The organism is Magnetococcus sp. PR-3 (assembly GCF_036689865.1).
Classification (GTDB): Bacteria; Pseudomonadota; Magnetococcia; order Magnetococcales; family Magnetococcaceae; genus Magnetococcus.
In genome coordinates, this window is record NZ_JBAHUQ010000009.1 from 115,344 (window position 1) to 164,712 (window position 49,369).

General features: G+C 54.5%; 39 protein-coding genes (1 of these 39 running past the window's edge). 15 read left to right on the plus strand and 24 right to left on the minus strand.

From position 1 onward, the window contains the following. Positions 1-364, plus strand: the 3' portion of a protein-coding gene (locus tag V5T57_RS07620) for a tRNA nucleotidyltransferase/poly(A) polymerase family protein (protein ID WP_332890590.1). 1,052 nt of this gene lie to the left of the window's left edge; 364 of the gene's 1,416 nt are visible here — the last part of the coding sequence; its start codon lies off the left edge, out of view; the stop codon is at positions 362-364. A 1,573-nt stretch (positions 365-1,937) separates the two neighbouring features. Here V5T57_RS07620 and V5T57_RS07625 read toward each other — a convergent pair. The 3 genes from V5T57_RS07625 to V5T57_RS07635 form a co-directional block, all read right to left on the minus strand. Then, on the minus strand, positions 1,938-2,627 hold the full coding sequence (locus V5T57_RS07625; protein ID WP_332890591.1) for an LOG family protein: 690 nt from the start codon (positions 2,625-2,627) through the stop codon (positions 1,938-1,940). Between the two features lie 270 nt (positions 2,628-2,897). Next, entirely contained in the window at positions 2,898-6,362 is a 3,465-nt protein-coding gene (locus V5T57_RS07630) for a UvrD-helicase domain-containing protein (protein WP_332890592.1), read from the minus strand. Further along, positions 6,349-9,099 carry a PD-(D/E)XK nuclease family protein gene (locus tag V5T57_RS07635; RefSeq protein ID WP_332890593.1) on the minus strand — a complete coding sequence of 917 codons (2,751 nt, stop codon included), beginning with the start codon at positions 9,097-9,099 and terminating at the stop codon, positions 6,349-6,351. The genes V5T57_RS07630 and V5T57_RS07635 overlap by 14 nt, the downstream gene beginning before the upstream one ends. Positions 9,100-9,210: 111 nt before the next feature. On the opposite strand from V5T57_RS07635, the gene tolA reads away from it, so the two are divergent. Then, positions 9,211-11,127: a cell envelope integrity protein TolA gene (tolA, locus tag V5T57_RS07640; protein ID WP_332890594.1), complete on the plus strand. Its 1,917-nt coding sequence runs from the start codon at positions 9,211-9,213 to the stop codon at positions 11,125-11,127. A 148-nt stretch (positions 11,128-11,275) separates the two neighbouring features. Beyond that, positions 11,276-11,665 carry a DUF302 domain-containing protein gene (locus V5T57_RS07645; protein ID WP_332890595.1) on the plus strand — a complete coding sequence of 130 codons (390 nt, stop codon included), beginning with the start codon at positions 11,276-11,278 and terminating at the stop codon, positions 11,663-11,665. Positions 11,666-12,007: 342 nt separating this feature from the next. On the opposite strand, the gene V5T57_RS07650 is transcribed toward V5T57_RS07645, so the two are convergent. The 8 genes from V5T57_RS07650 to V5T57_RS07685 all read right to left on the minus strand — a co-directional run bounded on the left by V5T57_RS07650 (position 12,008) and on the right by V5T57_RS07685 (position 19,497). Further along, positions 12,008-12,346, minus strand: a complete 339-nt coding sequence (locus V5T57_RS07650) for a P-II family nitrogen regulator (protein WP_332890596.1) — start codon at positions 12,344-12,346, stop codon at positions 12,008-12,010. 482 nt (positions 12,347-12,828) lie between these two features. Further along, complete coding sequence (gene cimA / locus V5T57_RS07655) at positions 12,829-14,439, minus strand: citramalate synthase (RefSeq protein ID WP_332890597.1); 1,611 nt, start codon at positions 14,437-14,439, stop codon at positions 12,829-12,831. 82 nt (positions 14,440-14,521) lie between these two features. Then, positions 14,522-15,763 (minus strand): aspartate kinase, encoded by a 1,242-nt coding sequence (locus V5T57_RS07660; protein ID WP_332890598.1) that lies wholly within the window; start codon positions 15,761-15,763, stop codon positions 14,522-14,524. Between the two features lie 184 nt (positions 15,764-15,947). Further along, positions 15,948-16,163: a hypothetical protein gene (locus V5T57_RS07665; protein ID WP_332890599.1), complete on the minus strand. Its 216-nt coding sequence runs from the start codon at positions 16,161-16,163 to the stop codon at positions 15,948-15,950. Between the two features lie 151 nt (positions 16,164-16,314). Further along, the gene (locus V5T57_RS07670) at positions 16,315-16,962 is read right to left on the minus strand and encodes a protein-L-isoaspartate O-methyltransferase family protein (RefSeq protein WP_332890600.1); all 648 of its coding nucleotides are present in this window, start codon (positions 16,960-16,962) and stop codon (positions 16,315-16,317) included. Positions 16,963-17,153: 191 nt separating this feature from the next. Then, complete coding sequence (locus V5T57_RS07675) at positions 17,154-17,861, minus strand: nucleotidyltransferase family protein (RefSeq protein WP_332890601.1); 708 nt, start codon at positions 17,859-17,861, stop codon at positions 17,154-17,156. Then, a complete protein-coding gene (locus tag V5T57_RS07680) occupies positions 17,861-18,895 on the minus strand; it encodes an aminoglycoside phosphotransferase family protein (RefSeq protein ID WP_332890602.1) in 1,035 nt (344 codons plus the stop codon). The genes V5T57_RS07675 and V5T57_RS07680 overlap by 1 nt, the downstream gene beginning before the upstream one ends. A gap of 140 nt (positions 18,896-19,035) precedes the next feature. Next, positions 19,036-19,497, minus strand: a complete 462-nt coding sequence (locus tag V5T57_RS07685) for a CBS domain-containing protein (RefSeq protein ID WP_332890603.1) — start codon at positions 19,495-19,497, stop codon at positions 19,036-19,038. Positions 19,498-19,641: 144 nt separating this feature from the next. Here V5T57_RS07685 and V5T57_RS07690 point away from each other — a divergent pair, with 144 nt between their 5' ends. The 3 genes from V5T57_RS07690 to V5T57_RS07700 all read left to right on the plus strand — a co-directional run bounded on the left by V5T57_RS07690 (position 19,642) and on the right by V5T57_RS07700 (position 21,586). Next, positions 19,642-20,043: a hypothetical protein gene (locus V5T57_RS07690; protein ID WP_332890604.1), complete on the plus strand. Its 402-nt coding sequence runs from the start codon at positions 19,642-19,644 to the stop codon at positions 20,041-20,043. 3 nt (positions 20,044-20,046) lie between these two features. After that, positions 20,047-20,865 carry a fused MFS/spermidine synthase gene (locus tag V5T57_RS07695; RefSeq protein ID WP_332890605.1) on the plus strand — a complete coding sequence of 273 codons (819 nt, stop codon included), beginning with the start codon at positions 20,047-20,049 and terminating at the stop codon, positions 20,863-20,865. 88 nt (positions 20,866-20,953) lie between these two features. Next, positions 20,954-21,586 carry an H-type lectin domain-containing protein gene (locus tag V5T57_RS07700; protein ID WP_332890606.1) on the plus strand — a complete coding sequence of 211 codons (633 nt, stop codon included), beginning with the start codon at positions 20,954-20,956 and terminating at the stop codon, positions 21,584-21,586. 17 nt (positions 21,587-21,603) lie between these two features. Here V5T57_RS07700 and V5T57_RS07705 read toward each other — a convergent pair whose 3' ends face one another. From V5T57_RS07705 to V5T57_RS07715, 3 genes are all read right to left on the minus strand, one after another. Continuing rightward, entirely contained in the window at positions 21,604-23,664 is a 2,061-nt protein-coding gene (locus V5T57_RS07705; RefSeq protein ID WP_332890607.1) for an AAA family ATPase, read from the minus strand. Between the two features lie 226 nt (positions 23,665-23,890). Further along, a complete protein-coding gene (locus tag V5T57_RS07710) occupies positions 23,891-24,640 on the minus strand; it encodes a hypothetical protein (RefSeq protein ID WP_332890608.1) in 750 nt (249 codons plus the stop codon). Between the two features lie 166 nt (positions 24,641-24,806). Next, the gene (locus V5T57_RS07715; RefSeq protein WP_332890609.1) at positions 24,807-25,103 is read right to left on the minus strand and encodes a cupin domain-containing protein; all 297 of its coding nucleotides are present in this window, start codon (positions 25,101-25,103) and stop codon (positions 24,807-24,809) included. A 110-nt stretch (positions 25,104-25,213) separates the two neighbouring features. On the opposite strand from V5T57_RS07715, the gene mnmA reads away from it, so the two are divergent. The 4 genes from mnmA to nhaA all read left to right on the plus strand — a co-directional run bounded on the left by mnmA (position 25,214) and on the right by nhaA (position 29,819). After that, the gene (gene mnmA / locus V5T57_RS07720) at positions 25,214-26,290 is read left to right on the plus strand and encodes a tRNA 2-thiouridine(34) synthase MnmA (protein WP_332890610.1); all 1,077 of its coding nucleotides are present in this window, start codon (positions 25,214-25,216) and stop codon (positions 26,288-26,290) included. Positions 26,291-26,387: 97 nt separating this feature from the next. Further along, positions 26,388-26,882: a cyclic nucleotide-binding domain-containing protein gene (locus V5T57_RS07725; protein ID WP_332890611.1), complete on the plus strand. Its 495-nt coding sequence runs from the start codon at positions 26,388-26,390 to the stop codon at positions 26,880-26,882. Between the two features lie 81 nt (positions 26,883-26,963). Then, the gene (locus tag V5T57_RS07730) at positions 26,964-27,836 is read left to right on the plus strand and encodes a hypothetical protein (RefSeq protein WP_332890612.1); all 873 of its coding nucleotides are present in this window, start codon (positions 26,964-26,966) and stop codon (positions 27,834-27,836) included. 783 nt (positions 27,837-28,619) lie between these two features. After that, positions 28,620-29,819 carry a Na+/H+ antiporter NhaA gene (gene nhaA, locus V5T57_RS07735; RefSeq protein WP_332890613.1) on the plus strand — a complete coding sequence of 400 codons (1,200 nt, stop codon included), beginning with the start codon at positions 28,620-28,622 and terminating at the stop codon, positions 29,817-29,819. 224 nt (positions 29,820-30,043) lie between these two features. Here nhaA and V5T57_RS07740 read toward each other — a convergent pair whose 3' ends face one another. The 3 genes from V5T57_RS07740 to efp are packed head-to-tail and all read right to left on the minus strand — an operon-like array spanning position 30,044 to position 32,142. Beyond that, positions 30,044-30,604: a thioredoxin family protein gene (locus V5T57_RS07740; RefSeq protein WP_332890614.1), complete on the minus strand. Its 561-nt coding sequence runs from the start codon at positions 30,602-30,604 to the stop codon at positions 30,044-30,046. 18 nt (positions 30,605-30,622) lie between these two features. Next, positions 30,623-31,573: an EF-P lysine aminoacylase EpmA gene (gene epmA / locus V5T57_RS07745; RefSeq protein ID WP_332890615.1), complete on the minus strand. Its 951-nt coding sequence runs from the start codon at positions 31,571-31,573 to the stop codon at positions 30,623-30,625. A gap of 5 nt (positions 31,574-31,578) precedes the next feature. Then, positions 31,579-32,142 (minus strand): elongation factor P, encoded by a 564-nt coding sequence (gene efp / locus V5T57_RS07750; RefSeq protein ID WP_332890616.1) that lies wholly within the window; start codon positions 32,140-32,142, stop codon positions 31,579-31,581. 209 nt (positions 32,143-32,351) lie between these two features. Here efp and V5T57_RS07755 point away from each other — a divergent pair, with 209 nt between their 5' ends. After that, positions 32,352-33,266, plus strand: coding sequence for a KamA family radical SAM protein (locus V5T57_RS07755; RefSeq protein WP_332890617.1), 915 nt, complete (start codon positions 32,352-32,354; stop codon positions 33,264-33,266). A 10-nt stretch (positions 33,267-33,276) separates the two neighbouring features. Here the strand turns inward: V5T57_RS07755 and V5T57_RS07760 are convergent, their stop codons facing one another. The 4 genes from V5T57_RS07760 to gltX all read right to left on the minus strand — a co-directional run bounded on the left by V5T57_RS07760 (position 33,277) and on the right by gltX (position 36,146). Then, positions 33,277-33,591 carry an STAS domain-containing protein gene (locus tag V5T57_RS07760; protein ID WP_332890618.1) on the minus strand — a complete coding sequence of 105 codons (315 nt, stop codon included), beginning with the start codon at positions 33,589-33,591 and terminating at the stop codon, positions 33,277-33,279. Between the two features lie 140 nt (positions 33,592-33,731). Beyond that, on the minus strand, positions 33,732-34,046 hold the full coding sequence (locus V5T57_RS07765) for an STAS domain-containing protein (RefSeq protein ID WP_332890619.1): 315 nt from the start codon (positions 34,044-34,046) through the stop codon (positions 33,732-33,734). A gap of 154 nt (positions 34,047-34,200) precedes the next feature. Next, positions 34,201-34,515 carry an STAS domain-containing protein gene (locus V5T57_RS07770; RefSeq protein WP_332890620.1) on the minus strand — a complete coding sequence of 105 codons (315 nt, stop codon included), beginning with the start codon at positions 34,513-34,515 and terminating at the stop codon, positions 34,201-34,203. Positions 34,516-34,724: 209 nt separating this feature from the next. Next, a complete protein-coding gene (gene gltX / locus V5T57_RS07775) occupies positions 34,725-36,146 on the minus strand; it encodes a glutamate--tRNA ligase (RefSeq protein WP_332890621.1) in 1,422 nt (473 codons plus the stop codon). Between the two features lie 227 nt (positions 36,147-36,373). Between gltX and V5T57_RS07780 the strand changes: the two genes are divergently transcribed. Continuing rightward, positions 36,374-37,336 (plus strand): SEC-C metal-binding domain-containing protein, encoded by a 963-nt coding sequence (locus V5T57_RS07780; RefSeq protein WP_332890622.1) that lies wholly within the window; start codon positions 36,374-36,376, stop codon positions 37,334-37,336. A 195-nt stretch (positions 37,337-37,531) separates the two neighbouring features. Further along, positions 37,532-39,355: an aspartate--tRNA ligase gene (aspS, locus tag V5T57_RS07785; protein WP_332890623.1), complete on the plus strand. Its 1,824-nt coding sequence runs from the start codon at positions 37,532-37,534 to the stop codon at positions 39,353-39,355. Positions 39,356-39,529: 174 nt separating this feature from the next. Here aspS and V5T57_RS07790 read toward each other — a convergent pair whose 3' ends face one another. From V5T57_RS07790 to V5T57_RS07800, 3 genes are read right to left on the minus strand one after another with little or no spacing between them, the layout of a single operon-like run. Then, entirely contained in the window at positions 39,530-40,291 is a 762-nt protein-coding gene (locus tag V5T57_RS07790) for an MBL fold metallo-hydrolase (protein ID WP_332890624.1), read from the minus strand. Positions 40,292-40,300: 9 nt separating this feature from the next. Further along, on the minus strand, positions 40,301-41,224 hold the full coding sequence (locus tag V5T57_RS07795; RefSeq protein ID WP_332890625.1) for an ROK family protein: 924 nt from the start codon (positions 41,222-41,224) through the stop codon (positions 40,301-40,303). 4 nt (positions 41,225-41,228) lie between these two features. Next, positions 41,229-41,903 (minus strand): TVP38/TMEM64 family protein, encoded by a 675-nt coding sequence (locus V5T57_RS07800; protein ID WP_332890626.1) that lies wholly within the window; start codon positions 41,901-41,903, stop codon positions 41,229-41,231. On the opposite strand from V5T57_RS07800, the gene V5T57_RS07805 reads away from it, so the two are divergent. Then, positions 41,888-44,371, plus strand: a complete 2,484-nt coding sequence (locus V5T57_RS07805; protein ID WP_332890627.1) for a helicase-related protein — start codon at positions 41,888-41,890, stop codon at positions 44,369-44,371. The two genes, V5T57_RS07800 and V5T57_RS07805, sit on opposite strands and share 16 nt — an antisense overlap. Positions 44,372-44,643: 272 nt before the next feature. Continuing rightward, the gene (locus tag V5T57_RS07810; RefSeq protein WP_332890628.1) at positions 44,644-48,951 is read left to right on the plus strand and encodes a protein kinase domain-containing protein; all 4,308 of its coding nucleotides are present in this window, start codon (positions 44,644-44,646) and stop codon (positions 48,949-48,951) included. Positions 48,952-49,369: the final 418 nt, after the last annotated feature.

Sequence of the window (49,369 nt, forward strand, 5' to 3'; positions counted from 1 at the left end):
CCAGAATGTACCGATTGAGGGTGTGTTTCGGTTATTACGTGCTAAAGCGGAGGCGACCCATAGCACGGTTCAGAGCGACACACAGATCCACGATACCTTTCAGCACCTTATGCGTCGCTGCAAGCAATTACGAGAGCGTTTAAACGCCCCTGCACCTGAGGAGTTAAATCTAACGGGGGGGGATTTAATTGATATGGTTCGTGCTGAGCCGGGTCCATGGATTAACCAGCTTCAGAACCATTTGGTTTTGTGGATTCAAAAAGATCCTCGTCGCAATCAGCCTGAGCGTTTGAGTGAGGAGGTTCAAAATTGGGTTGTGAATCATCCAAATTTGGATCAGATTGCGCCGGGCTCGACCTTTTAGTCTCAGGTAAACGGGTGGTCTATATGTGACTTGCGGGTCCAGGGGCCGCGGCCTCTGGTGGGTCCAGGGCGAAGCCTGGCAGGTCCAGGACGGCGTCCTGGTGGGCCACCGGCCCAAGTTCTTTTCCACTAAGCGTAAGCCAAGCGCTCACTTCACCGACTTTTCCAAGCCTCGTATCCGGTACTTGGATCGTACACGACAGCATCCCCACCTACCGCACGTTAAAGCGATGGGATACGAGGCTTTACTAGCGATGTGAGCCCTTTCGGGCGAACGGGCGGTCACCCATGACAGACTTGGAATATCCTCCCATGACCCCGCTTATGCGGTGTCCGACATGCCCCCAGACAGATGATAACTCCCACCACGACCCAAGCAGACATCCCGCACCTGTTGGATCAAGCCTCGTATCCGGTACTTGGGTTGTACACGACAGCATCCCCACCTACCGCACGCTCAAGCGATGGGATACGAGGCTTTACTAGCGATGTGAGCCCTTTCGGGCGAACGGGCGGTCACCCCATGACAGGCTTGGAACAGCCTCCCATTACCCAACCTATTGAGCCCTTTCGGGCGAACGGGCGGTCACCCCATAACAGGCTTGGAACAGCCTCCCATGACCCCGCTTATGCGGTGTCCGACATACCCCCCAGACAGATGATAACCCCCACCACGACCCAAGTAGATATCCCACCCCTGTTTTTTCCAAGCCTAGTATCCGGTACTTGGATCGTACACGACAGCATCCCCACCTACCACACGCTCAAGCGATGGGATACGAGGCTTTACTAGCAATGTGAGCCCTTTCGGGCGAACGGGCGGTCACCCATGACAGACTTGGAACAGCCTCCCATTACCCCGCTTATGCGGTGCCCCGCAGACAGATGACAACCCCCACCACGACCCAAGCAGACATCCCGCAGCTGTTGGATCAAGCCTCGTATCCGGTACTTGTACCATACACAACAGCACCCCCACCTACCGCACGCTCAAGCGATGGGATACGAGGCTTTGCTCGCGATGTGAGCCCTTTCGGGCGAACGGGCGGTCACCCCATGACAGGCTTGGAACAGCCTCCCATTACCCAACGTATGAGCCCCTTTGCACGAATGGGAGGTCAGCCATGACAGGCTTGGAACAGCCTCCCATTACCCAACGTATTGAGCCCTTTGCACGAACGGGCGGTCAGCCATGACAGGCTTAGAGCGCACCGTCCCAAGCCCACAGGGGATGCCCAACCAAGCGCCCTACCCCATACAAACAGGATTACAGGGCATATCCATCGATCAAAACAAGGCACGGTTTTACGGTTACTTCGACACCGCTTAAAGCACATAGACTCAAGGCAAAAAGAGAGGGCAACCGAGAACCGAGCGGCACCTTATGTTGGATGCGTACGGGCCCCATTGATCGTCATGCGCAACCGTAACCAAACGTTGGACATACCGAAGAAGGTGGGATGCATGCATTTTCCCCCCTAAGAGAAAGCGGGGCAGACACAACCATATAGACCCCAGATCGCCCCGCTCTTAATCTTCTTTGATTGAGCGGGGCGATCTAGGCATGCGCCGTTTTACACCGTCATCAAGCTACGTTTGGTTTGGCGCTTTTCCAACGATGAGGAGAGTAAATAGTCGGTCACCACCTGAAGCGCCTCTTCCGGGGTATCGACAATTTTCACCAAGTTCATATCTTCTGGGCTGATGTTGCCCTCCTGCCCCAGCATTTTTTCACGAATCCACTCCAGCAAACCGGACCAGTAGTCAGAACCGTATAGCACAATGGGAAAACGCCCCAGCTTACCGGTTTGCTCCAAGGTTAGGGCCTCAAAGCACTCATCAAGGGTACCAAAGCCACCGGGGAAGATGATGATGGCATCCGCATACTTAGCGAACATGAGCTTGCGCAGAAAAAAGTAACGGAACTCAAGGCTAATATCCTGATGGGTGTTGGGCGATTGCTCAAAAGGTAAGGAGATGTTCAACCCAACCGAGCTTCCGCCACGTCCATAACACCCTTTATTGGCGGCCTCCATAATACCTGGCCCCCCACCGGTAATAATGGAGATCCCTTTGGAAGAGAGTAAGGACGCAACCTTCTCAGCGGCAATGTAATAGGGGCTATCCGACTTGGTCCGGGCACTGCCAAAGATGGTAACGGCCGACTTATTACCCAATTGGCGCAGTGTCTCAATACCTTCAACCAACTCAGCCTGAATACGCAGTACTCGCCACGCTTCTGAAGTGACAAAATCTTCTGCCATGGTGTTTCCTCCCTGAGAATGAAAGCACACCTTTTTTCGCCCGGTGGTGTGCCCACCTGTTTTTTAGTTTTTATCCACTGGGGGTACGCATTACATGATTGTGCCTAGAAAATGCGCCCAAAACCCATATTCCTTTTTTAACCTTACAAGCATCTTACAGACATCAACAAACCAGCACCTAAAGACACCAAACAAACGATGCAAGCCCCCTAAGCACGCTGCCCAATGGTTTTGCGACTGCGGCGTTCATCAAACCAACCGATCACTCGGCTACTCAAATAGCCGCCCCTGTTCACCAGGGCGGGCAGGTAACCGGTTATGCACCTTTTGTTGGCCAGAGTGCCACCAACGCCACCCTTCCAAGAGCGGGAAATAGAGCCCCAGACGGACTGGACGATTTTCCAACGCACCTAAAATGAGGGCATATTTTTCCAACTGCTGCCGATAACGCACCACCTCATTATCCAAAAAACCATCCACATCCCGACCGGCATGGACAGAGGTTTTATAATCAATAATCCAGCGGACGCCCTCTTCATCAACAAAGGTTCGGTCAATAATAATGCGGATTAAGCGCCCCTTAAGCACACCGGTCAGATCTTTTTCACAGGCCGCATCCACATGACGATCACTCAAGATCCAACGGCCCAGATCACTGGCCAATGCCGCTTTTAAGGCTTGCACAACCCGCCTCGCAGTCTCCTCAATACGGTTTTTGGCCAAACCCAACGCAATCAACCGTTTTTCAATGGCGACGTACAGTTTTTCTATCCGTTTAGGGGGCCACTCGGCCAACCCTTGCTGGGCCATAAGCTGTAGCCATTCGTGGGTGACAATACCGGCCATACGGGCAGGTTCCCCGGCCCAATCATAGCGGGGCGGGTCCCCTTCCGGTTCAGCCACCCCCTCTTCCTTAGATACCTCAAAGGGGGGTGGAGGTTCCGGCAGAGCCCAATTATCCGCCAACCGCATAAGGGTTTGTGGCCAGATAGGACGAACCCTCTCTTCTGGTTCTGGCGGCGCCGGCGGGGCTTCTGGCTGGGGGGGGTGCATGGTCTGCAAGGTTGGCCAAAGCATGCCCAAGGGTAGATTAGGCTCAGGATCTTTATCCTTCTCCGGCACACTACCTAAGAGATGCAAGTGACCACGGGCCCGCGTGGCTGCCACATAGAGTAAACGCCGCAACTCATGGCGCTCTTGCTCACGCTGTACCCGACGTAAAAAGGCAAAAAGAGGGGCCTCTTCATCCATGGATGAAGGAATAGGGGCCACCAACAGTTGGCGCTCGCCCCCCCACTCGGTGCGGTGGGTCCGCTCCCACATCTCCAACAAGGGGCGCTCCTGAACCTTACCCCGCCGCCCCAACGCTGGCAGCAAGACGGTATCAAACTCCAACCCTTTGGATTTATGAATGGTCATTAACTGCACCACGCCTGGCCCTGCCTCAGCCCCCGCCGCATACAGACGCTGCAAACGCCCCTCCAAGGCGGGCCAATCGACCGCCTCTCCCGTTGCCTCTAACTGTTCCAACAGCAAAAAATAACGGCTGGCATCGGCCATCGCTTCAGCATGGCCCGCGGTGGCGGGGCCACCGAGGGCATGCCAACACCCTTCAATCCAATCCCGTAACGGCTGGCGACCTTGCTGCGTTAAAGCCGCTTTAAGCACCTGAACCATACGGGTTAAACGGGCCCGACTTGTGGTGGTGAGCTGGGATAAACGGGTTTCGTCACACAGCGCGGACCATAAAGGGGTCTGGCCACCCTGCCCTTGGGCGATCATGGCCATTTCAGCCGGGTTTAAACCACACCAAGGCGCCCGCAATAGCGCCAACCACGCCACCCGATCGGCGGGCTGATGTAGGGCACGGGTCAAACACCACAGATCCTGCACCACCGGGCGCCGCTCCAGCACATCGATCTCAACCGCCTGGAAAGGGATACCTGCGGCACGCATAAGCGGCACCAAAGCTTCCAGGTGGGGTCGGGCTCTCACCAGTACAGCCAAGGAGCCCTCGGGTTTGTCTGCCCGTGCTTGCTGGATCAAACGCACCATCTGCGCGGCCTCCCGCGCCTTCTCCTCCGGGCCTGCCTGAACCGGGTGCCACTGTACCGCTTCACCCGCCTCATGGTCATGAAAAGCCACCGAAGCATGGTAGGTGACCGCACCGAGATCACCATCCTCCTGCTCAGGGAACAGGCGGGTAAAGGCGCTGTTCACCCAATCCACCACCCCCGCCGCCGAGCGAAAGTTCACCTCCAACTGCAAGGGTTGCAAAGGGAGCTGCCCCAACCCCTGCTCACGCACCTGAGCAAACAGCGCGACCTCCGCTTTACGGAAGCGATAGATAGACTGCATGGGGTCGCCCACCAAAAACAGCGATCGGCCATCGTCTGGCTCCCACCCGGCGGTTAACTGCTCGAGCAGCTTGATCTGTAGTTGAGAGGTATCCTGAAACTCATCAACCAGCAGATGTTTGAGCTTGTAGTCCCAGACCAGGGTTAAATCGGTGGGGTTATCCGGCGTGCCCAGCGCACTGACCGCTTGCAAAGAGACCTCCGCAAAATCAACCGCGGTGGCCTGGGTAAAGATCAAACGCAAATGGGCCGCAGCCAGTTGCAGAACAACCCCCAACGCATCCAACACCGCCCACTCGGCCTCACTGTAACCGGGCTCTGGCATACTTTTAACCCCATGCAGCGCCTCATTAAGAGTGGGGTCAAAGCGTTGTAGATTCTCCAGCAGCTCCAACAGGGCCTGTTTCTGTGCCTGTGCGTGCTGTTTTTCCTCTTTATTTTTAAAACCACTGGGGGCGGGTATGCCGATTTTTTTGGTCAGAGATTTCCGCCACCCCCCTTGCTCGGTGATCAGCAGCTCTGCCAAACCGTGCCACAACGGCAGATCATGGGCCTCATGCCCCGGAAAGTCTGTCACATCCTGCCAAGCTAAGAGAGGACTACCGCTCTGTTCCGCCACATGGTCAGCCGCATAACGGGCCAACCCCATGAGCTGGTGTTTTTGCAGGTCATTAAACCGTTGCCCCAACCCCTGAAGCTGCCCCTCTACCAAGTGCCACAAGGCCTCTTCCAACACCTGCCGGTCCAGCCCCCCTTGACCCTCTAGATGGTAGATCCACTGATCCCGCCGGGCCAACATCTCTACAAGCAGTTGTTCAGTACGGGGAAAATCAAAATCCCGATGGCTTAACAGTTGCCATACCGCTTGGTAGCGGGGGGAGTCCTGGGGTTCTTTAAGGTGGGTTTCCAGACAAGTCCGCGCCGCTTGGCGGTAGAGTTTTTCTGGCTCGTCAGAACGTTCAAATCCCCCCCCAAACCCGGATAGTACGGGCATTTGACGGGTTAAACGGCTGGAGAGTGCATCAATGGTCATCACCGCCAAACGCTGAGGGTTGTGGCGTAACTGCCACCCCTGCAAGCGGTCTTGCTGCAAGGCCGCGCAAGCCAGTTCATAGCGCTGCTGCTCAAAACCATGGGCTGGGGCGACCCCCCGATCAGCCTCCGCCAATGCCTCAATAATACGTCCGCGCATCTCTGCTGCGGCTTTTCGGGTAAAGGTAATGGCCAAGATCTGTTCCGGCTTCTCCACCACTGCCAACAGCCGTAAAAAACGCTGGGTTAACAGCCCGGTTTTACCTGAACCTGCGGGCGCTTGAACAATAAATGAGCCTTCAGGATCTAACGCCTGGCTCCGGGCCTGAGCATCAACCAACACCATCTGGCACCTCCCCCTGGCTGAGCTGATCTTTACGGCACAGCGGACTTAAATCACAATAACTACACCCTTTTTCCCCCTCATTGGGGTCTACAGCGACCCGGCCGGCCAAAAAATCTTCGACCAATGTCGTCAGGGTTGTGCGCCACTGAGCCAGCATGTGGGGCCAGCTCTCGACATCCAACTTAGCCCGCCGATCATCCCACCCTTTTAATCCGGGAATAAGGTCTGCCTCTTCGGCAATCCCAATCCAGGGTTGATCACCACTGCTGGATTTTAATGAGGCAAAGGCCAACCCTGCGACATCCGCCACATCCGGGGCCAGCGTATACAGGGGCAACTGCGGATCTTCAGGCCGCGCCCCCTGCCACACCCGACTGTTGGGCTTGCCCGACTTATAATCCACCAACAGATGCCGACCATCCGCCAGCCGATCTAACCGGTCTAACCGCAAGGTTAACAACGCCCCAGCAATGGTTAAATTTTGCTGCTGCTCGGTCGCCTCCACCACAAACCCTGGTGGGCGGGCCAGCTCAACCTCAATCCAACGCCCCATTAAACGCTGTAGACGCTGTTTTTCCAGATCCACAAAACTGGCCGAACTGGACCATTGCGAGAGCGCCTGATCCACCGCTTCATCCACCCAAATCTGCCGCTGAGCCTGCCCAGCGGTGCGAAGATTCTCTTCGGTTTGAACCTGCATCCAAAAAGCCGCCAACATGGCATGGGCCAAGGTACCCCGGCGCATACCATCAGCCCCTGGCGCCGTCACCTCCATCGCCTTGGCCCTAAGGCGATATTTAGCAAAAGCCTGAAACGGACAAGCAGCCTGGGCTTTAGGTAGCGCAGAGCCACCCGGCAACGGCGTGTCAGGTTCTTGGGTTACCTCTGAACCTTGCGCGCCATCATAGGTGTGCCACTGAGCCGACTGGGCAATATGCTGAGCATCCAATAGATAGTCCGGCTCAGTACGGGTATCCAACGGTAGTTCGGCAAACAGCGGTGAGATCTGAAAATCCCGGTCCCCATCACTACGGCACCAGCTTACCACCATCTCCTGTGCTGATTGGTTAAGGCGTTGGGTAATTTGGCGGGCAAAGGCCAGCTCACGTTCTGCCGATGCACGGGGCATCTGCTGGGTACGCTGCAGCGTTAAAGGTAGAAAAGGGTTGGGCATGGGGGCGGGTGGCCACACTTCATCACGCATATCCAGCAACCATAAGGCATCAAAGGACTCCCCAGCTGACTCCAACACCCCCATGACCCGTACCGGTGCTTCCCCCCCATCGGGTTGAAAATCTCGCCGTTGGGCCATACCCTGCAACAGACCCAACGCGGCATCCCAAGAGAGCGCAGGGGCGGTATGTTCCAAGGCGGCCCACTGGGTGAGCAGATCTGCCCAAGCAGTTACCGCCTGATACTCCCGGCTGTTCAACGGCCGCGCCTGGGTCCCCCCCGGCCAGCCGACCTGTTCCAACCACTGGCTAACCCTTGCGGCCCAACGGCCCAACGGCAGGGCCTGCGCCATCGCCCCCTCTGGCTGTTGTAGCTGGCGCAGTTTGCGGTACCAACTGTTCTCCACCATCCCCTGCTGTTCCATGATCTGACACATCTGATCACGATCCAGCTCAAAACAGCCCAGCCCCCGGAGTGTGGCCTCCAACCGTCCCCGCCAGTTGCGCTGTTTCTGTTCATCATGCCCGCCCAAATAGGGGGAGCGTAAGAGGGCCGCCCAAACCGGGGGCTCCACCGGGCGATGCATAAACTGCAACATGAGCAGGGCATCGGCAACCACAGGAGCATGGGAGAGAGAGGTCCCGCTGGAGATGTTAACCGCCAACTCAGCCGCAGGCTTGTCTGGACGTACTGAACCTGGGGTTAAGACCGCCGCCAGCAGACGGGCAATGGCCCCGCGCAACTCAGGCAAGTTGGGCACCACCACCCCAATATTGCGGCTGCCCTGCTCTAACTTATGCCGCACCCAACAGGCCATGGCCAATAGCTCTTGCTGCTGATCGGCATAAATACGCTGGCCACACTGTTGGGGGGGGACCGTCTCGGGTTGCCACTGAGAGACCCGAACCCCCTTATTTTGGAGAAAATCTAAAAATTCATGAATTTGTGGCGATATCTCATCAAACCCGGCCAAGATCAACTGCTCAGGGGCCGACCAGGTTTCACCATCGGCCTGCAACCTCTGTGGTAGCTGCTGTAGATCCAACAGCCCCTCCTCTTGCAAGCGCTGCTGGTAAGCGGTAATCCACTGCAACAACACTTGGCTCTCCGGCTCAGGCTGCTGCCCCAACTGTCTTAAATCCACACACCATTGGGCCATCAAGCCCCAGGCCTGTCTGGCGGCATCCGCCGCCCCCTGGGGGGAGAGCAACCCCTGCCCGACCTCTGACTGCCGCACCACCGCAGACCATAACAGACGCTCCTGCTCGCCATTAATCAAACGTGGCAGGTTCTTTTTTTTGGCCGCCACCACATGGCTGGCCACACTCTCGCGCCAACTACGCTCCAGCCAAGCCCCCCAAGCCAATAGATCGGGGGTGGGCCAAGCGGTTAAGCCTGCGCTCATCTTGGCTTCCCCATGGCGGTGACGCAACCAGCGGGATAAACGGCGGTTAACCGTCACCACCACCGCCCCCTCATCCAGAGCGGTAAACAGTTCGCTCTCTCCCACGATCAAAGACAAACCCCTTTTCTCATGGGTACGATCGGCCAAGCTGGCATTCATGGCCAAATCCCTCTATGCTCTATTTTTGATATATTAACCCACGGCATGCTACTGATCCTTATGTATCACATACAAAAAAAGGCATTATCCTCTTGGCTTTGCAGCCTGTTCATGCTGCTTGCCATCACGCTATGGCCCTTGCAGGGCTTTGCGGAGAAAAACCAGGATGCCCCTTCTGAAGATCAGGAACAATGGCTGACCCGCCTGACCTATCATTATATGGCCACGCACCATGCGGTGCAGCGGTATAGCCATGCGCAAAAGCGTCTGAACCTGCTCAAAAAACAGTTAAATACGCTGTTTAAAAATGCCCCCTATGACCTAATGTTCACCCCTAAGCTGCGCATGGCCCAGCAGACCCTTTATCGTGGGGATCTTGAAGGTACGAAGCACCTGCTTAAGGTGTTGCAAGAGGAGCTGACCCAAACCTATGGCGACAAGCACCCCCTCTACCTACCGCTTTACCGGTTACAGGCTGCCCTGCTTCAGCTCAGAGGTAACCCCAGCGAGGCCTTTGCCATCCTGGAAAAATCCTTGGCGCTTGAAGAACAACTTCTACACCCCAAACACCCTGCCCTTTATGGGTCTTTGTTGGGCTTAGGCGACCTACTTAGCCAGCTTAGCCGAGGGGATGAAGCCAAAGCCCACTACCAGCGGGCTTTAACCATTGTGATGAAAGCATCTGGCCCCTATCAACAAGCACGCATTACCCTGCATAACCGTTTGGGGCAAAATGAACTGGCGGCCCGTCGTCCTCGGCAAGCAGCCCGGCTATTGGGTGCCGCACTCTCTATGGAAGAGGCGCGTCTGGGCCAGGGGCACCCAGCCCTGATTAAACCGTTAGAGCGCCTAGCCGCTGCCCTTACCCAAGGGGGACGCTGGAAAGAGTCGGAAAAGCAGATCCGCCGTGCGCTGGCCATTAGCCGGGAACAGTTTGGCAGCGGCAGCAGACAGGCCACCCGCCAAACCGAACTGCTGGGGGACTTGGCCCGTGAAGGACAAGATCTGGCCAAAGCAGCTCAGTATTATCAAGAGGCGATCCGCCTGCATGAAGCCGCAGAACGTGTAGAGATACGTAACTATGCAGAGCTTAAGCTGAAACGGGCACGTGTACACCAGGTCATGGGGGAGTGGTGGCAAGCGGAACAGACCCAACGCACCGGCTTGGTTGGCCTGCAACCCCACCCCCTGCAACCCGGAGATGGGGTTAACCGCAACCGAGAAGTGACAGCGTACCGGCATATTGTGAAGGTTTTAAACCAACTGACCTGGAACCAGCTGGACCCCATCAGCAACCTGGACGGGGCCATTATTACGCTACAGCAGCGTCTGAAAAGGTTGGGCTTTCACCCGGGTGAGATTGATGGACACCCAGGCCCCAACACACTCTTTGCTCTAACCGGTTGGCGCAACACCATGGGTATGGCCTCCCCCCCCATGCGTTGGCGGCTTAGCGATCTGCAACGGGCCTTACAAGAGGTACCACCAGCACCCCGACCAACCCAGGAAGATATCGCCAAAACGATTCGCCAAGCTTTTCAAACCATGGAATCTGACGGGGAACGACGTGCGTTAGAACTGGCCGAAGAGGAAGCGATCGCACAGGCCAAGGCCAAAGAGGAAGCCAAACGCAAAGCTGCAGCTGAGGCCAAAGCCAAGGCTGAAGAGGAAGCCAAACGTAAAGCCGCAGCTGAGGCCAAAGCCAAGGCTGAAGAGGAAGCCAAACGTAAAGCCGCAGCTGAGGCCAAAGCCAAAGCTGAAGAGGAAGCCCAACGTAAAGCCGCAGCTGAGGCCAAAGCCAAGGCTGAAGAAGAAGCCAAACGTAAAGCCGCAGCTGAGGCCAAAGCCAAGGCTGAAGAGGAAGCCCAGCGCAAAGCTGCAGCTGAGGCCAAGGCCAAAGAGGTGCAGGCTGTCGAACAGCCCAAACCAGAAGCACAGAAGCTGCCTGGGCCCTCTGACAAAAGCGCTTTACCGTCTGCACCTGCCCCCCAGACACAAGATAAAGCGCACCCCCATCTCCTGCGCTGAAGGCACCACCCCCGGCCACCCAACCGTGAGATCACAGAAACAGATCCCCAAACAACCCATGCATCACCGGGAACTTTTTTTGTGAGGGATAGACAAAAGGTGACCGGCCACCCTGTTTAATACAATTCATGGATAAAGGATTCACCCTGTGGAATATGCTCTGGTACAACCTGTAAGCACCGATTTTGAGACCACTGTCGCCAAGCTGCGGGATATTCTTCCTGAAAACGGGTTTGGTATTTTGACCGAGATCGATGTTTCAGCCACGCTAAAAAAGAAGCTGGATGTCACCTACCCCCGCACGCTCATTTTAGGGGCCTGCAACCCCCCAATCGCCCACCAAGCACTGTTGGCAGATGCCAATGTTGCGACACTTATGCCCTGTAATGTGGTGGTACGAGAGGTTGAACAAGGGGGGGTCGAGGTGGCCATTGGCAATTTCTCAGCCCTAGCAAGCCTAATGCCCGGCGAGAAAACAGCCCAGATCATTAATCAAGCCCAGGATCGCATGAACAACGTGCTGAAACAGCTTGCTTAACAGATCCGTTCTAACGCGCTTCTCAACACCGCTTGGAACCGGAACCTAAAAGGGGTTGCCACATCTGATGTGGCAACCCCTTTTTCTATCTTCTACGCACCGCACCATATACCGAACAGACTGACCCCGGCACATCACCCAATGCTGGGCAGCATGTGGTCACCAGCCCGCCTGCCCCACCCAAGCCAACCTATGCCGCTTTACCGTGCTCAACACCAAAAAAATCAACGGCATGCACACACAAAAAAAGGGGCATTCGCAGCGCATGCGAATACCCCTTTTTCTATAACAATCAACACGCGCAGCTTTTTTAACGACAAAAGCGCTTGCTGAAGCTGCAACTTAGACTGCGTCGCTGTCACGCTCACCGGTACGGATACGAATGGCTGTATCTACGGGAGAGACAAAGATCTTACCATCACCAATCCGACCTGTGCGGGCAGCATTTTCAATGGCTTCCACAGCACGCTCAACCTGATCGTCGGTAAGGACAACTTCCACCTTCAACTTAGGCAGGAAGTCCACCACATACTCGGCACCACGGTAGAGCTCTGTGTGACCTTTCTGACGACCAAAACCGCGTACTTCAGAAACGGTAATGCCTTGAATGCCCACTTCAGCCAGCGCCTCTTTGACGTCGTCCAGCTTGAAAGGCTTAATGATCGCTTCCACCTTCTTCATTGACCGCTTCTCCTGTTGTTCCAATCTTTTTGGATACCCGGACTTACGACCGCGCCTCCGAGGTGTTGGACCCTACCCCATGGGGTAGAACCTGGACGGTGTTCGCCTCTGCGCTCCAACCCTTGGCTGGATAACACCTCAGGGCTGCGGTGCATAAAATTTGTGCAACCTCAAACTGCGTCCCCGTTCAGCAGGTGACCATTGTACGCTTTCCTGCACAAAAAGGTCACCCCAAAAAGTGGTGAAAAAGGGATATCCGCCCCCATTTTTCACCAAAATAGCCGTTGCGTTGTGTGATGTTTGGCTTTGATCAAAGATGTAGCAGCCCATGCACGCCATCTGCCTAATAAAGCTCCCCCTTGCTGGAGAGACCGCTCAAACGGGTGAAGTCGGGCAACCGCCCACCCAACGGCCCCGGCATACACCGATCACACCCAGGGCGTTCCCCCCCCGCCATCCGCTCCATTTTACTGGGGCCAAGGTTAGACAGGTTTAACCCGATCTTTAAACAGCTTGTAGCGTACCGCCTCGACCATGGCATCGTAAGAAGCCGCAATAATATGGTCTGAGACCCCCACAGTACCCCAGCGACACTGACCATCGTACCACTCAATCAACACCCGTACGGTAGCATCGGTCCCTTTATTACCACTGAGAATACGCACCTTAAAGTCCTGCAACTTTAAGTCTGTAACCATGGGGTAAGCCCGTCGCAGGGCCTTACTCAACGCTTTATGCAGGGCGTCTACAGGTCCTGCGCCTTCGGCCACCAAGTGTACCGTCTCTTCGGCCAAACGAATTTTGACCGTGGCTTCGGCTCCCACAGGACGGTGCCCATCCTTGCGGACCCGGCGTTCATCAATGACCCGGAAACCTTGCAGCTCAAAATAGTCAGGCAACGCCTCTAAGGCTTTCCATACCCGCAGTTGAAAAGAGGCATCGGCCCCATCAAACTGGTACCCTTGCCGCTCCAGCTCTTTAACATCATTCAACAAACCAACCAGACGGGGATCTTTAGGGTCCACCCCTTCAATACCCAGCTCTTCCAACTTATAGACCAAGTTACTGCGTCCGGCCTGCTCACTGACCAACACCCGCTGACGGTTACCCACCTGACCAGGGCTGATATGCTCGTAGGTGTTGGAGTCCTTTAACACCGCAGAGACATGAATACCCCCTTTATGTGCAAAGGCAGAGAGCCCCACAAACGGCTGGTTCTTCTGGGTTGGGCGGTTGGCCATTTCATTAACAAACCGACTGACGGAGGTCAACTGAGTCAGGTCATCCTCATCCAAGGTAACCGGGCGGTCCAGTTTGATTTTTAAATTTGGAATAATCGAAACCAAGTTGGCGTTACCACACCGCTCACCAATACCATTAATGGTGCCCTGGACATGGGTAACCCCCGCCTCCACCGCCGCCAGGGAGTTGGCCACGGCCAGCTCACAATCGTTGTGACAGTGAATACCCAACTGCGCGCCGATATCCTTAACTTCGGTAACCATGCGGCGCACTTCATCGACCATGGTACCGCCGTTGGTGTCGCACAAAACCAGGGCATCCGCCCCCGCTTCATGGGCGGCTTCTAGGGTTTGACGGGCATATTCAGGGTTATGTTTAAAGCCATCAAAAAAGTGCTCGGCGTCATAGAACACCTCATCCACATGGCGCTTAAGGTAGCGAATGGTATCAAAAATCAGTTCCAAATTTTGGGAGAGGGGAATACCCAAAGCACGGGAGACATGCAGATCCCAGGTTTTACCAAACACGGTAATCACCTGAGCCCCCGACCCCAACAACCCTTTAATGACACTATCCTCTTCAACCGTCGAGCCCGCCCGGCGGGTGGAGCCAAAAGCGGTAATGCGGCTTTTTTGTAATCTTAGATTTTTAACTTCCCTAAAAAAATCATCATCCTTGGGATTGGCCCCAGGCCAGCCCCCTTCAATATAATCCATCCCCAGCTCATCCAAACGCTGGGCAATACGCAGCTTATCTTCTGCGGAGAAGAGCACATCCTCACTCTGGGAACCATCCCGCAGCGTGGTATCGTAAAGCATAACCATGGGATGGGGGGTATTTTGTTCAGACATGAAAACGTGCTCCAAAAACAGCGACGGGGCGGCTTTAGTCTCTAAAGCCGCCCCGAAGATTTACCACAAAAAAAGCAGGAGATCAGGCGCCTACGCGGTCACCTGGATCCTTATCCAGCTCAAACGCATCGTGCAACGCACGAACCGCCAGCTCAGTATACTTCTCCTCAATCACCACAGAGATTTTAATCTCAGAGGTGGAGATCATCAAAATATTGATCCCTTCATCCGCCAACGCCTTAAACATCTTCTGGGCAATACCGGAGTGGCTACGCATACCCACACCAACGGCTGAGATCTTGGAGATCTCATTGTTGCCTTGCAGCTCTCTGGCCTCAACTTCTTTAACCGCGGCTTCCATGACCTTCATCGCTTGGGGATAGTCCCCTTTAGGCACGGTAAAGGTCATGTCTGTTGAGTCACCAGAGGCGGAGACGTTCTGCACGATCATATCAATATTGATATTGGCATCGCCCAGCTTACCCAGCAGGGAGGCTGCTACCCCAGGCTTGTCAGGCACACCCAGAATGGTAATTTTCGCTTCATTCTTGTCATAGGCCAGGCCGGAGACGACAACGCTTTCCATGGTATCCTCTTCTTTCGTCAACATGGTACCGCTTCCAGGCTCCAGGGAGGAGAGCACACGCAGGGGCACACTGTATTTCTTTGCCAGTTCAACAGAGCGGGTTTGCAACACCTTAGCCCCAAGCGAGGCCAGTTCCAGCATTTCGTCGTAAGAGATGTTATCCATCTTACGGGCTTTGCTGACAATGCGGGGGTCGGTGGTATAGACCCCATCCACATCGGTGTAGATATCACAACGGTCCGCCTTCAAAGCCGCAGCCAAAGCCACGGCTGACGTATCGGAGCCACCCCGACCGAGGGTGGTGATGTTGTTGTGCTTATCCACCCCCTGAAAACCTGCAACAACCACAATGTTGCCAGCATCCAGATCGGCTTTAATACGAAACGCCTCTACCTCTTTGATGCGTGCTTTGCTGTGGGAGCCATCGGTAATGAAACGCACCTGCCAACCCAAATAGGATTTAGCTTTGTGTCCCATGGACTCAACAGCCGAGGCCAACAAACCAATAGAGACCTGCTCACCGGCTGAGACCACCACATCATACTCACGCTTGCTGTAGAACTGCGTCAGCTCTTCCACCAACCCGACCAGGCGGTTGGTTTCTCCAGACATCGCCGAAACGGCAACCACCACTTGGTTACCCGCTTGTTGTTCGGCAATGGCCTTTTGCGCCACATTGCGGATCCGCTCAATGGACCCTACGGATGTGCCGCCGAATTTTTGTACGATTAGCGCCACGTCTACCCTCTTCACAGTTTTATTATTATATCCCCAACATCTCTGGCTCATCGACAGGATGCACAGGGGTCACACAACGGCAAAACGCCGTAGACCTTTACCCCCACCTTTTGGGTCGGAGATCTCTACGGCGCTTACCAACTAACCTGACCCGTAAGGGTCTATGATTGGTTCAATTTTTTCATTACTGGGGTGGCGGCCGTCGTTTACGCCGACTATTTTTCGCCATATCCCGTTCTTCCCGCTTCTTTTGGCGCTTTGCACGATCAAGCATACGCATGACCAAGTAGCCACCCATAAAAAAAGCCAGAATAATCAAAAAACCCAAGGCCACCCACATAACCGGGGTATTGGTGACCATGGCGTTATAGCCGTCTGAGGCTCCAGCGATGCGGTTCATAAGGTGACCCTCGTAAGGTGTGATCCTTGGCCCATACAAAGTGCCGTTACCAGCAAACCCTTTGTATTCAGTATATCCGTTTACTGTAACTTCGGCAATTTAGACAGCAATCTACAGGCCAAAGTTTAGCCACACCCCAATGGGGGCATTCTTACAGTTGGAACCCTTCATCCTGGGCAAAGCCAGGAAGGGGGTCAATCCGCGTCTCATACAGCTTCTCAGGATGGTGCAAGCCGGTGGGGCCAACGATCCGTGTGGCGCTCATGGTAGGCTCACTGGCCATACCAACCACCGCAATCATGGTTCCGTAGGCGTCCAGTTGCTTGGCCAAATTTGCCGGCATCTCTTCCACCGCACCAGTCAGAATGATGGCATCAAAGGGGGCGGCATCGGCCCAACCTTGACTGTGATCACCCACTTTCCAGGTGACATCCATATCCTTGGTCAGGCTCTCACCTTTGCTGGCCAAAGTTTGGTCACACTCCAGGGCACATACTTTGGCACCCATGGTGGCCATTAGGGCAGCTTCGTAACCGGTACCTGCACCAATTAACAACACCTTGGTGTTCTCGGTCACTTTGGCTGATTTAATCAACCAAGCGATCTGCATGGGGGTTAGGCAACGCCGTCCCTCAGACATCGCCACAGGCATATCGGAATAGGCCATGAATTGGCGATCTTCAGGGAAGAAGTGCTCCCGCTCCACCACCATCATGGAACCAAGCAGGGTCTCATCAATGACCTCATGTGGTTGCACCTGGGATTTCACCATGTTGGTCCGCGCCAGTGCAAAATCCATCACTATCCCCTTTTCATCGTCTGGGTAACGAATATCTGTCAATTTTTTTAGAGGGCCATTCTAGCAGGGGGCTTGCCCCTAAACTAGAGCCACTAGAACTTCTACCCTATCAGGGTGGTCAATTGCAATCCAAACCCGCTTTATGGGCCATTGGTCAAACTTTTTACGATAGGGTCATTTCGTTGTTCGATTCAGGCCATCACTACAGGTTGATGTTGCCGCCAACGTTTTTCCGTCTGGGCCAACCGCTCCGGTGTGCCCATATCAGCCCAAAAACCGTCGAGGCAAACCCCGTGTAAGCGCTGTTTTTCAATTCCGGCATCATAGACCCGGTTGAGAGAAAAAGGGGCCACAGCATAACCCTGCAACGCTTGGGAGGATAACATTTGAATACCACTATAGGTCAAACTGCCGGGCAGGCCACGCCCCCGCTGCAACTGGCCGGAGCTGTGCCGCAAAAAATCCCCCCCTCCATCGGTGGGGTTGGGCACCACCCCCAACAGGGCATCCATGGTCTCTGGATTAAACATGTGCAACATGGGGCGAAGATCCAGATCCCAAACCACATCGCCATTAATGACCAAAAATTGAGGGGCGTCCAGCAGCGGCAAAGCCTGACAAACGCCACCGCCGGTCTCCAGCAAAGCAGACTCCCTGGACCATTGGATCTGCAACCCCCAACGCTGGCCATCCCCCACCGCATCGATCAAACGCTCAGCCAGATGATGAGCATTGATCACCACGCGGGAAAACCCCAGACGCGCCAAACGCGCTAAGGTCAGAAAAATAACCGGCTCTCCCGCCACAGGAACCAAGGGTTTAGGGGTGTGTTCCGTCCAGCTGGCCAGACGGGTGCCTTTGCCAGCGGCTAAGATCATGGCTGGAAAATCGAGCCCCATCAAGCAACCCCACTCTGGGTCTGCCGAGCCGCCACCTCTACCGAAGAGGGCTCCTGCCCTTCAGGGATGGCACGCTCCAACAAACGTTGCAGTTCAGCAAGTTGGGGGTAGCGGCTAAGGGTCTCACGCACATAGCCCATGGTCCGGGGCACATCATCCAGGTAGGCATACTTGCCATCCCGCAGCGCCAAACGGCCAAAGATCCCCACCGCTTTTAGGTTGCGCTGTATGGCCATCCAATCAAAAGCCTGTTCAAACTCAGCCCACTCTGGCGCATAACCCAGTTGGGTTTTGGCCCCCTCCAGCCAGCGCTTCATCACCTCATGGCGGAAGGGGGCATCCCAGGCGACATAACAGTCGCGCAGCAAACTGGCCAGGTCATAGGTGATGGGGCCCATCACCGCATCCTGAAAATCAATCACCCCCACCGCACCCTCCATCCACATAAGGTTACGGCTATGGTAGTCCCGGTGTACCAACACCCGAGGCTGCTCAAGCAGGGGCGCCAGCAACTGGTCAAACACCTGTTTAAAAGCAGCCTGCTCTGTCTCAGAGAGGGTATACCCCATGACACCGGGTATGTACCACGCGGTGAGCAGGTCCGCCTCGTAAGCAAACAGCTCTTCATCAAACGCACGGGTATGGGCAATGGTTTGACCCGTTGCAGGTGACGCTTGTAGGGTTAACAGGGTATCCACCGCAGCCCCATACAAGGTTTGAGCGTTTTGCCCCTCTTCCAAGGCACGGGCAAAGGTCAGATCACCAAAGTCCTCCAACAAAAATAGCCCTTGTTCAAAGTCACAGACTTTAATGTCAGGGGCCTTAACCCCATGCTGCCGCAAAAAATGGGCAATGGCGACAAAGGGGTGGCTGTCTTCTTTATCTGGCGGGGCATCCATCACAATAAGAGAAGGCCCCGTTTGACGCAGCACCCGATAATAACTGCGGAACGAGGCATCACCCGCCACTTTGATAATGTTGAGATGATCTGAGCAATGTTTGGCGACAAAAGCGCACAAGGCGTTATTCAACATGATGTTCCTGATGCCTATCAACAGACGAAAAGGGTACGAGAGGTCACTCTGCGCGATGGACCACCCGCACCCTTGTAGAGGGTGGCGATTTGTAGCTTAGCGGCCCCCCTCCAGGAGGGTACCGACTTTAGATAGTAGGCTTAGGCATCATTACTCTGGAGCATACCGCGAATGACATCGCTTTTATCAATCAGCCCCAACAAACGCCCCTCACCCACCACCGGGACAACAGAGATGTGCTGCTCACCCAACACCGTGGCCACTTTGGTCAGATCCGATTCCGGATCCACAGAGATCAAGGTCGGGGTCATAATTTCAGAAGCTTTACAGGCCGCTACCTTACGCAGGTCTTCTTCATACTGATGGTTCCCACCAATCGGGATCACCGCATCGAGAATATTAATTAACGTCGGGAGATGGACCTGCTTAACGCGGTCGATCAAATCTCCTTCGGTAATGATGCCCACCAACACCCCTTCATCCAATACTGGCACGGCACAAATACTCTTCTGTGCCAACAGTATCGCAACTTCATGCACCGTCGCATCCACGGTTACCGTCTTGGGGTCCTGATTCATTAATTCACGGGCTTTCAAGGTCATAATTTCAGCTCCTAAGTGGGCGTGTGGCCTTGAGGTATGCGGCAGACCAGCATTTTTTCTTCACACCGGTTTGGCACACCCCCCATTCACATGGTACGTTATTTGACTCTTGCATTCAATTTCACCAGACGGTGGTTACCCCCCATGTTAAGTAAAATTTTGATTATTCTGCTGGTGATTGGCGGCGTCTACGGCACAGGACGCCTGCACGCACGCAAGCAAGAGGTGGAGAATCGCCCCCCCTCACCCCGCCGTATTGCTGCAGCAAAAGAGGCCGAGCAGGATAACCGGAATGCCCGCCGCCTGGGTTTGGGGGTATTGGCCGCCATTCTGGTCATGGGGGGTTTTATGGGTTACAACCGCTGGGCAGAGGGGCAAGAGATCCAACTGATCCGCGTTATTAACAGTCAATCGGGGGAGGTTTCCACCTACCGGGCCAAGTCCAAGGATATCCACCACCGGGATTTTTTAACCACCGATGGCCGACAAATTCGCCTGGCCGACCTGGAGCGTATGGAGGTCGAAGCCACAGGTGAAGGGCCTTAACCCGTGGATCACCCCTCCAACATCATCTATCAACAGCGGCATCGCGGTACCACCGTGGAGGTCATTGAGAAAGATGGCCTGCGCTGTCTGACCTTTGGCTCTCACCTACGCCAAAGTTGCATGTTGTTGGACGACCCCAGTTTTCTTTTTTTGCCCTACTCCCGTCACATGATGTCGGCCCTGCTGTTTTTACCCCACTTTCCCAAACGCATATTGCTCATTGGGTTGGGGGGCGGGTCGCTGGTTAAGTTTTTTCTGCACAACACCCCCCAGGCCCATGTGGAAGTGGTGGAGTATGACCCCCACATTCTGGCGGTGGCTCAGGACTTTTTTCACCTTCCCAAGGGTCACCAACAGCTCACGGTGCATCTGGGGGATGGCGCACACTTTTTTGATAAAGGGGAGCCCAAACAGAGCCCCTATGATTTGATTTTGCTGGATGCGTTTGATTCCCACGGGCTGGTCACCAGCATCTATCAACCCCCGTTTTTAAAAACCTGTCAGAACCACTTGGCCCCGGGTGGCGTGATCGCCGCCAATGTCTCCCGTGGTAACAAACCCCATTTTCAAGAAGCGTTGGAAAATTGGAAAATCGCCTACCCTGAACAGGGGTGGATGATACCGGTTGCCCGCTCCCAAAATGCTATTCTTATTGCCACCCCTAAGCGCCCAGCCCAGCCCCCATACAAGCCCACGGTCCACCATGCCAAGGGGCTCTCTCAAAGGCTTCCCCTTAATTTTACACCGCTTTTAGAGCGTGCACAGCCTATTCATGACAGCATGTGGCAACGTGTGGCCAAAGTCCTTACCCAAAACGCCTAATCCCCACCCCACCAGAGCAGGGGTTGCATACCCATGCATTTCTAAGCACAGTATGGGCGTTTTATGCTCTTACCCAGGATGATTGGTTATGCTTAAACAGTTTGGCGCCTATGCCGTTGCTTTCCTCATACTGCTGGTTCTGCTGGTGGCCATCATTACTGGGGTTAATCACTGGAAGAGCACCCCTACAGCCTCCGCCCCCCAAGCTGGCCACACCGCTGAGCCAACCCCAAAGGTTGACCCTAACCAGGCACTGCAGGCACAGATGGCCAAACTGGAAGAGCAGATTGCCCAACGCTCAAAAACAGCAACCACCGCAGCCCTGACCAGCCGTCTGCAACAGCTGGAAAAACAGCTTCCTCAAACCATTACAGCCCTGCAACAGCGTATTGCCGAGCTACCCACCCAACAGCTACAAAGCGCCCAGGGAACCTTACAGATTGATAAAAAAGATACCCGCTGGTCGCTAACCAACCTGTTTTCCAAAACCCGCGTTTACCGCCAGAAAATCAATTTCACCCCACCCTTTGCCCACACCCCCCAAGTAATGGTTGGGCTACAGGGCTTGCAACTGGGGCAGAAAAAACTGTCATCCTTAGAGGTTGCCGCACAAAAGGTGACCGCTCAAAGCTTTGAACTGGTGGTAACAACCCAGTCCGATCAGCGGATGGAGCAGCTTAGCATGGGGTGGATGGCACTGGGTAAAACGGTGCAGAAATAAGCAGAGCCCGAACGGACTTACTTGATCACCAACAGCATGGGGGTCAAACCGTGGCTGCGCTCCAAAGCACGCATTTTGCTCTTTGCCTCCTGTTTGGAGGCAAAAGCCAAACGCACCGAGTAGAGCTTTTTGCCCTTACGCTGGGAGCTATGGATAAAGGGCTCCACCCCTGCTTGGCGCACTTTATCGGCCAGAGATTCAGCAAAAATAATTTTATTAACGGTACCGAACTGCAAAACATATGGTTTTTCAAGGGAGTGTACCCCTGAAGAGACCAAAAGAAAGCCCCCATCCGTTACAGGCATAGGATCCTGCACCGCCTGCGGGCTCTCCTGCCCAAACTCCACAACCGCCGCGCTTTCTGGCCGACCAATCGCCGTGGCCAGATTGGTTTTTTCCAAAGCCCCCCCGGTGTCGGGTGCTTGATGCCGCGGTGGTGGTTGCATCTCTAACAGAGAATGTGACACGACGGTAATCTGTGCCAGCGCCGCATCCGGTGGCTGCAACCCTTCTGGGGTAACAGAAGCGGTCTGGGATGGCGCTTCAGCTGTGCGCTTGGTCAGCTCCTGCGGTGTCGATCGTGGTTGGGAGACCACCACTTTAACCGGGACCAACTTGGCAGGCTTCACACCCGCCGCAACCGGTTGATTGGCGCGCTGCGGGGTGGTTTTTAACGGCGTGGTTGTAGCGTTGGCAGAGGAGGGTTCAACCACAACAGGCTTGGTGACCGGCTGCGCATCCACCACCTGCTCAGGTGCAGGGGGCTTCGACCGGGTTTTTAAGGCAGAACCAACCGCTGCCGGTGGTTTTTCCACCTCTGTGTCAACGGTCACCCGTGTCGGCGGCTCGGCATCAACCGTCTCAGAGGGCACGTGTTCGGCCACCCGCTGTGGTACAGAAGCAGTCGGTAGAATCATTCGGGGTGCAGGCACCGCTTTAATAATGGCCAACGGGGCCTCTACAGCAGCTTGAATGGCCCTCTGCCGTACTTGTTCAGGATTAATCGGTGTCGGCAGAGGCTCCATGGGAACCAGCCCCTCCGGCTCCAACAGGGGTGATACCGGCTCCGACAGAGGGTGCATGGGGGCCACCTTCTGGGGAGAAGGGATCGGCATGGCGGCACTGGGCTGTATAACCGCGGAGGGATCTCCCCAAGATGCCGGGTTAAACAGATTGATGGGGAACAACTGCCCCGCCACAAACCCTGCGACCGGGAGCAATATCCAGCGCAGAGAGCCTTTTAGCCAACGGCTAATAGCCTTAAAGCGCCAATTTTCCTCTTCACTGGCCAGCGCTTCATGGATGGTCCCGCCCCCAATACGGGTAACGTGCCATTGGCGTGCTTTAATCATAATCTGATTCATCAAGCGGTTGAGCTTGCGGGGATTATCCCCCCCATACCGCTCCAGCACTTTGTAAGCGGAAGGGGAAAACTGATAAAACGCCGCCATCTCTAACTGTTCTAACAGGTAGCCCACATAGCCTTCAACATCACGACTGCCAAACAGCCCCAAACGTAGCTGCTTATCCACTTGGCTGTCCAAAAAATGGTACTCAGGGGTATCAAGCTGTTCTTGGAGCTGACGGCGACCGCTCAGTACCAACTGAACCGACCGCCCCTTTTGGGGGTCAATGGCCAGAACAGATTGGATCAAACGAAGATTTTCACCCTTTAACAAGTGCGCCTGATCAATGGCCATAACCAACCCATGGCCAGACTGTAGATGCACACGAATGGCGGCGACCAGATCTCGGTTATCCTGCCACAAAGGGGAGTTGATGTTACGGTCACGCTGCTGGGCCGCTAAGGATGCGGAGATTTCATGGACAAAGGTATCGGTAGGTTGACCGGGGTTTTCCAGCAGCAGATAGCTACTGTGAGGGGGGATCCATTGCTCAAGATGGTGCAGCAGATAGCTTTTGCCCACCCCAGGCGCGCCGGTTAGGGTGACCACACGCCCCCCCTCTTCCAGAGCCTGGATCAGGGCACGGCGATTCTTCTCAAAACTACGGCCCGGGTACCACCCCTGAACCTCTTGAGCTGAAGACTCCGCCTGCTGCGTGACCATTTCTGACATAATCCCCACAGATCCCTCTATAAGAGAACAACCTTTTTTTTAATCAAACCTTCATATTGCCGCTATTGCAGGATAGATGTCCACCACCATGGCCACCAAAACCACTTTTTACCTCTGCACATACACAAAAAGGCACACCCCAAGCTCGAGGCAATCCCCTCCTCCCGGCTTGTGGTGTACCTTTTGTCAACAAGGAGAGCGCCAAGCACTCCCGCTGTATCTATGATCAGGCGGCCACCATACCTTTTTGTTCCAGCGTGCTTTGAATCACCAAGACAAGCTGTTGAAAAATCGGCTCTAAAGGTGATCCTTTATAATCACCATCTTCCGCGATCTCATCAAAAAAGGCTTTGGTATACATCATCTGGCGGGCACGACTTTTTTGGATATGCCCTTCCCAGTTACCCAACAGCGAGCTCCACCCTTTAACCGTTAAGGTACCTGGAGGGGTCTGGTGGGTTGCACGATCCAGCGCCAGCGCCATACGCAGGCTCTCGAGCAGAGGAATGGCACACTCCAACCGCTCATCGGTGGCACGGGTGGAAATTTCCTGAATTTGATGGCGCACCCCATCCACACTGGCGGGGCGGTAACCATGGTTCTGGCTTTTAGCAGAAGAGCCAGCCGCCGAACGGGCTTTGGCAGAGGAACCAGCCGCCGAACGGGCTTTGGCCGGTGCATCCGCGGCCGGACGGCGATTACGCGTCTCAATGCTGGGCTCACGACGGGTACGTGGCGCACTCTCGTCACCTGAGAGTGATTGACGGGGCAGCGTGCGCTCGGCCAAGCTTTTATCATAACTGGCGCGTAGGCGGGCACGTCCAGCACCACCACGACTGAGAGAAGGTTGGGATAGGGAGCTATTTTTGCTTTTCATCATGACCCTCATGCCGTTGACCGTTTTGGTCGACCGGAAAAGGCGCAACTGGCGGAGTGAAATAACCCAGCTTTGCGCAAAATGGTATTGCCATCTCAATTTCCCCATCCTTGGGGAGGTACCGGTAAGAATAGCAACTGCAATACCAACTTTGAGCAATCGTCCAAGAGCAGCCTAGATAAAGGATCTTTTCTCATCACCCCCACAATTTCGCCAAAATACTGTCTCAAAAACCCTTGACGCCACCCTTTTTTCTCTCATTCCCTCACAATTGCGCCATAGCATCGACACTTACAACGCTCTCCTGCCCGATCACTTCCGCATCGTGGCGCATATGGGCTGGAATTTTAACCCCCTGCATGGGGCCAAGCTGTTGGGTGTGGCCCTGCAACTGAATATGCAGCGTCCCTGCCACCACCCCAACAATCTTATCCACCGGGTGGGTATGGGGCGCAAAGTAGGTACCGGGTGCATAGTGGTACGTTATGGGATAGTATCCCCACTGTTGCATCTGGTGCTGCATGGTGGCTTGGTCGGGCCATTTAAAGGTCTCAATGGTCATCAATCGCTCCTGTTTACAGTGCAGAGAACAGAGTGTTCATTGTTCCAACCTGCGTGCTTTCGTACAATAGCAAACGGTATCCGCTCTTTTTATTCTATGGACCCCTGATCATGTCGAATCCCCAACGTGTTGCCATTGCCATGTCTGGTGGCGTGGACTCCTCAGCTACCGCAGCGCTTTTGGTGGAACAGGGGTATGAAGTTATAGGCCTGACCATGCAGCTTTGGGATCACAGCACCCCCAAAGCACCAGGCTCACGCAGCTGCTGCGCACTGGATGATGTGTATGACGCCCGTCAGGTTGCCCAGACCCTGGGTATACCCTTTTATGTGGTGAACTATGAGGCGGATTTTCGCCAAGCGGTGGTAAGCGACTTTATTGAGACCTACGCCGCGGGGCAGACCCCCAACCCCTGCGTACGCTGCAACCAGGTCTTAAAGTTTGATCTGTTACTCAAAAAAGCCTTAAGCCTGGGGGCGCACTTTTTGGCCACCGGCCACTACGCCATCCGTAAAGAGGATGCCCAGGGCAACGCCCAACTCTGGCGGGGTACCGACCCAGCCAAGGATCAATCCTACTTCCTCTTTACCACCACCATGGGGCAGTTGGCCCATGTGCGTTTTCCCTTAGGGGCTATGGATAAGTCCGAAACCCGGCAATTGGCCCAACGTTTTGGCCTGCACCTCTCAGATAAACAGGAGTCGCAGGATGTCTGTTTTGTGCCCGATGGAGACTACAGCGCCTTTTTTGCCAAACAGGCTCCGCATCTCCTAACCCCTGGTCCCATTGTGGACCAAAGCGGTCATGAACTGGGGCAACACAAAGGCTTGGGACGTTATACGGTGGGGCAGCGCAAAGGTTTGGGCATTGCCCACCCCCACCCGCTGTTTGTGCTGGAGCTGGATGCCGAGCAGAACCGTGTGGTGGTCGGCCCCTCTGATGCACTACTTAAAACAGAGCTCACCCTGACAGCCGTTAACTGGTTAGAGCCCACCCCCCCCACCGCTCCCTTCACCACACAGGCTAAAATTCGTTATGCCTCCCCCCCTGTTCCAGCCCAGGTGGTACCGGGGCCTGAGGGGGAAGTGACGGTCACCTTTGATCACCCCCAACGGGCGGTGACCCCTGGGCAGGCCTGTGTCTTTTACCACGGGGACCGGGTTGTGGGTGGAGGCTGGATTAAGTAAGCCCAACCCCTGACTTTAAGAATTGCAGCTAATTTGCTAAAATCCTTGAAGTTAATTGACGTTAGACCTTCGTTTGCCAGCTTTGGGATCATCACTTATGCAGTCACTTTCGCTCAAGCTACTGGAACAGATCCCTTTTTTCTGGGGTTTTAGCCCTGAAGAGCGGGCCAACCTGCTGGCTAAAGAGGATGATCTGTTTGATACCTTCTCCACCGATCAGCATCTATGCCGGGATGGAGAGAATGATGGCACCCTGTTTGTCATTATGCGGGGAACGGCCAAAGTCACCACCAACACAGCACCAAACGCTATTTTAGCCGAGGTTAAGGATGGTGCCGTCTTGGGTGAACTGGCCTTTTTGGCCCAACGCCCCCGTAACGCCAATGTCATTGCGACCTCGGAACTGACGGCTTTTCGGGTTAATGAGGCCACCATGCACGGGTTGGAAACCTCCTTGCAGCTAAAGATTATTCAAGAGCTGGTGCATATTCTGATCAAACGGCAGGATGAAACCAACGATGCCCTTATTAAACAAAAACAGATCAACACCACCCTAGTTGAGGCACTGCGCCAAGCCAAACTAGGGGAGTGACCCAACTTTTTTCAAATTGACACACCCTGTGGCTCTGATCATCATGCCGGGATGCTTCTCTCTGTTTTGGGTACCCAAATCATGACACGTTTAATTTTTTCTGTTTTTGTTTGCTTGCTGCTCTTAAGCCCTGTTGCCCAGGCACAAGAGCGCTATTCCCCCTCCCTAAAGCTGGATGAGCCCTATGGTTCGGTCAGTGATACAGCCAATGCTGTGGCGCGCAAGCTCTCGGCGGCGGGATATCGGGGATTGGGGTTTGTAGATATCAACCCAGATCTACGTATCATGGCGTTCTATAAACCCGCATGGCTACAGGATTGGGCCATGAGCAGCCCCACGGCGCTTTTTGGGACGGTGATACAAATAGGGGTGATTAAACAGGGGCGTCGCTCCATTGTCTCCCTAGCCAACCCCATGTGGCGTAGCCACCTTTACCACATGAACATTACCCAAGCTCAGGCCATTACAGCAGATCTAACCCAGCTATTGGGTCAGGGCGTGCCGTATGGCATGAAACAGGGTTATGAGCCTGTGCGCATTGCCGATCTTAGGGTAACCCCTCTGGCCTATGGGGTTGAGGATCTCTACACCGTCGCCAAACACCCCAGCCACGCCAGCGCTGTGACGGCGGTTGAGGCCAGTTTAAAAAAATACCACACCCAGGTTAAGCGGCTTTATAAGCTCCACCTTCCCCAACAGGGCACCACACTGTATGGCTTGGTCCCCCAAGGGCATGATGATTTACTCACCAAACTGTGGGAAGAACAGCCCATTAAACCTGCTGCCCATGCGGCCTACACACTGCTGGTGCAGGCGGATGGACGTATTCAGGCCCACCACCCGCAGTTTGTTCTACCCGCCCGCTATCCAGATATGTCCATTCTCTCTTTAAGTCACCACTTGGATGGCATCTACGCCCCGGTGAAAAAACTGCTGAAGCGCGTTGCCCGCTAACCCTCAAACAATCGCCCAACCAAGAGAAGCCCCCAACAAGGGAAGCACCTCCGCCTGCGGGCGGGGCTACCAGGAGCCCCCCACCAGCCCCGCTGATCCTTATCCATAAAATGATCAGCCGCACCCCACCTAGGCCACAAGCGCCCCAACCGACACCAAGATCGTTGTGTACGGCGCCCCTCAAACACCAAAGTATCGGCTCGGTACGTTTGGTGGCGTAACCTCCGTGCAGACACCAGCCAAGATCATGCCCCCTCTCGGTGCCTACCGCCAGCTTACCCGCCCTCCCCCTCAAGATCACTCAGCTTAAATGCTCCTTGCAGGCGGAGACCAGGGTAGAACAGCCCCCCCCTCTACGCCCCCCCAGCGTGAGGAACAGCGGCATCCCCACTTTTGGAGGCCATCCCCACCATAATCCCGGCAAAACCCTAGGTTGTGCACAGCTATCCGCCCCCCCAGCTTCAAGAACATGAAGCCTGAAGCCCAACGGCTAAAAACCATACCTTAAAAGGGATTTCACCGATAAGCCCCCCCCCATTAGCAGCTGTCGTCCTTCAATTCATGCCATCTTTTGGTTATAATCAATCGGGTCATAGGGAATTTTTTATAACCCTGGCGCTCCAAGGCTTGTGGCCTTTTAGATGGGTTGAGAGGTCGCCAAACATCCCATGCACCACCAAGAGCATGGGGTGCAACGTGACCGTAGTTCGCCCCATGAAGGGGCTTGGTTATCACATTTAAACCAATATGGGGAATGGGCTCCACACGGCGTGGAGGAAATCAATGCATCGTATTCTACAAAAAATCAGACATAACGAAGCGAGCAGTGGCATCCTCATTTTTTTGGCCGCTCTGTGTGCATTTGCCATTAAAAATTCAGATTTAAACCCCCTTTACGACAGCCTGCTGAACATGCCTGTCGCCGTTCAAATAGGCGCCTTTAAGATCCACAAACCTCTGTTATTGTGGATTAACGATGGTTTTATGGCGATTTTTTTCCTGCTGGTTGGGCTCGAACTTAAACGGGAGTTCCTGACCGGTCCTCTGCGCCGCCCTGAAAATATTCTTCTACCCACGGCAGGTGCGGTTGGGGGCATTGCCATTCCCGCGTTGATCTATGCCAGCCTTAATTTGGACGACAGTACAGCCTTACGCGGATGGGCCATTCCCACCGCAACGGATATTGCCTTTGCCATGGGTATTTTGGGGCTGTTGGGCAAACGGGTGCCACTGACCTTAAAGCTGTTTCTGTTAACTTTGGCCATTATGGATGATCTGGCCGCCATTATTATTATTGCCTTTTTCTATACCGACACCCTCTCTACCCTCTCCTTAATGGTGGCAGGGGGTACACTGGTCATGTTGCTACTTATGAACCGGCTGCATGTCAGCAGTGTGTTCCCCTACCTGCTGTTTGGCACCATTTTATGGGTGGCGATGCTTAAATCGGGGGTACATGCCACGCTGGCCGGGGTGGTTTTGGCTTTTACCATCCCTTACCGCACCTTATCTGGCAAACACCCACCGTTAATCAAACTGGAGCATGATCTACAAAACACCGTGGGGTTGGGTATTTTACCTCTGTTTGCCTTTGCCAACGCGGGCATCTCCCTACAGGGTATCTCCTGGGATCAAGTGGTTCATCCGGTGCCGGTGGGTATCGCATTAGGGCTGTTTGTGGGCAAACAGGTGGGGATCTTTGGTGCAGTGTGGATCATGGTTCAAATGGGCTTAACCAAACTACCGGACTCCTGCAATTGGAAACATCTCTATGGGATTTCGGTCTTGTGTGGGGTTGGTTTTACCATGAGCCTGTTTATCAGCACCCTTGCCTTTGAGCAAAGCGGCATGACCCAAGTGGCGGGTTCGCCTGAGATGATGCAGTCTAAATTGGGTATTTTAGCGGGCTCCATTTTATCGGGTATCATCGGCTACCTCTATCTCCATAAAGTTCTGCCTAAAGAGCCTGTTCGACCGTACTAAGCGCACCAAAAAGGGCATGCCAAAGCATGCCCTTTTTTATGCTTAACCTAAGCGTTCTTAAACGTTCTTCAGGCTTCCACTTTATGCGACACCCTATGGTAGCATGCTGATTTTGGCTAAGGCGTTTGGTGAAAGCACGGCCTAAAGCGCCCATTTGACCGTACTAAGCGCACCAAAAAGGGCATGCCAAAGCATGCCCTTTTTGGTGCTCAATCTAAGCGTTTTTAAACGTTCTCAGGCTTCCACTTAATGCTACACCCCATGGAGGCATGCTGATCCTGGGCAAGGGGCTTACCCTCCGCAATGGCGATGGCCGCAATCTTCAGCTCCTCTTTACTCACCTGAGCAGGGTGACGCGGTGCATCATCCAGCCGCCCTCGATAACGTAGTTTTTGTGCCCCATCGTAGATGAAGAAATCCGGCGTACAGATCGCCCCATAGGCCTTGGCAACCTGCTGGCTATCATCATAGAGGTAGTCAAAGGTGTAGTTCTTTTCCGCTGAGCGCTGACACATGTTTTCAAAGCTATCATCGGGGTAGTTGGTGGCATCGTTGCTATTAATGCCCACCACAGCGATGTTGTGGGATTGTAAACTCTCCGCCAAGCGGATTAACCGCTCTTCAACCGCCAACACATAAGGGCAGTGGTTACAAATAAACATCACCACCAGCGCCTTGGCATCTTTATAATCTTCCAAGCGGTGTACTTTGCCATCGGTACCGGTTAGCTCAAAAGGAGCGGCTTGAGCGCCCAGCTCCCCTGGGGGGGTGTGCAGTAGAACCATGATCTGTTTCCCTCTGTATTAAATCCGCGATTGCGTAAAGGGCATGACAGAATCCAAGGACTCTGCCCCCATCTGTAACATCAGTAAGCGATCAACCCCCAATGCCACCCCACTAACCGCTGGCAAGCCAGCCTGCAGAGCCGCCAAGAAGCGTTGATCCATGGTAATGGCAGGTAACCCCTGTTGTTGGCGGCGTCTATTAACCGACTCCAAGCGTTGCCGCTGCTCAACAGCATCGGTCAACTCCAGATAACCGTTGGCCAGCTCCACACCATTAACATAGATCTCAAAGCGCTGGGCAACGGCAGGTGGCCCCGGATCGATCTGCGCCATACCGGCCCGCTGTGCGGGAAAGCGATCCACCACCACCACGGCTTTAGGGGGCAAACGGGGCTCCACCAACTCCGCTTGCAGATAGTCCATCAGCTCTTCACGCACCAGCCCGTCGGGGTAACTGAGGCGATGGGTCTTGGCCCACTGTTGCAGTTGTGCCAAAGAGGCGGTGTGGGGGTTGGGTCCGCCAGCCTGGGTAAACGCATCGGCATAGCTTAAAGGCTTAGAGATCGGCAGATCTAGAACCGTTCCAATCAGCTGGGCTGTCTCTGTCACCAACGCGTCAAGGGTCCACCCTACCCGGTACCACTCCAACATGGTGAATTCACGGTTGTGCAGACGTCCCAGCTCTTCACTACGAAACACTTTACCCAGGTAGTAAATATCGCCACTACCCGCCGCCAGAAGACGCTTCATACAGGTCTCTGGCGAGGTGTGCAGATACCCTTCCAGGGCGCCATCTTGGCAACGGATGGGCTCAATATGCTCTTCAGGTGCCAGCGCATGATGCAGGATCGGTGTATCCACCTCCAACGCATCTGTTTGCTCAAAATGGCTGCGCAGTTGGCTCAGCAACCGGGCACGCTGCGCCAACTGCGCACGATCCATACCCGGTTGCCAGGGTGTCGCCGTCACCAAGCTTAGCTCTTGGCCCGTTCCATATACTCACCAGAACGGGTATCGACCTTAACCCGGGCACCAATTTCCACAAACAGAGGAACCTTAATCGCCGCGCCGCTCTCGACGACAGCTGGCTTGGTAGCACCTGTGACGGTATCCCCACGCACGCCGGGCTCACATTCGGTAATTTCCAGGATCATAAAAGCGGGGGGTACGACAGCGATGGCCCGCTCTTCCCACAAGGTCACCTCATAGGTTTCATTTTCTTTGAGCCATTTTTTACAATCCTCAACCTGCTTTTCGGTCAGGGCGACCTGCTCGTAGGTGGCGGGATTCATAAAATGGTACATTTCACCATCGTTGTAGAGGTACTGCATGTCGGTATCCATGACATCGGCCTTGGGCACGCTGTCACTGGATTTAAAGGTCCGCTCGATCACCCGACCATCCATCAGGTTTTTAATTTTAATTTTGGTAAACGCCTGACCTTTACCAGGTTTTACAAAGTCGGCTTTCACAATAATCCAGGGCTGATTATCAACAAGAATACGCTTACCCTGCTTCATTTCTGTATGGGATAACATCGGTGTTCCTCTACGAACGGATCGTTCTATCTGGATACGGCACACCCGGCGGGCGGCACCGTGCATAAAGTGCTTAGCTAAGAAGCCAGAAAAGATACCATAAAAGCGGGTGCTTTCTCCACCCCATAGCCACCACAACTGGACCTGGACCTAACAGCGTGCTATACGGGACCTTATTCTTACCCCTTACCCGCCATCGGTAGCCAAACATGCCCTTTGATTCAACCCGGCTTAGTACCCAGGAAAAACAGGCGCACCACCAATTTCCCATGCTGATCACCCCCAACATGGCGGCCTGCAACCATGCACCAGATGACGCCATTGCCCGTCAGTTCCGGCCAGATGCTCAAGAGCTACAGAGCCCAAACCACTACGAAAAAGATCCCCTGCAAGAGGCCGCAAGCTCCCCCATGCCCGGTTTGGTCCATAAGTACCAGGGCCGCGCCCTACTGCACCTGACTGACGCCTGCCCTGTGCACTGCCGCTACTGTTTTCGGCGCCATGGTGCGGTCACCTCCCCGAAGGATCATGCCACAGAAACGGCACTCCTGACCTACCTGGAACAGGATACCAGCCTAAAAGAGCTCATCTTATCGGGTGGAGACCCCTTAATGCTGCCCCTGCATCAGTGGCAGTGGTGGATGCAACGCCTGAGTACCCTTGCACATATTGAGCGGATACGCATTCATAGCCGGGTACCCATTGCCGATCCTGCACGCATCACCCAACCCCTGCTGGATGCGCTGACAGAGACCAAAAAAACGGTGATCATGGTCATGCATTGCAACCATAGCCAAGAGCTAACCCAGGCGAGCAAAGCTGCCATTAGAGAGTGCAGAGAACAGGGATTTTTACTGCTTAATCAGTCGGTTTTACTGGCAGGTGTCAATGATACAACCGAAGCATTGGCCAACTTAAGCTTGGATCTTATTGGACTGGGGGTCATGCCCTACTACCTGCATCTGCTCGATGCCGTTGAGGGGGCTGCCCATTTTGAAGTCGATGAACAACAGGCCGCGACATTGATGCGCAGCCTGCACCAGCAACTCCCCGGCTACGCCCTACCAAAACTGGTTCGAGAGCGGCCTAACCTACCGGGTAAAGAGCCTATTCAGTGGTTTTAACGAGGATGGATTATTCGATTTTGAACAGACGGTTAAACTGCGCGGCCTCCAGCAGTTGACGCATTTCAGCACTGGCGCCACGGATCCGCAGGTTATGCGCACTGCCCTCAACCTGCTCACGTAGACGCAGCATAAACCCCATGCCGGATGAATCTAAAAAGCGGGTTGTACTCAGATCCACCACAAAACGATGGGCAGGATTGCTGGAGGGTTTTAAACGATCAATGGCATGCATCTGTTTTGCGGTAAAGCGCACATGAATTTTAACCACAGTCTCCTGTGGATCTTCAATAATTTCAATCTCACCGCCTTCGGTGTAAGCCATGTTGCCCCAGACGAATAACGCCTGCCCTCTTGTGTGGTGGGAGATCCATGACCACCCCAAACCATTAAGAAAAATACAAGTCGCTTTTGCAGGTCCCTCAACCATAAAAAGCTGACTCATCCATGCTACTAAAAAATTGTTTAGCCGATGGTGAACAACCGATCAAACTTGACGGTGTTCAGCATCTCGCGCACACCCTGACTAGGACGGCGTAAATGGATCGCACGATCGGCTGCGCCCAACTGTTCTTTTAAGCGCAGCAACATCCCCATAGATGAGGAGTCCATAAACTTGACCGCACCGATATCCACGATCACCTTATGATTGGGGGTACCTGGCAGCTTCAAGTCACCCAGCTTAAAAAGATCTTTGGCATTAAAACGATCACGTACCACGATCAGGGTTTCCTGCGGGGTTTGTGTGACCTGCATGGAACCACTGTCTGTAAAGCTCATCTATCTCTCCCTGGAATCATCCCTCCAATAGAAAAGGATGCGCTTTTTTAGGGTAAAAATCCAGCCAAAGATAACCTTTATCCCCACACAAACAAAAAACGGAGCACCCTTATGGGCACCCCGTTTATAACCCCCAACCAAACCTTAACCGAGGTCAAAGAATGGTGAATAATTTATCAAACTGCACGGTCTCCAGCAGACGACGAATTTCTGGCCGTGCCTTACGGATCACCATATTCTCCTGAGTGCCAGAAACCTGTTCACGCAAGCGCAAGATAATCCCCATACCAGAAGAGTCCAGAAACTCTGTCTCAGCCAAGTCAATAATATACTTATGACCTGCGTGGTCTGAAGGGCGAATATTATTCACTTCAAACAGCTGCTGCACGTTAAAGCGACCGCGTACACGTATCACCGTCTCGCTATCACTCTGGGTGACCAGAATCTCCCCAGCGTCGCTGAATGTCATTGTCCACACCCCTCATCTACAGTGATCTAACTGACTTCGCCAAACCATACCGCCGAGCCTTGATAGAGATCCCTTAAGGCAACGGTTTAGTCGGTTTGATACATAACCCAACACACTTTATGGCATGAGCTCTTATCCAGAATCAAGCTTTAAGCATCTGGAAGGTTACATTTTCTGCACAAACCCCTTGCAGAACCTGCAAAAGCCGCTCAACCATTTTCTGCGGCGACCTTCTCTTGGAAAAAGGCTTTAAGGGCTTCCAGGCGCTGCAAGCTCTCATCCCGACCAACCAACTGCAATATTTCATAGATACCCGGTGCCACATCACTCCCCGAAAGGGCGATCCGTACGGGTTGGCCAATTTTACCCATCTTTGCGCCGGTCTCTTCCATGACAGCTTTAAAGGCCGACTCCAAGCCTTCATCATTCCAATCCGTATCAGAGACCGTTTGCAAATGTGCAACCAACGCTTCATAGGCGGGTAGAACAGCCGCTTTCAGGTGTTTTTTAACGGACTTTTCCAGATATTCACTGGGCGCACGGAAGTAGAACATGCCCATATGTGCCATCTCCAGCAACGTCTTAACCCGCTCCTGCATGCCGGGAATGATCTGCTGCACAAAAGCCGGGTTGGGATTTTCCACCCCCAACCGCTCCAGATGCCAGATCAACTCACCCATCAATTCATCAGGGCTGGATTGGCGAATATGAATACCGTTGAGCCACAGTAATTTGGACTGGTTAAAAATGGCGGCACTGCGTCCCACATTGTTCACATCGAACAGTTCAACCATCTCATCCATGGTGAACTCCTCTTTTTCACCATGGGACCACCCCATACGAACCAAATAGTTATTCAGGGCACTGGCCAAGAAGCCCTCCTCACGGAACTGCAGAACCGAAACAGCACCGTGGCGTTTAGAGAGCTTGGCGCCATCTTCACCATGAATGAGCGGAATATGGGCATAATGAGGCACATTCCACCCCAACCCTTGGAACAGATGGATCTGCCGCGGCGTATTGCTGGTGTGGTCTTCACCACGGATCACGTGGGTAATGCCCATATCATGATCATCCACCACAACGGCCAAGTTGTAGGTGGGGGAGCCATCAGAGCGCAGCAAAATCAAGTCATCAAGCTCTTTGTTGCCAATGCGGATGGTACCCTGCACCAGATCGGGCCAGACCACCTCGCCCTCCAACGGGGTTTTAAAGCGGATCACATACGGCTGGTCAGGATGCTCTGTACGGCTACGGCAACGGCCATCGTAACGGGGCTTCTCTTTACGGGCCTGTTGGCCAGCGCGCATCTCGTCAAGCTCTTCTTTGCTGCAGTAGCATTTGTAGGCTTTGCCCTCTTCCAACAACTGAAGCGCCATATCTTTATGCCGCTGGGTGTTGTCCGACTGGAACAGCGGACCTTCATCCGGGTCCAGCCCCATCCAATGCATGCCATCAAGAATGGCGTCCACCACCTCCTGGCTAGAACGCTCACGGTCGGTATCTTCAATACGCAACACCGTTGTACCGCCAACATGGCGGGCTTGCAGATGGCAAAACAGTGCGGTACGAGCCCCACCAACGTGTAAAAAACCAGTAGGGGATGGGGCAAATCGGGTACGCATGACCATGATGTTATCTCGCGGTTTGGGGCTTTATGCAGGGGGCTGGCAACACCTATGTCGGTGTCATCCATCGCATCTTACTTATCGGAACAGAGGGTTGTTACCATGTTGTGACCTTTTTTACAACCATACTCACACCATTTTCTTACCATTGTCCTAGCCTTTAACCCCCGCCCTTTAGTATGATGTCTCGTTTCTATTCCCGACTACCCTGGCCCATTGGAGCTCCTATCGTGGTTCAGCCTAAGAATCTGAATGATCCTAACACCTATGCCGAAGCCCTTTGCCTAGCGGCCACCAGCGACTCGCAAGAGACGTTGATGCAATGGCTGGCCGATACGGAAGAGGTGGCCAAGGATCCCCTGGTCAAGCGCTACGAGTTCTTTGCCCAACGCCTGCAAGATATGGCGCCACGCCCTGAGCTGGGTTTTAAAGCCCGCACGAACCGTCAGGCCCCTGCCCCAAAAATTGGGCGGAACGATCCCTGCCCCTGCGGTTCAGGCAAAAAATTTAAAAGCTGCCATATTAATGAGGCCGAAAAGCTGAGCTTTAAGCTGGGCAACCCCACCGCCCCCATTATGGCCGCTGCAACAGCACAGCTGATCAGTGAAATGGAAGCCGAGGCACTGGATGATGTGCCACGGGATAAGCTGACCGACTTGGCGGCGAGTGAAATGGCCTCCTGTTACTACCGTAACGAAGAGACCGAAGTGGCTCTTGAGCTACTTAAAGGGGTTTTGGATGGCCCCCGTGAGCATGACTTTATGCTCTACGACTACTGGATCGCCCGCTATGCGGAGTGGTTGGTCGAGATTGATCAAGCCAAAGAAGCCGAAGAGTTCTTGATGGATGAGTACGATGCCCCCCGCGGCACGGAAAAACATCAGGTCGCTCAAAAGCTCGGTGCTTTCTATCTGGACCAAGGCGATCCCGGCAATGCTGAAACATGGATCGAAACCGCGCTTGAGCAAGATGGCCAGAACCCCTTTAATCACTACCTTAAAGGGTTAACCCAGCACGCCACCGGCAACTGGGAACCGGCCATTGCCAGCTATCAAACAGCCATGACCTTTACCGAGGCCATGCAGGGCCAAGAACAGGGCGCCCTACAGACCATGGTGCAAGAAGCCATGGAAAAAGCCCAGCGCCAGGAGCTGCCTGACGCTGAAGAGGAAACAGCCACGGAAGAGGCTTGATCCTTCAGCTTAACGCTACCGCTTGAGCGGACAGGTTGATCTCAACCGGCCAAAGGCGATCAGTCATCGTGTACAGAGTGGTCATGTGAGTAGGTCGTTATTCACCTGCTCACCGTTGACCAGAGACAACGAGACACCGACTAAAAACAGATTCTGGGCACCCCCAGACCATTGAATACTTGGAGCATCAGCATCATGAAGCGCACCCACTACTGCAACGATGTGCGGGAAAGCCAAATCGGTGAAAAGGTAACCCTGGAAGGCTGGATTAATCGTCGTCGTGACCACGGCGGGGTTATTTTTGTGGACCTTCGCGACCGGACTGGTCTGGTTCAGGTGGTGTTCAGCCCTGAGCTGTATGCTGACCCCCACGCCCAAGCCCACGGCCTGCGTAGCGAGTATGTGATCCGGGTTCAGGGTAAAGTAACAGCCCGTACCGATGAGACCATCAATGCCAATATGGATACCGGGAAGATTGAGGTCGTTGTAGAGGAACTGGATATTCTCAACAGCTCCCTGCCCCTGCCTTTCCAGTTGGATGATGATGTCTCTGAGAACCTGCGCTTGCAGTATCGTTTTCTTGACCTGCGTCGCCCAGAGATGCAGAAAAACATGATCTTCCGCCACCGCATTATGCAGTCGGTACGAAACCACCTGGATGGCACCGGTTTTGTTGAGGTTGAGACCCCCATGCTCACCCGCAGCACTCCAGAAGGCGCCCGGGACTATCTGGTCCCCAGCCGTGTCAGCCCCAGTGAGTTCTATGCCCTGCCCCAGTCTCCCCAGCTGTTTAAACAGCTGCTGATGATGGCCGGTTATGACCGCTACTTCCAGATTGTACGCTGCTTCCGGGATGAGGATCTGCGTGCTGACCGTCAACCTGAATTCACCCAGATCGACCTTGAGATGTCCTTTGTCGAACCGGATGATGTCATGGACCTGACCGAAGGCGTGGTCGCCCGCGCCTTTAAAGATACGCTGGATATTGAGATCGCCCAGCCTGTTCGCCGCATGACCTATGCCGAAGCCATGGATAAATATGGCCTGGATGCCCCAGATCTGCGTATTAGCATGGAGCTTAAGGACATTACAGAGGTGATGAAAGCCTCGGAGTTTAAGGTGTTCCGTCAGGCCGCTACCCTGGAAGGTCGTGGCAATGAGCACGGCTTGGTCAAGGTTCTTAAGGTTCCAGGCGGCAATAAGCTGACCCGTAAGCAGATTGATGCCTACACCGAGTTTGTGGGTATTTATGGGGCCAAAGGCTTAGCTTACATTAAGATCAATGGCTCCTGGCGTGATGAGGGGTGGCAATCTCCCATCGTTAAGTTCCTTGGCGAAGCGGAGAAGGATGCCATTCAGGAGGCCACCCAAGCGCAAGAGGGTGATCTGCTCTTCTTTGGGGCCGACAAAGCCAGTGTGGTGAACGAAGCCCTGGGTCGCCTGCGGGTTAAAGTGGGTAAAGATCTGGAGATGCTCTCTGACGAGAAGTTTGCCTTTGTTTGGGTCACCGACTTCCCCCTGCTCGATTGGGACAACGACTCCCGCAAGAACACAGCGGTTCACCACCCCTTCACCGCGCCTCATCCTGAGGATATTGTACATCTGGAGAATGCAGACAGTGCATCGGCTGAGCATCCTCTGGAGAAAGTACGCTCCCAGGCCTATGACTTGGTGTTGAACGGTACGGAGGTGGGCGGTGGTTCCATCCGTATTCACGACACCGACCTGCAGCGTCGTATGCTAGAGTTGCTGGAGATTGGTGAGGAAGAGGCCGAGGGTAAGTTTGGCTTCCTGCTGCGCGCACTGCAGTATGGTGCGCCCCCCCACGGTGGTTTGGCTCTAGGCCTGGATCGTCTGGTCACTTTAATGTTGGAGCTGGACTCCATCCGTGACGTCATCGCCTTCCCCAAAACCCAAAAGGCAACCTGCTTGATGACTGAAGCCCCCTCTAAAGTGGACAATGCCCAAATGAAAGAGCTGCAACTGCGCAGCACCTTCAAGCCAAAAACGACCGAATAAATCACGGCCTGCACCCAACAAAAAGCCCCCAGCGGTGTATACCACTGGGGGCTTTTTGTTGGGTTATCACCCTTTTCAACCTCTGCCTGCACATCTCACACGCCCTGCCTTTAGGGGGCAAAGGGTGTGATGGGTTGGCACGGCAAATGGGGTTCTCCCCCCTTTGGTGCCCCCTCAAAATGGGGAGACCATCACCATACGATCTTCAGCCAACACCACCTCCCCGCTAAACACCGCTCGGCACTCCGGCAAGCGCGCGGCATCAGGCCGGTTATGGATCAGGGGATAGAGATGGGAGAGGATCAACGTTTTCACCCCAGCCTTTTGGGCAACCTCCCCACACTGTTGCGCACTCATATGCCCTGCAAAGTCGCCCTCAGCCAGGGTGGAGCAATCATAAATGGCCAAATCGGCATGAGCACTCAGCTGGACCAGCGCCTCCGACGGATCGGCATCCCCCGAGTAGACAAGACTCTGCCCCCCACAGGAGAGACGATAACCCAGAGCAGGCATGTTGGGGTTATGCACCATGGGCGCACTATCCAGGGTTAACGGACCCATGGTGAGTGCCTGGGGGTTCTCCTGCACCTGCAACTCAAACCTCTGCGGTTTTTTGGTCTGTAGAAAAACAAATGCATCCAAAAAATCCTGGATCCCCTCAGGCCCAAACAGGGTAAGGGGTTTGCTGCGCGCCATACCGGGCAGATGAAAGGCGTGAAAAAGCGTGAGCAGATCACCAATATGGTCAGGATGGGTATGGGTGATGGCAATATAATCCAGATCCACCAAAGCATGCCCCAGCTCCGCCAAACGCCAAACGGTGCCGCTGCCACAATCCATTAACATCGTCCACCCCTCGCCCTGCACCAGATAACCTGGTGGATGACGTGTCGCCATGGGGGTACCGGTACCACTGCCCAAGATGGTTAGCTTCATGATCCCCCCTTATTGCACATGGGCGGTTTGTGCGGGCCAGAGCCATGCCGCACCACGCACCCCGCTGGAGTCCCCATATTTGGCCTTAACCAACTGGGTATCAACCCGATCAGAGAACACATACGGCCCCCATAGCTTGGGAACCTCTTCATAGAGCCGCGCCACATTGGACATACCGCCCCCCAGCACAATCACGTGAGGATCCACCACATTAATGATGGAAGCCAGCGCACGGGCCATACGGTGTTCATAGCGTTCAATGGCCTCGACAGCCTCTTTCTCTCCAGCCGCCAACCGCTCAGCCACCTGCTTGCCGGTCAGTTGTGTGCCCGCCACTTGGTTATAATCCCGCGCATAGCCGGTTCCGGAAATAAAGGTCTCAATACAGCCAGATTTACCGCAGTAACACGCCGTACCCGGCCGTTCATGATCTAAGGGTCCAGGCAGGGGGTTATGCCCCCACTCTCCAGTAATGGCGTTACCCCCTTGTAGTAATTGGCCATTAACCACAAAGCCCCCCCCACAACCGGTTCCCACAATCACCCCAAATACCACAGGGGCCCCTGCTGCGGCGCCATCAGAAGCCTCGGAGAGGGCAAAACAGTCGGCATCATTGGCCAAACGCACCGGACGCGCCAAACAGGCCTCCAGATCCTCCCGCAAGGGCTGACCGATCAGACAGACCGAGTTTGATCCCTTAAGGCGACCTGTATAGGGAGAGACCGCCCCAGGTGTTCCCACCCCCACAGGTATGTTCTTACCGGCAATACCCGCTTCCTGCTCAATACGTTTAACCAGCGCACAGATCGCTTTAACCGTACCCTGGTAATCACCTTGGGGGGTATCACAACGGTGGCGTACCTTAATGGCCCCCGCCTCATCCATGACAATGGCCTCTACCTTGGTTCCACCCAGATCCACACCAATGCGCATGCGATTATCCTTCCGTAATGACTGGCTCAGCGCGACTGGCCCGCCATTTTTTAATCCATCCCGGCAGAAAAGAGACCAAAGCCAACATGGCCAAAGCCAATAAACCTTTCTGCATAAGCCCCTCACCACCGGTTGCGGCCTCTTTGCCGACAAAACCTAAATAGGTGTAAACAGCGGTACCGGGCAACATAAACAGCCATGAGGCCAACAGGTAGCTCCAAAAGGAGACCCTGGTCAAGCCAAAGGCATAATTCAGCAGATTAAAGGGAAACAGCGGCACCAACCTGGTAAAGGCCACAAAGCGCCACCCCTCCTGCTCCACCCCATCCAACAGTTTTTTGGCCATGCCTTTGGCTTTACTCTCTATCCATTCTCGCATGAGATAGCGACAGAGGATAAAGGCAATGCCCGCCCCAATCGTTGCAGCCGTTAAGTTATACAGGGTACCCCAAACAGGCCCAAACAGTGCCCCACCGGCCATGGTGATCACAATACCGGGTAAAAACAGCACCGTTGCCAAGACATAAACCACCCCAAACACCAACGGGGCCAACCAGCCAAAGCTTTGCACCCAATTTTCCAGGGCCTCAGGATCCAGTTGGTCCCGATACAGTGATGCCAGAGCGATCCCACCCAACAGCACCACCAAAATCAGGATCTGTATTGCACGTTTTTTCATCCTGCCATCCCCTTGCCAACCCTGTTACCATACCGACGCTGCATGACAGTGCCATGACGCCTTGTCTGGCCACCTCCACCCTCCAGCTATGGCCACTACAGATGTCAGACGCCCCGCAAACAGATTCGGTTCCTGACACGCCAGAAGAAGAGGCGTTAATTGCGGAAAGCCGCATCACGGCACATCAATGGATTCCACCTGAGATTGAGCCCATTGAGCGGGATGGCGAATACTTTTATCCGCTCAAGGATATCGTACCCTTACGTTCCCGCAAGGCATGGAAGAAAAAAGGGCGCCGCATTGCTGCCGATACCGAGCCCCTTTCCCATACCGAAGGCGAACACCCAACCGCCCTGTTTGGCTACCACCAGTCCCTCTCTGAGCTGGAATTTCTTGAGCTCCATCGGGCGTCCATGACCCAACGTTGTCAAACCTGGAACCAAACATGGCAACAGTTGGAGGAGGACCGCAGCAGCTTTTTAACACAACTCGCCCATGAGCGACCTGAAGAGGTGGAGTTTGACCTTCATGAACTTCTGCGCCGCTTTAAGGAACTAAGCGATCAGCATGACCACCTGCGCCGTGCAGCCCGTGAACTAGAGCTACCTTTACAAGCCCTGGATGAGCCGCTATGGCCCGCTGTACTGCAGGCCTACCGGGTACGCCGTACCGAAGCCGCCCTGGAGGATATTGAATCCCCCATCGCTGAGCTGACCCAGCCCATTATTGACACTCTGTTGCAGCAGGAGCAGGAGCACCAAGACCCCTACCATCTGCAACCGTTTTGGGAGTTTTATGGCCGCTTTCACAAGCGCTACGAGTCCGCTCTGTTTGAGCATCAAATCTCCCAAGCGACCCGTATTGAGGAGTTTCACAACCTCTTTCCCGCTCGGGAACAGGTTCGCCATTTTACCCTCTACCTTGGCCCTACCAACTCCGGCAAGACCTACCAGGCACTTCAGCGTTTAAAAGATGCTGAGACCGGGTGCTATCTGGCCCCCCTACGCCTGCTTGCCCTGGAGGTTGCGGATACCCTTAATGAATGGGGGGTGCCGTGCAGTATGGTCACCGGCGAAGAGCGTATGATGGTGGAAGGGGCCAAACATACGGCCAGCACCATTGAGATGCTCTCCACCCACACCAAATTTGATGTCGCGGTCATTGATGAAGCACAAATGGTGGGGGATATCGACCGAGGCTGGGCATGGACCCAGGCTATTTTGGGTGTACGCGCCAAAGAGGTGTGCATTATCGCCGCCCCCTCCGCCCGCCCCATCATTGAAAAACTGCTACGCCTAACCGAAGAACCCTGGGATGTGGTGGAGCTGGAGCGCCTGACCCCGTTGCAAACCCTGAGCAAACCGGTTGAGTCCCTCACTGAGATGGAGCCTGGCACGGCGCTGGTTGCTTTTAGTCGCACCCAGGTTCTACGCCTAAAAGCTGAAGTGGAACATGCCACGGGTAAAAAATGTGCAGCACTCTACGGGGCCTTACCCCCTGAAGTGCGGCGTATGCAGGCCGCCCTGTTTAATCGGGGCGATGCCCCTTACCTGGTGGCCACGGATGCCATCGGCATGGGGCTTAACCTGCCCATCAAAACCATTCTCTTTGCCCAAGATCGTAAAATGATCAATCGGGTTGAGCATATGCTGACCCCCATGGAGGTCAGGCAGATAGCCGGCCGCGCGGGACGCTATGGTAAAAATGAGGTCGGCTTTGTCGGCACCTACCGCATCGGCACGGCCCATGTCAGGCAGGCTCTACAGGCCACCCCTTTTGATGTGCGAAAAGCCCACCTGGCGCCCAATCTGGACCACATAACAGCCATTGCCCAGCTGCAGGAGGGGCACAGACTTAAGTTGGCCCGCCTGTTTACCCTATTTATTAAAGCGGTTAAACCCGACCCGACACTCTATGAACTGTCGGATCTTGATGATCAAACCACCCTGGCTCGCATTGCAGACCGGCATAAAAAACTGGATCTCGCCACCCGTTTTATGCTCTCTGCCGCCCCGGTCCCCTTACGGGCCACCATGGCGGTTAGCGCCTTCGAACGCATGGTAGAGGCCATTGCCAAGCAGCACCCAATCGCCTTGGAAGAGGCACTACCCAACCCCCCTCACCGGGCAGACCCCAACCGCTTAATCAAGCTCGAAGATGCGGTTAAAGTGGTTAATATCTACTGCTGGCTCCATTTTAGGCAGGAGGATATTTTTCCAGACCTGCCCGATGCAGAGAGACTAAGGGATCACCTTAACACCGAGATCAACACCCTGCTTGGTCGGCAAAAAAAGGTCCGTGACAGCGGAACTTGCGAAAAATGCCATGCCCCCCTACCGGGTCACTGGCGCGGCAAGTTATGCCGCCGTTGTGAACCCCCCAAAAAACGCGGGGGGTATCCACGGGGGGGACGTAAACCATTTAAACAGGGAGAACGCTCAAACCGTAAGCACGACCGCCACGGATAAACCAACTGCCCGACCAAAAACAGATACTGCAACATAACGTTTTTAATGAACTTTTCAGCCATCCACCGGTCCACCTTGATAGAGCCTTAACCGCGGCACCCGTAACCAGCCCATTTATTAAACCCAAAAGTGGGTTCTGGCTGGGCGCATAGGTTGGAATATGGCATAGTTTTTTAATAGGGAAGTAGGCGTAGCCCAACTTAAGTAGGCTACGGGGTAGTGGGTAGGAACTTTACAGTAGGTTTTATCTCCAGGGCGACGGTTCGAAAATCATGAGCGATCAAACATCATCCGGTACTGGTCCAAAACTCTCTTTGATCCCACTGGGTGAGGAGGAAGAGGCAAGCCAGACACCAGAGGCCGCACCTGAAAAGGCACCCGCCCCCTCCACAGGTTTGTCCCTAAAATCTGCGGAGAGTGAGGCCACGGAAGCCGAAGCGACGCCCAAGACTGAAACAGCCCCGCCCCCCCCAGTAACCGGCTTGGGGTTGAAGTCCACGGCAGATGATGCCGCCTATGTGGATGATCCGCCACCCGCAGCATCCGCCACCCCAGCGGCCACTGCGACAAACCTGCAGCCCGCACAAGCTACAGCGCCCGAGCCAACCCCTGCACCGGTACAAGCTACAGCGCCCGAGCCAACCCCTGCACCGGTACAAGCTACAGCGCCCGAGCCGACACCGGCACCCGCCGCAAAGCCCAAGCCAACACCGGCACCGGCACCGGCACAAGCGACAGCGCCCAAGCCTACAGCGGCACCGCAACAACCAGCAGCTCCCGCTCAAGCGACAGCGAGCGAGCCTGAAGCCTCCTCAGATTTCTCACCACCAGACCGTGGAAGTTTTAAATTAGGGGGTTTGGCCACACCGCCCAAAAAAGAGGACAAACCCTCTGGTGGGGATTTTAAACCCGCCGAGCGGGAGAGTTTTAAACTGGGCAGCGACAAACCCGAGCCCCCTGCCGCCTCCAGTGGTGACTTCCAACCGGCGGAACGGGAGAGCTTTAAACTGGGCAGCGACACACCCGAGCCCCCTGCCGCCTCCAGTGGTGACTTCCAACCAGCGGAACGGGAGAGCTTTAAACTGGGCAGCGACACACCCGAGCCCCCTGCCGCCTCCAGCGGTGACTTCCAACCGGCGGAACGAGAGAGTTTTAAACTCAGCAAATCGGCCCCTAAAGAGCCCCCGGCGGAAGAGCCCAGTGCCGATCAAGCTGTCGAAGACGATTTTGAACCTGCAGATCGAGGCGACTTTAAACTGGGTGGTCTGGCCACCCCCATTGCGGCTAAACAAGCCCCAAAAAGTGCGGGAGACTTTAAACCCGCAGACCGCGATGGCACGTTTAAACTGGACGACTCACCGTCAGATAAGCCCCCCGCGCAAGAACCCAAAGTGCAGGAACCCAAAGCGCAGGAACCCAAAGCGCAGGAAGAGACACCCGTGGTCGAGGCGGCCCCAGCACCAGCACCGGTCGAACCCGAGCCTAAACCCGAACCCGTTGCAGCGGCACCTGAACAACCGCCCCCCCCTGCCCAGCCTCCGCAAGCAAGCCTGCCTGAAGAGCTGGACTATGATGAGGATGACGACGACGATGACGCCCCAACGGTCATGGCCTCATCCGCATCCATGGCGGCAATGGCAACAGGGCAAAAAGAACCCGAACCCCCTGCTGCCCCCGTACCCGCCATGCCGATCGATGATGCGTGGGATGACGACGACGACGACGACGATGCCCCCACGGTCATGACCCAATCCCCCATGCTCTCCATGTCCGATGATGATATGGATGATGATGACGATGCACCGACGGTCATGACCCAAGCCCCTGTTTCATCATCATCCGGCCAAATGGCAGATGACGACGATGATGATGAAGATGCCCCAACGGTCATGACCCAAGGGGCCATGCCTTTTGATGATGAGTCAACCCAGGCCACGGGTATGACCGGTGAAACCACCGGCATGACAGGCGTCACCACCAGTACAGGCACCATGTTAACCGCCCGCCGCCGCCGTAAAAAAGGCGGGGGGGATGATGAGCACAAGCACCCAGACGCCCTACCCGAAGGGGAGCTGCTCTTCAATGACATGTACCAAGTTGAGAGAGTCTTGGGGCAAGGGGGTTTTGGTCTTACCTATAAAGCCAAAGACCTAAACCTTAATGCTTTTGTTGCGATCAAAGAGTACCTGCCTAAACAAATTGCCCAGCGGATGCCGGATAAATCCATCCAGGCGCGTAACCGCGGGGATATTGATATGTTCAACCAGGGACGTGATCGGTTCCTGGATGAAGCACGAACCCTGGCCCAGTTTAAGCACCCCTCACTGGTGCGTATTCTCACCTATTTCTCCCATAACAACACCGCCTATATGGCGATGGAGTTTGAGGATGGCGAACCGCTTTCAGATATCATAAAACGTGAAAAAACCCTGGATGAAAAAGCCATGCTCGCGGTTATTATGCCGTTGCTGCAAGGGGTTGAGGTACTTCACCAGCAAAAATATATTCACCGGGATATCAAACCCGACAACATCTTTATCCGCTCCAAAGATGGCACCCCTGTGCTGTTGGACTTTGGTTCTGCCCGTCAAGAGTCTGGGAATGAAGATGGGCAGATGACCGCCATGCTCACCCCCAACTACGCCCCCATGGAGCAGTATTTTGATGATGCTTCCAGGCAGGGGCCTTGGACGGATATCTACTCTGTTGGCGCGGTGATGTACCGCTGTATCAGTGGCCGTAAACCGGCCAACGCCCCGCAACGAAGCAATGCGTTGATGCGCAATGCCGACGACCCCATGGTACCCGCGCTTGAAGTGGGGGCAGGACGTTACTCAGAAGCTGTCTTGAAAGCCATTGATCTCGCCTTAACGGTGGTGGAGACCGACCGACCCCAGGTGATCTCCGAATGGCTCAACGCGGTGTCCACGGAAGAGGGCGCTTCTGACTTCTCCTCTGAAGTTCTGCATGCGGATATGAACAGCCGCAGCAACCGCATTATCATGGCCTCCGCTGCGGCGATTATCCTGGTTCTGGTAGGCGGGTTAATATGGATGGGCCAAATTGGGAGCGGTGATCTGTTGCTCTCAGAAAAAGAGCGCACCGCCAAGCTCATTGCCGAACTGACAGAAAAAGCAGATAAAGGCAACGCCACGGCCATGTATCAGCTGGCTGAACGGCGTTTGAGTGGCCGTGGTTTGAAAAAAAATGCATCCACAGCCTACCAGTGGATGCTAAAATCCGCCGAAGCAGGCAACACCAAGGCCATGCACCAAGTCGCACTTTATCTGCGTAACGGCACGGGTACCGCCAAGAACCCCAAGCAGAGCGCCCAATGGTTTAGTCAAGCGGCTGAAAAAGGCAATGCACTCTCTCAATTTCACTACGCTGTCGCCCTCGGCTCTGGCGAAGGGCTAGAGAAAAAAGATCTGGCCCAGGGTATATCCTGGATGGCCAAATCCTCGGATGGTGGTTATGCCCCTGCCCGTTATGTCATGGCCCAGCTCCTGGAAATAGGTAGTGATTTTCTACCGCAAGACCACGCCAAGGCTTTTGAGCTTTATCTTAAAGCCTCTGAACAGCGTATTCACAAAGCGACCTACCGTTTAGCCTACCTTTATGACAACGGCACAGGCACGACACAAGACCAGAAAAAAGCGAGGGAAACCCTATCCAAAGCGGCCAAGAACGGTATTGCTGAAGCGCAATATGAGCTGGGCCTTTGGCTAAAATATGGACATGGCGGGCCGATCAACCAAAAAGAGGCCTTCTACTGGTTGAGTAAAGTGGCCAAACAAGGGGTTGCACCTGCTCAACATTTGGTGGCGCAGGCTCTGGTCACAGGTGTTGGCACCACCCCCAACTATGTCGAAGCCCGTGAATTTTACACCTCAGCAGCCCAGCAGGGCTATGTTGATGCCCAGCTTCAACTGGCAGAGATGCTTAAAGAGGGAACCGGCATTACCAAAGATCTGCCTGAATCCTCTTTATGGATGAAAAAAGCAGCCGAAGCAGGCAACCGTAGCGCCCAATATCAAATTGCTATCCATCTCAAAGAGGGGCTAGGGGTCAACATTGACCTGGCTGATGCGTTTACCTGGTTTCAAAAGGCCGCCGAGCAAGGCCACCTTGAAGCTCAAAGCCAGTTGGCTTTGATGTATGAAAAAGGCAATGGCGTGGTTAAAAACATGGCCAAGGCGATTAAGTGGTACCATGCCGCCGCTGAACAAGGCTCCCGTGATGCGCAAAAAAACCTGGCCTGGATGTATGAGGAAGGTAACGGCGTTAAAAAGGATATTACCCAGGCGGTACGCCTGTATATGATGGCGGCCCAGCAGGGGGATGTAAAAGCACAGAAGAACCTAGCCTGGATGTTTGAAGTGGGCCGGGGTGTCCCGGTTGATTTGGTCCGTTCCTACTTCTGGAACGCTGTGGCAGCTTCAGCAGGTGACCAAGACGCCGCCAGTAACCTGAACCTTATTATCCGCGACATGGACCAACAGCAGCAACTGGATGGCGACCGCATGGTTAAACAGTGGCTACGGGTCCAAAAAGAGAAGACAAAGGAGCATAAAAGCTAAGCGGGTTTCCCCTTCGGGTGCCAAGCAACCGAGCTTTTTCCACAGGCCAAATAAAGAAGGGGCTGCTTATTTAAGCAGCCCCTTCTTTTATCGGTGCTTTGATCCAGTCACACACTTTAGCCTCTGCTCGCCCCCCCATGCAGGGCGCCAAGCAACCGTGTTTTTTTCCATACGCCCGATCAAGAAGGAGCGGCTGGTTTAAGCCGCCCCCTTTTTCATCCTACCGGGTACATGCGCATGGGTATCGATGCGGTCAAAACCCCCTGGCCCCTGCTTCAGCCCCACATAGGGCGCAAAACCTCCCTGTTTTTTTTCACAGGCCAAACAGAAAAGGGGCTGCTTGTTTAAGCAGCCCCAGACTGCTGACAAACCGCACACCGGGAACGGTTGTGCGGTTTGTTGTATAATGGGGCATGTT

What these genes read in the sequence shown, in the direction of transcription:
- V5T57_RS07730 (WP_332890612.1), top strand. Translation starts at nt 26,964, where the DNA reads ATGACACGTTTAATTTTTTCTGTTTTTGTTTGCTTGCTGCTCTTAAGC.
- V5T57_RS07665 (WP_332890599.1), bottom strand. Translation starts at nt 16,163, where the DNA reads ATGAACCGCATCGCTGGAGCCTCAGACGGCTATAACGCCATGGTCACC.
- V5T57_RS07810 (WP_332890628.1), top strand. Translation starts at nt 44,644, where the DNA reads ATGAGCGATCAAACATCATCCGGTACTGGTCCAAAACTCTCTTTGATC.
- nhaA (WP_332890613.1), top strand. Translation starts at nt 28,620, where the DNA reads ATGCATCGTATTCTACAAAAAATCAGACATAACGAAGCGAGCAGTGGC.
- tolA (WP_332890594.1), top strand. Translation starts at nt 9,211, where the DNA reads ATGCTGCTTGCCATCACGCTATGGCCCTTGCAGGGCTTTGCGGAGAAA.
- V5T57_RS07680 (WP_332890602.1), bottom strand. Translation starts at nt 18,895, where the DNA reads ATGTTGAATAACGCCTTGTGCGCTTTTGTCGCCAAACATTGCTCAGAT.
- V5T57_RS07770 (WP_332890620.1), bottom strand. Translation starts at nt 34,515, where the DNA reads ATGACATTCAGCGACGCTGGGGAGATTCTGGTCACCCAGAGTGATAGC.
- V5T57_RS07765 (WP_332890619.1), bottom strand. Translation starts at nt 34,046, where the DNA reads ATGAGCTTTACAGACAGTGGTTCCATGCAGGTCACACAAACCCCGCAG.
- mnmA (WP_332890610.1), top strand. Translation starts at nt 25,214, where the DNA reads ATGTCGAATCCCCAACGTGTTGCCATTGCCATGTCTGGTGGCGTGGAC.
- V5T57_RS07700 (WP_332890606.1), top strand. Translation starts at nt 20,954, where the DNA reads ATGCTTAAACAGTTTGGCGCCTATGCCGTTGCTTTCCTCATACTGCTG.
- V5T57_RS07800 (WP_332890626.1), bottom strand. Translation starts at nt 41,903, where the DNA reads ATGAAAAAACGTGCAATACAGATCCTGATTTTGGTGGTGCTGTTGGGT.
- V5T57_RS07650 (WP_332890596.1), bottom strand. Translation starts at nt 12,346, where the DNA reads ATGAAGAAGGTGGAAGCGATCATTAAGCCTTTCAAGCTGGACGACGTC.
- V5T57_RS07755 (WP_332890617.1), top strand. Translation starts at nt 32,352, where the DNA reads ATGCCCTTTGATTCAACCCGGCTTAGTACCCAGGAAAAACAGGCGCAC.
- V5T57_RS07625 (WP_332890591.1), bottom strand. Translation starts at nt 2,627, where the DNA reads ATGGCAGAAGATTTTGTCACTTCAGAAGCGTGGCGAGTACTGCGTATT.
- V5T57_RS07705 (WP_332890607.1), bottom strand. Translation starts at nt 23,664, where the DNA reads ATGTCAGAAATGGTCACGCAGCAGGCGGAGTCTTCAGCTCAAGAGGTT.
- cimA (WP_332890597.1), bottom strand. Translation starts at nt 14,439, where the DNA reads ATGTCTGAACAAAATACCCCCCATCCCATGGTTATGCTTTACGATACC.
- V5T57_RS07685 (WP_332890603.1), bottom strand. Translation starts at nt 19,497, where the DNA reads ATGACCTTGAAAGCCCGTGAATTAATGAATCAGGACCCCAAGACGGTA.
- V5T57_RS07690 (WP_332890604.1), top strand. Translation starts at nt 19,642, where the DNA reads ATGTTAAGTAAAATTTTGATTATTCTGCTGGTGATTGGCGGCGTCTAC.
- V5T57_RS07760 (WP_332890618.1), bottom strand. Translation starts at nt 33,591, where the DNA reads ATGGCTTACACCGAAGGCGGTGAGATTGAAATTATTGAAGATCCACAG.
- gltX (WP_332890621.1), bottom strand. Translation starts at nt 36,146, where the DNA reads ATGGTCATGCGTACCCGATTTGCCCCATCCCCTACTGGTTTTTTACAC.
- V5T57_RS07630 (WP_332890592.1), bottom strand. Translation starts at nt 6,362, where the DNA reads ATGGTGTTGGTTGATGCTCAGGCCCGGAGCCAGGCGTTAGATCCTGAA.
- V5T57_RS07675 (WP_332890601.1), bottom strand. Translation starts at nt 17,861, where the DNA reads ATGGGGCTCGATTTTCCAGCCATGATCTTAGCCGCTGGCAAAGGCACC.
- V5T57_RS07725 (WP_332890611.1), top strand. Translation starts at nt 26,388, where the DNA reads ATGCAGTCACTTTCGCTCAAGCTACTGGAACAGATCCCTTTTTTCTGG.
- aspS (WP_332890623.1), top strand. Translation starts at nt 37,532, where the DNA reads ATGAAGCGCACCCACTACTGCAACGATGTGCGGGAAAGCCAAATCGGT.
- V5T57_RS07670 (WP_332890600.1), bottom strand. Translation starts at nt 16,962, where the DNA reads ATGGATTTTGCACTGGCGCGGACCAACATGGTGAAATCCCAGGTGCAA.
- V5T57_RS07715 (WP_332890609.1), bottom strand. Translation starts at nt 25,103, where the DNA reads ATGACCATTGAGACCTTTAAATGGCCCGACCAAGCCACCATGCAGCAC.
- V5T57_RS07795 (WP_332890625.1), bottom strand. Translation starts at nt 41,224, where the DNA reads ATGCGCATTGGTGTGGATCTGGGTGGAACCAAGGTAGAGGCCATTGTC.
- V5T57_RS07790 (WP_332890624.1), bottom strand. Translation starts at nt 40,291, where the DNA reads ATGAAGCTAACCATCTTGGGCAGTGGTACCGGTACCCCCATGGCGACA.
- efp (WP_332890616.1), bottom strand. Translation starts at nt 32,142, where the DNA reads ATGTTATCCCATACAGAAATGAAGCAGGGTAAGCGTATTCTTGTTGAT.
- V5T57_RS07740 (WP_332890614.1), bottom strand. Translation starts at nt 30,604, where the DNA reads ATGGTTCTACTGCACACCCCCCCAGGGGAGCTGGGCGCTCAAGCCGCT.
- V5T57_RS07635 (WP_332890593.1), bottom strand. Translation starts at nt 9,099, where the DNA reads ATGAATGCCAGCTTGGCCGATCGTACCCATGAGAAAAGGGGTTTGTCT.